The organism is Brevundimonas sp. AVps23W (genome assembly GCF_058681395.1).
This window is the reverse complement of record NZ_CM178738.1, coordinates 1713501-1769357: the sequence shown is the minus strand read 5'-3', so window position 1 is coordinate 1769357 and position 55857 is coordinate 1713501. Positions and strand designations below refer to the sequence as shown.

Here is a 55857-nt window from a genome sequence, read left to right as displayed (position 1 = left end):
CCGCTGAACCTGCCCGACGCGGTCCTGACCCGACCGTCTCTGGTGGCGATCTTCGATTCGGTGGGCCAGGAAATCATCCTGGTCTCGGCCGCCTATCCCGACACGGGGGGCGCGGCACGCGAGGCCTTCGACGCCGCCCTCGCCCGGCTGGACGCCTTCGAGACCGCGCTGCGCGAGCCGCTCCCGGTGCGCGCGGCCCCGCAGCCGTCGCCCGCCCCGACCTTCGCCTCACCTGTGGACGAGGCCGGCTTCGGCGAAATGGTGGCCAGGGCCAAGGACTATATCGCCGCCGGCGACATCTTCCAGGTCGTGCTCAGCCACCGCTTCTCGGCCCCTTGGACCGAAGATCCCTTCGCCTTCTACCGCTCCCTGCGTCGCCAGAACCCGTCGCCCTATCTGTTCTATCTGAACTTCGAGGGCTTCCAGCTGGCCGGTTCCAGCCCGGAGATCCTGGTCCGGCTCAAGGATGGACAGGTCACCATTCGCCCCTTGGCAGGAACCCGTACGCGCGGCGCCACGCCCGAGGCGGACAAGGCGCTGGAGGTCGAACTTCTGGCCGATCCCAAGGAACGCGCCGAGCATCTGATGCTGCTGGACCTGGGCCGCAACGACGTCGGCCGCGTCGCTGCACCCGGCACGGTCGAGGTCACCGAGAGCTTCGTCGTCGAACGCTACAGCCAGGTCATGCACATCGTCTCCAACGTGCGCGGCAAGGCCGATCCGAAACTGGACGCCGTCGACACCCTGCTCGCGGCCCTTCCCGCCGGCACCCTGTCGGGCGCGCCCAAGGTTCGGGCGATGGAAGTGATCGACGAGCTGGAGACCGAAAAGCGCGGCGTCGGCTACGGCGGCGGCGTCGGCTATATTTCGGCCGGCGGCGAGGCGGACATCTGCATCACCCTGCGCACCGCCCTGTTCGCTGACGATCAGATCTTCGTCCAGGCCGGCGCAGGCGTGGTCGCCGACAGCGATCCTGCGGCCGAATACGCCGAGACCCGGCACAAGGCCCGCGCCCCCATGCGGGCCGCCGACGACGCCTGGCGCTTCCGCACCGGCAATCGCTAGAGCATGATCGTTTCGGACGGAACCGCGTAGCGGTTCCGGCAGAAGCGTGAATCATGCTCTCGCTTCAATCTGGAGCCTGATTCACGGCATCAGCGGAATCGCGAAGCGATTCCTCCTCAGCCGATCAGGCTCTAGGGCCCGTAGCTCGCCGGGGGTTCGTCGAACCGGACGCCCGGTCCCAGCACCACCACGCCAGCCATGACGACGGCCGCCGTGGCGGCCAGGGCGGCGGCGCCGAGAGCCGCATAGGGGCTGATCGGCTTGGGTTCGACCACGACCAGCTTCGCCTTGGCGGCGGCGATCTTGTCGGCGATGTCTTTTTCGGCGCTCAGTTTCACACCCCCATCTGCCCCCGCCAATGTTAAGATGCGCTTTAACGCCGCGCACGCTTGGCGCGGCGGCTTGTCACGCCTAGAAGCCAGATCATGATCCTCGTCGTCGATAACTACGACAGCTTTACCTACAACCTCGTCCACTACCTCGCGGAGTTGGGCGCGCCGACCCATGTGGTGCGCAACGACGACCTGACGGCGGACGAGGCCTGGGCGCTGAACCCCGCCGCCGTCCTGCTTTCGCCTGGCCCCTGTGCGCCCGATCAAGCCGGCATCTGCCTGCCGCTGATCGAAAGCGCCCCGGCTTCCATGCCGATCCTGGGCGTCTGTCTGGGCCACCAGGCCATCGGCCAGGCCTTCGGCGGCGACGTGATCCGCGCCAAGACCCTGATGCACGGCAAGACCTCGCCGATCCTGCACGACGGCAAGAGCGTCTTCGCCGGCCTGCCGTCGCCCTTCACCGCCACCCGCTATCATTCCCTGGCCGTGAAGCGCGAAACCCTTCCCGACTGCCTCGAGGTGACCGCCTGGACCGCCGACGGCGAGATCATGGGCCTCCAGCACCGCAGCCGTCCGATCCATGGCGTCCAGTTCCACCCGGAATCCATCGCCACCGAACACGGCCACGACATGCTGGCCAACTTCCTCGAGATCGCCGGCGTGAAGCGCCTCGCGGCCGCCTGATCGTGGCCGCCTGATCATGGCTGACGGGTTCAAGCCGATCCTCGCCCGACTGGTCGAGGGCCACCCCCTGACGTCCGAGCAGGCGCACGACTTCTTCGCCGCCTGCCTGCGTGGCGAACCGACCCCGTCCCAGGTCGCCGCCGCCGTCACCGCCCTGCGGATTCGCGGCGAGACCGTGGACGAGATCGCCGCCTTCGCCCAGGCCATGCGCGACGCCGCCCTGACGCTGGATCATCCGTACGAGGTGATCGACACCTGCGGCACCGGCGGCGACGGCCAGCACACCTACAATATCTCAACCGCCGCCGCCCTGGTCCTGGCCGGCGCGGGCCTGAAGGTCGCCAAGCACGGCAACCGGGCCATATCCTCGAAATCCGGCTCCTCCGACGTCCTGTCGATCCTGGGCGTCAACCTGGCCGCCAGCCCGGCCCAGCAGCGCAAGGCGCTGGACGAGGCCGGCATCTGCTTCCTGTTCGCGCCCGCCTATCACGGCGCCATGCGTCATGTCGGGCCGGTGCGTGCCGAGATCGGTTTCCGCACCGTCTTCAATCTGCTGGGCCCGCTGTCCAACCCGGCCCAGGCGAAACGCCAGGTCATGGGCGTCTATGACCCGCGCCTTCTTGAGCCCCTGGTCGAAGTCCTGGGCCGGTTGGGCGCCACCCGCGCCTGGACCGTCCATGGACAGGGCCTGGACGAACTAGCCACCTCCGGCCCGACCGAAGTGGCGGAATGGAAGGACGGCGCCGTTCGCCGCTTCCAGGTCACGCCCGAAGACGCCGGCCTGCCGCGCGCCTCCATCGACGCCATCCGCGGCGGCGACGGCGAGGAGAACGCCACGGCCCTGCGCGCCCTGCTGGCGGGTCAGACTGGTCCCTACCGCGACATCGTGTTGCTGAACGCCGCCGCCGCCCTCGTGGTATCGGATCGGGCGGCGGATCTCGCGGAAGGCGCCGTCCTCGCCGCCGCCGCCATCGACGACGGCCGGGCCGCCGAGGCGCTGGAGCGTCTGGCCCGCATCACCTCCACGCCGCTGGATACCGAAGACAACGCATGACCGACGTCCTGGACCGCATCGCCGCCTACAAGCGCGAGGATGTCGCCGCCCGCAAGGCCGCGACCACCCAGGACGCCATCGAGGCCCTGGCCCAGGCCGCCTCGGCTCCGCGCGGCTTCCGTGCGGCCCTCGACCGAACCGTCGAAGAAACGGGCCGCCCCGCCCTGATCGCCGAAATCAAGAAGGCCAGCCCGTCCAAGGGCCTGATCCGTCCCGACTTCGACCCGACCGCCCTGGCCATCGCCTACCAGGCCGGCGGCGCCACATGCCTGTCGGTCCTGACCGATGGCCCCAGCTTCCAGGGCGACGACGCCTATCTGGGCCAGGCCCGCGCTGCGGTCGCCCTGCCCTGCCTGCGCAAGGATTTTCTGGTGGATCCCTGGCAGGTGGCCGAAAGCCGGGCGCTCGGCGCCGACTGTATCCTGATCATCCTGGCCATGATCGACGATCAGCTGGCCGCCGAACTGCTGGCGGAGGCCGAGCGCTTCGGCATGGACGCCCTGATCGAAACCCACGACGAGGCCGAAATGGCGCGCGCCTGCGCCCTGGACGGCGATCTGGTCGGGATCAACAACCGGTCGCTCCGCACCTTCGAGGTCGATCTGGAGGTCACCGAGCGCCTGTCCATGCTCAGCCCCGTTCGCGCCCTGCTGGTGGCCGAGAGCGGCATCTTCACGTCCGAGGACGTTGATCGCGTCTCCGCCGCCCACGCCCAGGCCATTCTGGTCGGCGAAAGCCTGATGCGTCAGGCCGACGTCGAGGCCGCGACCCGCAAGCTGCTGGCCGCCTGATTCAACCCGACGCGCGTGGTGAAGCGACGCCGTTAAGTTGACATTAGGCCCAAGGCGTCGAACCGACGCCGTTAAGTTGACATTAGGAAGGAACACTTACAGAACATCGTCAATGTTCACGGCCCGTTCCGATTCGAGGGAAGGGCCTATGAGGGCCTGGCGATGCTCACGCGCAAGCAGCACGAATTGCTGATGTTCATCCACGAACGGATTCAGGAGACGGGCGTCTCCCCCTCGTTCGACGAGATGAAGGAGGCGCTGGACCTGGCGTCCAAGTCGGGCATCCACCGGCTGATCACGGCGCTGGAAGAACGCGGCTTCATCCGCCGCCTCGCCCACCGCGCCCGCGCCCTGGAAGTCACCAAACTGCCTGAACAGGCCACCGCCGGCGCTCCGCGCGGCCGGGCTGGGTTCAAACCCGATGTGATCGAAGGCGGCGGCGGCGCAGCGCGCCCGGCGACGTCCTCAGCCGCCAATGACACCCGCGAACTGCCCCTGCTGGGCAAGATCGCCGCGGGCACCCCCATCGCCGCCATTCAGCACGAGCAGGAACGTCTGTCGGTGCCGGAATCCATGCTGGGCAAGGGCGATCACTACATCCTCGAGATCGAGGGCGACTCCATGATCGAGGCCGGCATCCTGAACGGCGATCTGGTGGTCATCCGGCGCGGCGACACGGCCAACAACGGCGAAATCGTCGTGGCCCTGGTCGAGGGCGAAGAAGCCACGCTGAAACGCCTGCGCCGCAAGGGCGGCTCCATCGCCCTGGAGCCCGCCAACCGGGCCTACGAGACCCGCATCTTCGGTCCTGACCAGGTTGAGGTTCAGGGCAAACTGGTCGGCCTCATGCGCCGCTATCACTGACACCCGGATCCGGCCGGCGCGCCCAGGGTCGATCCCCGCGCACGTCGGCCGTCCACACCGCTTTCCAGCGGTCCGCTCCGTCGCGCCACAACTCCACCGCCCCGCCGCGCGCGAAATCCGCCCCATCCAGCACCAGCCGCCCCTCGCATGAGCTGGGCAGGGCGCGAACGACCCCCCGAACGCTGACGACCGGCGCCGCACGGCACAGGGCCGCCATCTGCTCCACATCCGGCGCTCGCCTGCCCCACCATAGGGCGACCGCCCCCGCCTCGGCGGTCTCGGGTCGGCACGAAGACCGATCACAGACCCAGCCCGCCTCCGCCCGGTCCACCAAAGTCAGACCGCGCCGCCGAGACCAAAGGTCCGCCGCGAACTCGCGCACACCCGGCCGGATCACGACCGCCTCGCCCTGACGATGAAGCGCCGCATTGGTGCCGCCGTCTCCGATCCAGACATCCGGCGTCGGCGCGCGCGGCCAGACCAGCACCGCGGCCGCCAGCGGCAGCCCCAGCCAACGCAGTCGCCCCTGCCACAGACAGACGAACAATACCCCCAGAAAGGCCGCCGGCAGCACATAGTCAGGCGCACTCGCCACCGTCCACACTGCGCCCGGCAGCCCCGCCGTCCAGCCCCCTATCGCCAGCATCAGATCGACGCCCCACCCCGCCACCGCCAGAAATGGAGCCCCCATCCCCAACGGCTCCAACGCCGCCCCCAGCGCCAGGGCCGGCATCAAGACAAAGTCCGCCACCGGCGCCGTGCCCAGATTGGCCAGTAGCCCGTACATGGCCGTCCGGTTGAAATGCTGCATAGCGAACGGCCCCGTCGCCAGTCCCGCCACGACGCTGGCCGCCACCGCCGCCGTCAGCCAGCCGCCGAACCTCTGCGCCGCCACAATCGGCCAGGGCGCGGAAATCTCGCGCACCCGCTTGGGCCAAGCCTCAACCAGGGCTACCAGGGCCGCGGTCGCCGCAAAGGACATCTGGAAGCCCGGCGTGACGATGGCTTCAGGCTGTATCGCCAGCACGGCGAACGCCGCCACCGCCAGCCCGTGCATCGTCACCGCCTGCCGATCCAGAAGAATGGCCAGGAAGGCGATGGAGGCCGTGATCGCCGCCCGCTCAGCCGGGGGCGGCGCGCCTGACACCACCAGATAGGCGCCCACCGCCGCCAGACCCGCGACGGCTGCGACCTTCTTGCCCGGAACCCGCAGCGCCAGCCATGGCCAGGCCGCCACCCCCAGCCGCGCAGCGAAAAATACGAAGCCCCCGACAATCGCCATATGCAGACCCGAGACCGACAGGATGTGCGCCAGGCCCGAATCCCGCATCACATCCATGTCCTCCTGGCTGATCCAGGCCTCGTGGCTGGTGGTCATGGCCGCCGCGATCCCGCCGGTCCGCTCCCCCAACCGCGCCACGATCCGTTCCGCCAGGGCGTAGCGCGCCCCATTCACCGCCATGGCCAGCTGCAACCGCCAAGGCGCCGGCGGCAAATCGATGCGCCGCGTCTCGCCTAGGGCGAAGGCCACGCCCCCCATGCCTTGGAAGAAGGCGTTGCGGCCGAAATCATAGGCGCCGGGGCTGGCGGGCGCAGGCGGCGGATTGAGAATGGCGAACAGTCGGATCGCCTCTCCGGGCCGGGGCGGCTCGCCCAGCACCGTGGCCCGCAGCCGCACCGGCGTCCGCTCTGCCTCCACGCCTCGGATCCACACAGGCGCCACCACGACCCGCGCGCCGTTCTGCCCCGGGCTGTCGACATCGACCACCCAGGCCTCGATGACCGTCGCCTCGCTCAACGCCGGCGCAATCGGCGCGGCCACCACTTCAGTCCGCACCTTGGCCGCCGCAAGCCCGCCGAGCACACAGGCCAGGATCATCAAGGGCCAGGTCCGCCCTCGCCTCCAACCGCGCCGCTTGGCCGTCAACCAGACCGCAAGCGCCGATCCGGCCGCCGCCAGCAGCAGCCACAACAACGGCTCGACCCGCAAGGCGAAATAGATCGCGCTTCCCGCCCCAAAGGCCACCGGCGCCCACAGTCGCCATCTCAACGCCTGTGCTGCGACCTCTTCAGCCAGCCAGACGCTCAATCTCGCGGCGGGGGTAGGCTTTGACGCGTCGGGGCGTATAAGGGCCTCGCTTACGGACCCTTCCCCCATGACCTTGCCCTCTTCGACTGTCGTCACCCGCTTCGCCCCCTCGCCGACAGGCTATCTGCATATCGGCGGTGCGAGAACCGCCTTGTTCAACTGGCTGTACGCCAAGAGACACGCAGGACGTTTCCTGATCCGGGTCGAGGACACCGACCGCGAACGTTCGACCGACGAAGCGGTGAAGGCCATCTTCGACGGCCTGAGCTGGCTGGAACTGTTCGCCGACGAAGAACCCGTCTTCCAGTTCAGCCGCGCCGACCGTCACCGCGAAGTCGTCGATCAGTTGCTGGAGACCGGTCACGCCTATCGCGACTTCACGACCGCCGAGGAAACCGGCCGCCTGCGCGACGCCGCCAAGGCCGAGCGCCGGGCCTTCGAATCGCCCTGGCGCGACCGCACCCCGACCGTCGACGACCTGGCCCTGCCGCACGTCGTCCGCTTCCGCCGGCCTCAGTCCGCCACGGTCACCGTCGCGGACGAGGTCCAGGGTTCGGTCAGCTGGTCGACCGACGACCTCGACGACCTGGTCCTGCTGCGCTCGGACGGGGCCCCGACCTATAATCTCGCCGTCGTGGTCGATGACCACGACATGGGCGTCACCCACGTCATTCGCGGCGACGACCACCTGAACAACGCCGCCCGCCAGAGCCTGATCTATGACGCGCTGGGCTGGACCCGCCCGACCTTCGCGCACATCCCCCTGATCCACGGCCCCGACGGCGCCAAACTGTCGAAACGCCACGGCGCCCAGGCGGTCCACGAATACGCCGAAATGGGCTATCTGCCTGAGGCCATGCGCAACTACCTGGCCCGCTTGGGCTGGGCCCACGGCGACGACGAGCTGTTCAGCGACGCCCAGGCGATCGAATGGTTCGACCTGGCGGGCATCGGCAAGGCCCCGGCGCGTCTGGACTTCGACAAGCTGGCCCACGTCAATTCGCACTGGCTCCGCCTCGCCGACGACGAGCGCCTGGCCAAGCTGACGCTGGACGTTCACCTTGCGCGCGGTCGCAGTCTTGTAGAGGCGGACGAGGCGAAGCTTCAGCGCGCCATGCCCTTCGTCAAAGACCGCGCCAAGACCGTGTTGGACCTTGCCGACCAGACCGAGTTCGTCCTCAAGGCTCGCCCCCTCGCCCTCGACGAAAAGGGTCGCGCCCTTCTTTCCGGCGAGACCCTGGACCGCCTGGCGCGCCTGCGCGACCGGCTGGCCCTGTTCCAGTCCTGGGACGTCTTCGCCCTGGAAGCCGAACTCAAAAACTTCGCCGAATCCGAACAAGTCGGGTTCGGCAAGATCGGTCCGCCTATGCGGACGGCCCTTACCGCTGGGTCAACTTCACCCGATATCGCTCGAATTTTGTCCGCTCTCGGGCGCGACGAAAGTCTCGGGCGCTTGGATGATGCGCTGCAACAGACTAAGTGATCACCCACAACCAAAAAAGCGGCCGACGCCTCCCCGCGCCTGGACGTGTGATGCAAAGGGGCATTCATGACTGAACAAGCCAAAACCGCCAGCTCGGCGACCCTGTCCTTCGAGGGCAAGACCATCGAGTTGCCGGTCCTTTCGGGCTCCACCGGCCCGGACGTCATCGACATCCGCAAGATGTATGCGGGTACGGGCGCCTTCACCTTCGACCCGGGCTTCACCTCCACCGCCGCGTGCGAGTCGGCCCTGACCTATATCGACGGCGACGCCGGGGTGCTGCTGCACCGGGGCTATCCCATCGACCAGCTGGCGTCGAAGTCGAACTTCGTGGAGGTCTGCCACCTGCTGCTGCACGGCGAACTGCCGACTGCGGCGCAGTACGAGAAGTTCGAAGACAGCATCACCATGCACACGATGCTCCACGCCCAGTTCGACCGCTTCTTCGAGGGCTTCCGCCGCGACGCCCACCCGATGGCGATCATGGTCGGCACCGTCGGCGCCCTGTCGGCCTTCTATCACGACAGCCTGGACATCCATGATCCGGTCCAGCGCGATATCTCGGCCATCCGCCTGATCGCCAAGATGCCGACCATCGCGGCGCGGGCCTACAAGTACCACATCGGCCAGCCCTTCGTTTCGCCGCGCAACGACCTGTCCTACGCCGAGAACTTCCTGCGTATGTGCTTCGCCGTACCGGCCGAGGACTATCACGTCGATCCGGCCCTGGTTCGCGCCATGGACCGCATCTTCACCCTGCACGCCGACCACGAGCAGAACGCCTCGACCTCGACCGTCCGTCTGGCCGGTTCGTCGGGCGCCAACCCGTTCGCCTGTATCGCCGCCGGCATCGCCTGCCTGTGGGGCCCGTCGCACGGCGGGGCCAACGAGGAGGCGCTGACCATGCTGAAACAGATCGGCACGCCGGAAAACATCCCGGAGTTCATCCAGGGCGTGAAGGACCGCAAGTACAAGCTGATGGGCTTCGGTCACCGCGTGTACAAGAACTACGATCCGCGCGCCAAGGTCATGCAGCAGTCGGCCTATGAAGTTCTGGCCGCCACCGGCCGCGAGAACGACCCGCTCTTCCTGGTCGCCAAGGAGCTGGAGAAGGTCGCCCTGAACGACGAATACTTCACCTCGCGCAAGCTGTTCCCGAACGTCGACTTCTATTCGGGCATCACCCTGTCGGCGATGGGCTTCCCGACCACCATGTTCACCGTCCTGTTCGCCCTGGCCCGCACCGTGGGCTGGATCGCCCAGTGGCAGGAAATGATGGCGGATCCGTCGCAGAAGATCGGCCGCCCGCGTCAGCTCTACACGGGCCCGACCGAGCGCGACTATGTGCCGATCGAACAGCGCGGCTGATCGACGGCCCAAGGCCTGAAATGCAGAACGCCGGGGCGCAGGCCCCGGCGTTTTTCTTTGTCTGAAATAGAGCCGAAGCGGCTATTGGGCGGCCTTGGCCTCTATGACCCGTAGCACCGCCTCGGCAGCCAGGGCCGAAGGATCTGGCCCGCCCCGGCCCATCAGGTCCAGCGCCGCCGTCTGACGCCCCGCCTGTTCGGCCGCAGCCTCGGGATCATTCAGCAACCGCCCGACGGCGGCCGCCAGATTTTCAGGCGACGCCTCGCCCTGGATGAACTCCGGGGCGATCCGCTGATCGGCGGCGATGTTGAACAGGGTGATGTGTTTCGCCGTCACGACCCGCTTCATCAGCTCATAGCTGAGCCCGCCGATCTTGTAGGCGATGACCATGGGCGCGCCGGCCAGGGCCAGTTCGGTCGACACCGTGCCGCTGGTCGCCAGGGCCGCCGTCGCGGCCTTCATGGCGTCGTACTTCTCGGCCTCATCGACCAGGTGAACGCGGAAGGGCCAGGCGGAAACCCGACCGACCACATCCTTGGACACAGTGCCGGCCGCGATCACAGCGACATCCAAAGTCGGGTCCTGCGCCTTCAGCCGAGCGACCGTCGCCTCGTAGACGGGCGTCATCCGCGCGATTTCGGCGGGGCGACTGCCCGGCAGGATCAGCAGCAGTTTCGCATCGGCGCCTATGCCTCGGCGCGCGCGGAAGGCCTCGCCGTCGGCGTGGTCCATATCCACATGAAGCGCCGAGGACCCGACCACGGTCGTGGGCAGGCCTGCCCGCTCGAACCAGGGCGCATCGAAGCTGTAGAGCGCCAACAGGTGATCCACGGCCCGCGCCAGGGTCTTGGCCCGAACGGGGCGAGACGCCCAGACCTGGGGGCCGACATATTTGATCAGGGGCACGCCCGGCCGGGCCGCGCGGATCGCCTCGGCCACCCGAATGGTGAAGCCCCAGCTGTCGATCAGCACCACAGCATCCGGCTGTTCACACGCCGCCAGAGCCGCCGTCTCCTGAACCCGGCGCCGGACCATGCCATAGGCGCGCAGACCCTCGATCCAGCCCAGGATGGACAGCTCGGCGATATCGAAGGGGCTGACGACGCCCTCCGCCGCCATACGGGGGCCGCCGACGCCGACAAAGCTCACCGCGTCGCCCAGCTTTTTCCTGAGCGCCTGGGCCAGGCCGGCGCCGAGCGCATCGCCCGAGGCCTCGGCCGCCACCAGCATGATCTTCAACGGACGGCTCATCGGTCTTCACCCCAGACGAACAGACCCAGCCGGTCCGCAGCCGCCACTATAGCCGGCCGGTCGATCAGGATCAGCCGTCCGGTCACGCCGGCGATGCCCGCCAGGCCCGCCGCCGCCGCCAGCTCGACCGTGCGCGGCCCGATCACCGGCATATCGACACGCAGGTCCTGGATCGGCTTGGGGGCCTTGCCCAGCGCCCCCTTGGGGGCGGCCGGAGAACCGCGAAGATCGGCCGGCAGGCCCGCCACCCGGTGCAACATGGCGTCTGTGCCCTCTTGGGCCTCGACCGCCAGCACCAGACCGTCGCAGACGACCGCGCCTTGGCCGATGTCCAGTTCGCCCGACTTTTCGGCGACATGGAGCGCCTTTTTCAGATCGGCGACCTGTTCCGGCGTCGGCGTCACAGCGCCGAGCGCGCCTTGGGCCAGGGTCTCGCCGCCCAGGATGTCATCGGCGCCTTCCACCGCAAACCCTTCGGCCTCGAAAATCGACAATATCTTGCGCAGCAAGGCGTCGTCGCCCTGGGTCGCCGCAGCGACGATCCCCGGCAACAGGGTCGCGCCCTTGAAGTCCGGCTTCAAACTCTTGAAGTCGGGCCGGTTGACGATGCCCGCCAGACAGACGGTCGTGCAGGCCTCCGCCTTCAGCGCCTTCAGTATGGCCCCGATCTGGGCCATGCCGAACTCGGCGCCCGGCCAGCGAGTCAGATGGGGGTCGGCGAACCCGGCCAGACGGATGATGAAGACCGACCGTCCCTCGGCGTCGCACCGCGCCGCCACCGCCGCCGGCAGGTCGCCGCCGCCGGCGATCAGGCCCAGCTTTCCGGAAGGGCTCATTCCGCGTTCGGCAGACACAGCGGACGCCGCCCGCCGTCGCGGATGAAGGCGATGATCTCCATGATCTCAGGCAGGTCGGCATAGGCCTGGGCCACGCCCTCGATCCGGCCGGCGAACTCGCCCTCGCCCTCGAACAGGTCGCGATAGGCCGCCAACAGCCGGCGCACCTGGTCCTTGCCATAGCCCTTGCGCTTCAGCCCAATCAGGTTCAGCCCGCGCAGTCGCGCGTGATTGCCCCAGGCCGAGCCGTAGGGGATGACATCGCGCGTCACGGCGGCCAGACCGCCGATGATCGCCCCCTGCCCCACACGCCCGTTCTGGTGCACGGCGCACAGACCGCCCAGGAAGACCTTGTCGCCGATATGAGCATGGCCGCCCAGGGTGGCGTTATTGGCCATGACGAGGTTGCTGCCGACCACGCAGTCATGGCCAATGTGTGCACCGGTCATGAACAGATTGTTGGACCCGACGACGGTCACGCCCGTCCCCTGCGGCGTGCCCCGGTTGAAGGTGCAATGCTCGCGGATCAGGTTGTTCTCGCCGATCTCCAGCCGCACCGGCTCGCCCTTGTAGCCGTTGTGCTGCGGGTCGCCGCCGATGACGGCGAACGGATGGATCACCGTCCCGGCGCCGATCGTGGTGTCCTGCTGGACCACGACGTGGCTGATCAGGCGCACGCCCTCGGCCAGGACCACATTCGGCCCGACGGTGCACCAGGGGCCGACTTCGACCCCTTCGGCCAGGGTCGCGGTGGCGTCAATCAGGGCGGTCGGGTGAATGGTCATCAGGCGACGGGCTCTGTCGCCGGAGTGGGCACGGTCACGACCATGGCCATGAACTCGGCCTCGGCCGCCAGTTTGCCGTCGATGAAGGTCTCGCCGCGGAACTTGTAGGCGTCGCCGCGCGCCTTGATCACCTTGACCTCCATGCGCAGCTGATCGCCCGGCCGCGCCGGCTTGCGGAAGCGCACGCCGTCGATGGACATGAACATGATGACCTTGTCGGCCACAGCGACGTCCAGAGTCTTGGACATCAGCAATGCGCCCGTCTGGGCCATGGCCTCGACGATCAGCACGCCCGGCATGACCGGATCGATCGGGAAGTGGCCAGGGAAGAAGGGCTCGTTGTGGGTGACGTTCTTGATGCCCACGATGGACGTGCGCGGTACGAAATCCTCGGCCTTGTCCACCAGCAGGAAGGGATAACGGTGCGGCAGCCGCCGCATCACCTCGGCGTAATCGATCTTGCCGTCTTCACTCATCCCTATGATTCCTTCGGGGCCTTCTTTGAAGAGGCCTGTTTGGCGAGCCAGACGGTTTCGCGCAAGAACTGTCGGATCGGACGGGCCGGATAGCCGGACCAGGTCTCGCCCGCCGGAATGTTCGCCAGCACCCCGGCCCCGGCTGCGACCCGCGCGCCCTCGCCGATGGTGATGTGGTCGCCGATCCCCGCCTTGCCGCCAAAGATGACATTGTCGCCGCTAGTCACCGAGCCCGAAATGCCCGTGTTGGCGGCCATCAGATTGTTGCGGCCGATGACGCAGTTGTGGCCCACCATGACCAGATTATCGATCTTGGTGTTCTCGCCGATGACCGTGTCGTCATAGGCGCCACGATCGATGCAGGAGTTGGCGCCGACCGTCACACCGTCTTGGAGGATGACGCGACCCAGCTGGGGAATATCCATGGCGCCGGCGGCCGTGCCGGTGGCGCCGAAGCCCGCCTCGCCGATGCGCGCACCGGCGTACAGCTTCACCCGATCACCGATCAGGGCGAAGCCGACGGTGACGTTAGAACCGATCACGCAGTCCCGGCCGATCTGCACGCCCGGACCGATGACGGTGTTGGCGCAGATACGCGTGCCGCGTCCGACGCGGACACCTTCGCCAAGCACCACGCCGGGCTCGACGATGACGCTGTCGTCCTCAGCCGCCTCGGACGCCGAGATGGCGCGGTCGAGCGTCACCGGACGGTGCAGCAAGGCGGAGGCCATGGCCCAGGAGGCCTGAGGCGTACGGGAGACGATGACGGCGGCTTCAGCCGGCGCAGACGCGACAGCCTCGGCCGGCACGATCACGCAACCCGCCTTCGTCGCCGCAAGGGCCGCAGCGAACTTGCGGTCACCCAGAAACGCAATCGCGCCCCGGTCCGCTGAGGACAGGGGCGCGACGGAGCCTATGATCCGATCCCCGCCCCTCTCGACCTCGCCTCCTATTTTCGCCGCCAGATCGGCGACGGACAGGGGGGCGAGGGTTTCGAAGAAGCGGGTATCGGGCATGTCGAGCTTAGTTGGCGGCGGCCGGCTGTTGCGACTGCTGGGCCGGAACCGACATGCGGTTGAACGACAGGGTCGGCAGGGCCGCGTTCAGGCGCTGAATCGCCGTGTCGGTCAGGTCCATGGCCGGGTTCATCATGAAGACGCTCTCGCGGTCCAGCAACAGGCCGCAGCCCTTCTCCTGGTAAAGGGCGGTCAGGATCGGCGACACGGCCTCGGTGATGGCCTGGCGTTGCATGGCCAGGGTGTAGCGCAGTTCGTTCTCGCGCGTGCCTTCCAGCTGCTGGGCCTCTTGAGCGCGCTGCTGCAGTTGCTGGCGGCGCTGCTGCAGCTCAGCGGCCGGCAGGCTGGCGCCCGAGGTCTGCAACTGCTGGGCTTCCGACTGAATGGCCGTGGCGTAGGGCTGAAGCTCGCCCTGAACTTCCTGGGCCAACTGTTGCATGCGGGCTTCGACAGCCTGACCGGCGGCCGACTGGGCCAGCAGGCGGGCGTTGTAATAGACGCAGACGCCCGGAATGACCGGACCAGGGTTAGCGGGCGCAGCGGCCGATTGGGCCGAAGCGGCGGTGGCGACCAGAGAGGCGGCCGCCGTGGCGGCGATGATCAGAGCTTTCATGGGGTAATCCTCGTGCGAGCGCTTTTGCGTCGCTTCCTTAGAACTGGGTGGAGGTCGAGAAGCGGAAGGATTCCGTCTTGTCGTAGTCTTCCTTGGAAAGAACCTTCGAGATGTCGAACCGGATGGGACCCATCGGCGACTTCCAGTGGATGCTGACGCCGGCCGAGGCCCGCAACGACAGTTCGTCGGCAATGCTGGTGTCGACCGTGCCGGACGTGGTCAGCTTATACCGGTCATCCAGCACGCCCAGGGTACCGACGTCGGCGAACAGCGAGGTCTTGATGCCATATTGTTCGGGCAGATAGTTCGGCAGGGTCAGTTCGACAGTGCCGATGGCGTAGAAGTTGCCGCCCAGGGCGTCGGTCGTATCCAGATCGCGCGGCCCCATGCCGGCGGTTTCGAAACCGCGGAAGCTGTTCCCGCCCTTGAAGAAGCGGTCGTTGATCCGGATCGGATCGCCGTTCCAGCCGCTGATATAGCCGGTCGAGCCCTGAACGCTGACGACCCACTGCGGCGTGAAGCCGTAGTACCAGGCCGCATCAGCCTCGGTCTTCACATAGTTCACATCTCCGCCCAGACCGGCGAAGTCCTGGCGCAACGAACTGGACCAGCCGCGCGTCGGCCGCACCGGGTCGTTGGTGAAGTTCATCTGCAGCGTATAGCCGATCGACGAGTTGATATAGCTGCCGACCTGGTCGCACAGGGCCGACGAACCGCTGCCGGTCGTGCTGCAATAGCCGTCGGGCACGATGATCTCGTCCGACTTCAGGAAGTAGCGGGTGCTGAGCAGCATATTGCCGTTCAGCGGATAGGACAGCCGCAAGCCGCCGCCGGTCGAGCGGTAGTCGTACGACGAATATTCGCTGAGATCATAGCGTGAGTGGAACAGGTCCCAACCGGCGCGCAGATCGCGGCCCAGGAACTTCGGCTCGGTAAAGCGGAAATCGACCTGCTGACGCAGCGAGCCCCATTCCATCCGGGCAACGACGTTCTGGCCCCGACCGCGGAAGTTCCGCTCCGAGATGCCCAGATTGACCGTGAAGGAGTCCACCGAACTGAACCCGGCGCCGACCGACAGCTCGCCGGTCGGTTGCTCTTCGACATTGACGTTGATGACCGACCGATCCGGCGCGCTGCCGCGCGTCTCTTCGATCTTCACGTCCTTGAAGAAGCCGAGCGCGCGCAGATTGTTGCGCGACCGCTCCATCAGGGCGCGGTTGAAGGCGTCGCCTTCGGTCAGCATCAGTTCGCGACGGATGACCGGGTCGATGGTGCGGGTGTTGCCGACCACATTGATGCGGTCGATGTAGACCCGCTGGCCTTCGGAAACGTTGAAGGTCACGTCCACCGTGTCGGTGTCGGGATTGGCGCGATAGGTCGGGTTGATCTCGACGAAGGCGTAGCCGGCCGATCCGGCGGCGAAGGTCAGGGCGTCGACCGCCTGCTCGATCTTGTCGCTCTCGTAGAGCTGACCTTCACGAATCGGCACCAGCGCCTTCAGGAACTGGGCGTTCAGGCGGTCATTCTCGGTGATGACGTCGATCTTGCCGAAATTGTACTTGTCACCCTCGTTCAGCGTCAGCGTGATCTGGAACGCCTGATCATCCGGCTGGAGTTCGGCGACCGACGAGATGATGCGGAAATCGTAATAGCCGCGGTTCGTATAGAATTTGCGCAGTTGCTCCTGGTCATAGTCCAGGCGGTTCGGATCGTAGTTGTCGTTGCTGGAGAAGAACTTCCACCACTGCGAGCGCTCCGTCACCATGACGTCGCGCACGTCGTTGTCCGAGAAGGCGTGGTTGCCCAGAACATTGATGGCGCTGATGCCGGTCTGGGGGCCTTCGTTGATCTCGAAGATCACATCGACGCGGTTCTGTTCAAGCTGCACAAGCTTGGGCTTCACGGTCGCAGAAATGCGGCCTTGCAGGCGATACAGTTCGACGATGGCGCCGACATCTTCCTGCACCTTGGCGCGAGTGTAGATGCCGCGCGGCTGAAGCGTGACTTCCTTGGTCAGCTTGTCCTGCGACAGGGCGCTGTTTCCCTCGAACACCACCTGGTTGATGATCGGGTTCTCGACGATCTGGACAATCAGGTCGCCGTTCTGAACGCCAAGCTGCACGTCGGCGAACAGGCCGGTGCGCGACAGGGTCCGAACAGCGACGTCCAGGACCGAAGCATCAACGGTGTCGCCTGGCCGGATGGGCAGATAGGACAGCACGGTCGTCTGATCGATCCGCTGCGCGCCCTGCACCAGGATACGATTGACGGTCAGCGTCTGGGGCGCAGCGATCTCGACGCGCGGCGGCTGTCCATCGGCGGGCGCGGCCTGCGGCTCCGGGGCCGACTGCGCCAAAGCGGGAGCCCCCAACCCAGCGGCGACGGCCAGCGCGAGGAGGCTGCTACGGGCGCCCAGTCGGACGGCGGCGCGAGATTTCATGTCGTTCATTCTGAAAACCATCGGGGGCTGGCGTCGGCTCACGAGACGAGCCCGCCGAGGAATTGAAAGATGTTGAGCTTCTGTAGGTCGTTCCACGTCGCGAACAACATAAATCCCGCCAGAAGCGCAAGACCTGCGCGATAGCCCATTTCCTGATACCGCGCCGCCACGGGCCGCCGAGCCACGGCTTCATAGCCGTAGAAAAGCAGATGGCCGCCGTCCAGCACAGGAATGGGCAACAGGTTTAGAAAGCCGATTCCGATCGAAAGTATGGCGGCGAAGGTTGTCAGCGTCAGCAGAAGATTGATCGCAATGGCTCCCGGGTCCGGATTGGCCTCGACCGCAGCCGTCGTCAGGGATCCGGTCGCCTTGGCTATGCCCAGCGGACCGCTGAACTGATCGCCGGACTCGCGGCCCGTCACCAGGCGTCCAAGGTAGGTCAAGGTCGAGCCGATGACGTCGCCGGTCTGACGCACGCCTTCAGCCACGGCCTCCACCGGACCATAGCGGACATGACGCACGTCGCCCGGCGCCGGCGCCAGCCCGAGGCCGATACGACCGACCTTGACCCGCCCGGCGATGGGATCGTTTTCCTCACGACGTTGCGGCGTCGCGATCAGTTCCACGGCCTGCCCCTTGCGTTCGACGGAAAACCGAACCGGGTCGCCGCTCGACAGCATGACGGTGCGCGTCACCTCGCCTCCGTCCTTGATCGCCTTGCCGTTCACGCCGGTGATCAGGTCACCGACCTGGAAGCCCGCGGCGGCGGCAGGCGAACCGGCCTGGACCTGAGCCACGCGGGCGGGCCGCAGCTGGGTCCCCACGCTCATGAAGACAATGGCGAAGATGGTGATGGCCAGAATGAAGTTGGCCACCGGGCCGGCCGCGACGATCAGCGCGCGTTGCCAAACCGGCTTGAAGTGAAAATAGTCACGCTCTGCGCCCGGACCGCCCTCGGCGATCACCCGCTGGCGCAGCTCGGCCAGTCCTGCCTGGTCGGGCACGCTGGAGGCGTCCAGATCGCCCGAGAACTTCACATAGCCCCCCAGGGGCATCCAGCCGAACCGCCATTCGATGCCGTGACGGTCGGTACGGCTGAAGATCGCCTTGCCGAAGCCGATAGCAAAACGGTCCACCTTCACGCCGAAGGCGCGGGCGACCAGGAAGTGACCCAGCTCATGAATGGTGACGATAAAGGTCAGCACCAGCAGGAACGGCACGATGTAGATCAGGATCTGACCCAGGGCGCCCAGCATTGTAAAATCGTCTCCCCAGGCCGATCAGGCCGCGTTCGCCAATCCGGCGATTATAGCCCCGGCCATCAGACGGGCCTCGGCATCGACCGAAAGGGCCGCGCCACAGGCGTCTCCAGAGCCGAAAACCATCCCCGCTTTCGTCGCACGCTCAAGGGTTTCGGCGACGACTGCGGCAATATTGAGAAAGCCCAGCTTGCGGTCAAGAAATGCGAAGGCCGCGACCTCGTTCGCGGCGTTGAACACGGCCGGCGCCGCGCCCCCTGCGGCCAACGCCTGGCGCGCCAGATCAAGGGCCGGAAACCGCGCCAGATCGGGCGCCTCGAACGTCAGCCGGCCCAAGGCGGCAAGGTCCAGCCTGGGTGCAGGCCAGGCGATCCGATCGGGCCAGGCCAGGGCGCAGGCGATCGGCGTGCGCATGTCTGGCGGCCCCATCTGGGCCAGGGTCGAACCATCCACATATTCCACAAGGCTGTGGATAATCGACTCCGGGTGGACGACGACCTCGATCCGCTCCTGCGGCATGGCGAACAGATAGGCCGCCTCGATCATCTCCAGGCCCTTGTTGGCCATGGTGGCGCTGTCGACCGAAATCTTGGCGCCCATGCTCCAATTCGGGTGGGCGACGGCCTGTTCGGGCGTGACTCCCGCCATCTGGGCGCGCGACGTCTGCCGGAACGGACCGCCGGACGCCGTCAGCACCAGTTTCGCCACCTGTTCGGGCGCCTCGGCGGGAAAGACCTGGAAGATGGCCGAATGCTCGGAATCGACCGGGATCAGCCGCCCCCCTGCCCGCTTGACGCGCTCGATCAGCGCGGGTCCGCAACAGACCAGGCTCTCCTTGTTCGCCAAAGCCAGGATCGCGCCTGTGTCCGCCGCCGCCCAGGCCGACTTCAGACCCGCCGCTCCGACGATGGAGGCCATGATCCAGTCCGCCGGCCGCGTCGCCGCCTCGACAATTGCCGCCTCGCCCGCCGCCACAGCCACGCCGGTTCCAGCCAGAGCGTCTCGCAGATCGTCCAACCTTGCGGGGTCAGCCGTGACCGCCAGCTTCGGTTTCCAACGCCGCGCCTGCTCCGCCAGTTTCGCGATATTGGCGCCGCCGGTCAGGGCCTCGACTTCGAAACCGCCCGTGCCCGTCGCCTCAGCCTGATCCATCAGATCGAGCGTCGATGAGCCGACCGAGCCCGTCGAGCCCAGCACCGTAACCCGACGCCGGATCAAGACGCGCCCCGTTCCAGAAGAAGCACCAGCAGACGGCCGGCCGCCACCACGACCACGGCGAACATCAATCCGTCCACGCGGTCCAGCAGGCCTCCATGCCCGGGAATGGTGTTGCCCGCGTCCTTGACCCCGAACCGCCGCTTGAGCGCCGATTCCCAAAGATCGCCCGCCATGGTCGCCAGCGCCGCGGCCAGCCCCAGGATCGCGCCCCAGAAAATCGTCAACCGCCCCATGTCGAACCATGCCGTCAGCGCCGCACCGGCGACCGCGCCCGCCAGGATGCCGCCGACAAAGCCGGACCAGGTCTTGTTGGGGGAATAGCGCGGCCACAACTTGGGTCCGCCGAAGGTGGAACCCGCCAAATAGGCCAGGATATCCGCCGACCAGGTGACCGCGAAGACCAGCGCCGTCCAGTGCAGCCCGACTGGGCTTTCGCCGTCACGCAGCCAGATCAGCAGGATCGACGGCCAGCCCAGATAGAGAACGCCATAGGCCGCATCGATCGCCTGCTGTCCCTGTTTGCGGGCGTAGAGGCCTGCCGCAGCCGCGCCGAACACCAGAACGACAAAGGCCACGGACATGACGCCGAAATAGGCGCTGACGACAGAGGCCATGACCGCGAGCGCGACAGCGACGCCGACCGGGCGTCGGGCTCTCGGCGCGCTCATCGCCCCCCATTCGAACGACAGCACCACGCTGGCGGCCAGAACCAGCGCCAGGAACCAGACGCCCCCGAACCAGGTGGCCGCGACGGCAGCTGGCGCAAGCACGGCGGCTGAGGCCGCCCTCAGCGCGATATCACGTCCCTTGACCGCCATCAGGCCGACACACAGGCAGGCGCGGGTTCTCGTCCGCCATAGCGCCGCTCACGTTGGGCGAAGGCGGCGACGGCCTCGCCCAAGGCCTTGGGGCCGTAGTCGGGCCACAGGATGTCCTGGAATACCAGTTCGGCATAGGCCGCCTCCCAAAGCAGGAAGTTCGACAACCTCTGCTCGCCCGAGGTGCGGATAATCAGATCCAGCGGAGGCGACCCCGCGGTCGCCAGCCCTGCGGCGAAATTCTCTTCGTTCAGCGGCTCGGTCGTCTCGCCTGCCAATATCCGTTCCGCATGCCGCCGCGCAGCATCGACCAGATCGGCCCGGCCGCCGTAGTTGAAGGCGACCTGAAGCATGAACTTATCATTGTGAGCCGTTTGCGCCTCGGCCTTGTCGATAATGGCGGCGATGTCGTTGGGCAGCCCCTCGCGACGCCCGAGGATACGCAGACGCACACCCGCTTTTTCCAGCCGCGCCAGGTCGCTGGCGACATAGGTCCGCACCAGCCCCATCAAGTCCGAGACCTCTTCGGCTGGACGGCTCCAATTCTCGGTCGAGAAGCCGAAGACGGTCAGGCAACGGATGCCGAAGTCCGGCGCGGCCTGGATCGTCCGTTTCAGCGCCTGGACGCCTTCGCGGTGGCCCAGGGCGCGCGGCAGACCCCGCGCCTTAGCCCAGCGGCCATTGCCGTCCATGATGATGGCGACATGGCGCGGTCCATCCGGACCCGGGCCTGAAGGCGCGGCGCTGTCTGCCGTCATCTGTCGTTCGATCCCTTCAGGCCCAAGTGATCCGCCTCAGACCTGCATGATCTCTTGTTCCTTGGTCTTCAAGGCCTCGTCGATGCGCTTGATGGCGGCGTCCGTCTCCTTCTGGATATCCGCCTCCAGCTTCTTCTGTTCGTCCTGGCTGATCTCGCCGGCCTTCTCGGCCTTCTTCAGATCGTCATTGGCGTCGCGGCGCACGTTGCGCACGGCGATCTTCTGCTGCTCGGTGTATTTGCCGGCCAGCTTGACCAGGTCCTTGCGGCGCTCCTCGGTCAGGGGCGGAACAGGAATACGCAGGGTCTGGCCGTCGACGATGGGGTTCAGGCCCAGGTTGGCGTTGCGAATGGCCTTTTCAACGGCGACCACCATGCCCTTGTCCCAGACGTTCACGGAGATCATCCGCGGCTCGGGCACGCTGACAGCAGCCACGGCGGTCAGAGGCGAGGCCGACCCATACGCTTCAACCCGCACGGGCTCCAGCAAGCCGGCGTTGGCGCGTCCGGTGCGCAGGCCGCTGAACTCTTCCTTCAGCGCCACGACCGCCTTCTCCATGCGATCGCGATAGGTTTTCACTTCGGGCTTGGCCATGGTCTTAGTCTCTCTTGTCTTGAACGGTCGTCCGAACGATCAGGCGGGGTCCTGAATGATCGTGCAGGTGCCTTCGCCGGTCAGGGTACGGCGCAGCGAATCGTCTTCCCGGATCGAGAAGACGACGATCGGAATACCCGTGTCGCGCATCATGGCGATGGCGGAGGCGTCCATGACCCGCAGATCCTTGGCCAGCACGTCCTGATAGGTCAGGGTCTCGTACCGGGTGGCGGTCGGGTCCTTCTTGGGGTCGGCGGTATAGACGCCGTCCACGCTGGTGCCCTTCAGCAGGGCGTCGCAGCCCATTTCGGCGGCGCGCAAGGCGGCGCCCGAGTCCGTGGTGAAGAAGGGCGCGCCGACGCCGGCGGCGAAGATCACCACGCGACCCTTTTCAAGATGACGCAGAGCGCGACGACGGATGTAGGGCTCGGCAATGGCGGCCATCGGAATGGCGCTCTGCACGCGGGTCGAGACGCCGATCTTCTCCAGCGCCGACTGCATCGCCAGGGCGTTCATGATCGTCGCCAACATGCCCATATAGTCGGCCTGGGCGCGTTCCATGCCCGCAGCCGCCTTGGACAGGCCGCGGAAGATGTTGCCGCCACCGATCACCAGGCAGATCTCGACGCCCTCGGCGGCGACCTGCGACACGGCCTTGGCGACCGTGTCCACGGTCTTCATATCGACGCCGAAGGACTGATCGCCCATCAGCACCTCGCCGGAAACCTTCAGCAGGACGCGTTTGTAGCGGAAGTTCGAGGGGGCGTCGGGCATGCGGGTGGGTCCGTTGTCTGCGGCGCCGTTGAATCAGGCGACTTCTTATAGACGAAGGGCGCGCCGACCATCAAAGCCGAACGCGCCCTTCTGATAGAAATCCCTCACGAATGAGGGAGTGAGGCTTAGTTGCCGCCCATCATCGAGGCGACTTCGGCCGCGAAATCGGGGCCTTCGACCTTCTCGACGCCTTCACCCAGCGCCAGGCGGACGAAGCCGGCCAGGTGCAGGTTGGAGGAGCCTAGTTCCTTGGCCGAGTTGGCGACCAGCTGTTCGATGGTCACGTCCGGGTCCATGACGAACGGCTGCTTGGACAGCACCACGTCCTTCTGGAACTTGTTGATCTGGCCTTCCACGATCTTGGCGATCATGGCTTCCGGGCGACCTTCTTCCTTGGCCTTTTCGGTCAGAACGGTGCGTTCCTTCTCGATGGCGGCCGGGTCAAGGTCGTCGGTGTTCAGCGACAGCGGGGCGGTGGCGGCCACGTGCATGGCGATCTTGCGGCCCAGTTCGCGCAGAGCGGTCTTGTCGCCCTCGCCTTCCAGAGCGACCAGCACGCCGATACGGCCCACGCCGGGCGAAACCGCGTTGTGGACGTAGGTCGAGACGACGCCTTCCGACACCGACAGGCGAGCGGCGCGGCGCAGTTGCATGTTCTCGCCGATGGTGGCGATCATGTTGGTCACTTCGTCCTGGACCGTCTTGCCGGCTTCCAGCTCGGCGCCGTGCAGGGCTTCAACCGAATGATGCTCCAGGCCCAGTTGGGCGAACGACTTGGCGGCGTTCTGGAACAGCTCGTTACGGGCGACGAAGTCGGTCTCGGCGTTGAATTCGATGGCGGCGGCGACTTCGCCCTTGCCGTCTTCCTTGGACGCCACGGCGACCAGGCCTTCAGCGGCGACGCGGTCGGCCTTCTTGGCGGCCTTGGACAGGCCCTTGGCGCGCAGCCAGTCGATCGCTGCTTCGATATTGCCGTCGTTTTCGACCAGCGCCTTCTTGCAGTCCATCATGCCGACGCCCGAGCGCTCGCGAAGTTCCTTCACGAGGGCGGCAGTGATCTCGGCCATGTTCTTCTCCTTGGGGGATTTCGTATGTGGGAACGGCCGGGCTGACTTAGCCCGGCCGTGTGTCAGTTCAAACCACGGCCCTCTTATTGCGCTATCGCTTGCCGCACGGCGGCTCGCTGCTTTAGCGCGAAGGCCGTCAGGCGTTTAGCCTGCAGCCTGTTCGGTCTCGACCGCGTCCAGGGCTTCGGTGTTGGCCGAGGCGTCGTCCGAGGCCAGCATCTCAGCGGCGACTTCTTCCGTGCCGGCCGGGGCGGCTTCGGCTTCGACCGGGGTCGAGGCTTCACGCAGCATGGGCTCTTCCGGATTGATCGCAGCGCCCAGGTCAACGCCCGAGGCGGAGGCGCCGGCAGCCAGACCGTCCAGAACGGCGTCGGCGATCAGGTCGCAGTAGGTCTGGATGGCGCGCGCGGCGTCGTCGTTGCCGGGGACCGGATAGGTGATGCCGTCCGGGTCCGAGTTGGTGTCCAGGATGGCGATGATCGGGATGTTCAGCTTGCGAGCTTCCTGGATCGCGATCGCTTCCTTGTTGGTGTCGATCACGAACATGATGTCCGGGATCGAACCCATGTCCTTGATGCCGCCCAGCGACAGTTCCAGCTTGTCCTTCTCGCGCTGCAGGTTCAGCAGCTCCTTCTTGACGCGGCCTTCGCCGCCGTTCTCGAGGATGCCTTCCAGCTCGCGCAGACGGGCGATCGAGCCCGAGACGGTGCGCCAGTTGGTCAGCGTGCCGCCGAGCCAACGGTTGTTCATGTAGTACTGGGCGCAGCGCTTGGCGGCTTCGGCGACCGGGTCGGCGGCCTGGCGCTTGGTGCCGACGAACAGGACGCGACCGCCCTTGGCGGCGACGTCACGCACGGCCACCAGAGCCTGGTGGAACAGCGGCATCGTCTGCGACAGGTCGATGATGTGGATGTTCGAGCGCGAGCCGAAGATGTAGCGGTCCATCTTCGGGTTCCAGCGGTGCGTCTGGTGGCCGAAGTGAGCGCCAGCTTCCAGCAGGGTGCGCATAGAGAATTCAGGCAGAGCCATGATCGTTCAGTCCTTTTTCCGATCAAACGTGGCGCGGGGATTAAAGGTCTGAGGACCCTCGGAATGGAGCGTGTCGGGATGTCTCCCCGAAACGCGCCTCGCCCGCGTTGCGAAGTGCGGGGGCCGTGTAGGCGGGATGGCCCGGAATAGCAAGCGCTGCGTCCAGAAAGACGAAAGGCGGCCCCTTGCGGGACCGCCCTCGTCTTCAACCTGGGGGATCAAACTACATGGCGTTGACCAGGGCCTGGGCCCGGTCGCGGTGCTTCGTGATGGTGGGGATCATTTCCCGCGCCAAGGTCGCCAGGGCCGGGGCGTCGGAATTGTCCGAGAAGCCGTTCAGCAGCGTCAAAGTCTCGTTGTGAGCGGCCACCTGCTGATCCAGATAGACCCTATTGAAATCGTCAGGCGCGGCGGCGTTCAGATTGTCGATCATGCCTTGGCGGCGCTGGTCCAGCATCGTCGGCATTGTGACGTCCGATGCAGCGGTGGAAGCCGTTGATCGCAGCTTTTCGCCGGCGGCCGTATGATCCTCCTCGATCATCGAGGCCAAGGCCTTTACGTCGGCGTTGTTGGACTTGGTCTGGGCGACACGGGCCGCCTCAATCTCGTACATATTGCCTACCGCCAAGTTCGTGACGAAACCATCGACGGTGTTGGCGCCCAGAGTGGCGGCGGAGGTCTGCCCGACCATGCCGGCGGCTGCGTCCTGCGTCGCGTTGACAGCCTCGCTGGTGTTCTGAGCCGCAGTGTCGTCGCCCTGGTTACAGGCAGCAAGAAGAGCCAGCGACGCGGCGCCGACGATAAGAATATTCTTCATTGGTTGTCTCCCTTGAGACCCTCAAAACCCCTGCCCCACAACGAGGTTCCATGATTTCATAAGCTTAGCCATATTCCGCCCTGGGCATTCCGACCCTCGCCCATTTCACCAAACGGTGATATCCTGACGTGAAAAATGGGGGATGCGGCTATGGCTTGGCGAGCCAGCCTAGGGGCGATTTTTGCTGCGGCGGCCCTCGGGGCCGGCGTCGCGTGGACACAGGCGCAGCCTCAGCAGGCGAACCGACCGCCACCCGCAGGCCCGGCGCCGGCGGAGGTTCCCCTGCCTCGAAGTCGCGCGGAACAGGCCGCAGTCGTTCTCGCGCGACAGGATCCGCTGGCCGGTCGGCTCCGCAGCATTTTGGGCCAGGACAGAGCAACGGCGCCGCTCCTATCGCAGATCGAGGCCTCGCTCGTCCCGGTGCTTGGCCCCGCCGATCCCGGCCTGCTACGCAGCGCCCGCTTCTATCCGGGCGACCGCCAGTACACGCTGGTCGTCCGCAAGGAAGGCTTGATCGTCGAGATTTTCGGCTCGATCCGCGCGCTTCAGTCACCGACGGGCGTTGCGCCCCTCGCTCCTGTTTCCGTTGCGCCTCAGCCTCGAGCCCTCGCGAGAGCGCCCGCGCCGGCCGCGGCCACGGCCACGGCCACGCGCAGCTTGGCGGCAGAGCGGGGCCTCACGCAGGTTTATACCGAACAGACGGAATATGGCGTCGATGTCGCCTTTGTCCGGTTCGGCGCCGCCTATAATCTGACCTTCGTCTGTGACTCTATGGGGCCGCCGGATTGTACGGAGCCGGCCGCCTTGGCCTTCGCCGCGTCTCTGCAACTGCTGGGCGGAGGCGGACAGTGAAACGTCTGGCCCTCCCCGCGCTTCTTCTGCTCGCCGCCTGTTCACCATCGGGCTGCGGCCAGACGACGCCCCCAGCGGACGCCCCGGCGACGCCATCCACGCCTCCCGTCGCGCCGGCTGAACCGCCGCCCACTCCGCCGGCGCCCGAGCCCGTCACCTGGCCGCGCGAACCCGCCGGGAGCCTTTATCCAGGGTCTGGCGCCGGAGCGACGGACGCCACCCTGTGGGCGCCGGGGATGCGGTTTCCCATGGAGGCGGCGCCGGCCTTCGCCAACTCCCAAGTCTACGGCTACGGCGGCTATCAGGCGCCGGGGCCCGGCGGGCAGTGCGACAGTCGGAACTACGACTATCCGTGGCGGGACAATTTCTGCGAAAGCCGGTCCTGGACCAATGGCATGTGCCCCAGCGGCAAGGGGCACCAGGGGCAGGACATTCGGCCTTCGACCTGCGTGAAGAAGGTTCACGCCGTGGTCGCCGCCGAGTCCGGCACGGTGACCTCGATCGGCAGCTACACTGTGTTCATCCAGGGGGCCAGCGGTCGGATCTACCGCTATCTGCACATGGACATGCCGGGCGTGCGGGCCCTGATCCACGAGGGCCAGGCCGTGACCCGGGGGCAGAAGATCGGCACGGTCTCGGCCGACTTCGGCGGGAACGCCACGACCATCCATCTGCACTTCGAGATCAAGGCGCCGGTAACCTCGGGCGGATCGACGGCGGTGATCTTCGTTCCGGTCTATACCAGCCTGGTGGACAGTTATGGACGGCTGTTGAACACCCCCGGCGAGGCCTGATCCCCGTCAAGGGGCGTCGGGCAGGCTGTATTCCAGGTCGTAGCGGTGTTCGCCCTCGACGATGGTCAGATGGAAGACGCCGCTGATGCCGGCCAGTTCACCCTCGCCCGAACCGGGGACGATGGTGATCAGGAGGTCCTGCGCGCCGGCGTCCATCACCCCACGATGGACCATGGCGAAGGCGCCGTGGCGACCGTCCAGCACGCCCGTCACCCGCTCCATGGCGACATAGGCGCCCGACCCGCCCTTCAGGACGCCCAACATCTCGCCGGCGCCGCTGCCTTCAAACGCGCCGTGAAAGGTCTTGGCCAGCAGCATGCGACCCGGGGCCCCGGTGGGCGCGTCCGGGTCGGGCGCGACGGGCGTGATCTGGACGTCGAAGGTTCCGACGGCGTGGGACATGACGGGGCTCCTGACGGCGGGCGCTGCCGCCTTTGCTATGGGGGCGGGATCGGAGACGCCGGACAACAGGGCGGCGGTCAGGACCAACGCGATCATCAGGCCTCCTCCAACATCAGCACGCCCGGCGCAGACTTCAGCGCGCCGCGCAGGGCGCCGTCGAGCCGGTAACGGCCGGGCAATTTGACCTCGACCTCCTGAAGGCCTTCCAGCGAGGCGATCAGCGACACCTCGCCGCCCTTGCCGATGGCGCCCGAACGCGCCCGTTCCAGACGCGCCTTCAGGGCGTCGGCGTCGGCGGTGCGGGCCGAGACATGGATACGCAGCCCGATGTTGGCGTCGTCCAGCAGATTGTCCATCTTGCTGGCGTCGTCGCCGAAGAACCGCACCTCGCCTTCGGACGCCTTGGCGCGGACCCGCACCATGACCGAGGCGCCGGGCTCCAGCACCTCACGGCATTTACGCAGTTGTTCGGGCGGGAAAAGGCATTCGAACTCGCCGGTCGGATCCGAGAAGGTGACGAAGGCGAACTTCTCGCCAGTGCGGGCGCTGGCCCGTTCCTGCTTGCGACGCACCACCCCGGCCATCTGGAAGGCCTCGTGGCCGGATTCCGCCAGGGGGATGGCCTCGGCGACGAAGGTGACGCGCTTGCGTTTCAGGGCCGAGGTCATCTCGTCCAGCGGGTGGCCCGACAGATAGAAGCCGACAGCGGACAGTTCATGGTCCAGCCGTTCCGGCCCGACCCAGGGTTCGACGCTTTTCAGACGCGGCCGCCCCACATGGGCCTGGTCGCCGCCGAACAGACTGACCTGGGACGAGGCGCGCTCGGCCGCCACGCTCTGGCAATAGGCCATCAGGACGTCGGCCTGTTCGACCAGCTGGCGGCGGTTGGGGTGGATGCTGTCGAAGGCGCCGGCCTTGGCCAGGCCTTCCAGCGCGCGCTTGTTGACGCTGCGCGGATCGACCCGCTCGAGGAAGTCGAAGATGTCGGCGAACCGGCCCCCGGTCTGGCGCACCTCGATCACGTGGCGCATCGCCTCGAGCCCCACGTTGCGGATGGCCCCCAGGGCGTAGAGAACCGAGCCCCGGCTGTCGTCCCAGGCCACGTCGAAGTCGGCCGAGGAGCGGTTGATGTCGGGCGGCAACACCGGCACGTCGAACCGTTTGGCGTCCTGATAGAAGACCGCCAGCTTGTCGGTGTTCGACAGGTCCAGGCTCATCGACGCCGCGAAGAATTCGACCGGATGATTGGCCTTCAGCCAACCGGTCTGGAACGAAATCAACGCATAGGCGGCGGCGTGCGACTTGTTGAAACCATAGCCGGCGAACTTGGCCACAAGGTCGAAGATCGAGCCGGACTGGGTCTCGGGAACGGTCTTCTCCAAGGCGCCCTTGACGAAGCGCGCCCGCTGGAAGTCCATCTCCTCCTTCTTCTTCTTGCCCATGGCGCGACGCAACAGGTCGGCCTCGCCCAGGCTGTAGCCCGCCAGGATCTGGGCGATCTTCATCACCTGTTCCTGGTAGATGATGACGCCATAGGTCTCGGTCAGCACCTCTTTCAGGCTGGGGTGGAGATAATCGACCTCGGCCCGGCCGAACTTCCGGTCGATATAGGTGTCGATCATCTCCATCGGCCCCGGCCGATAGAGCGAGATCAGGGCGGTGATCTCCTCGATGGAGCCGCAGCGCATCTTGCGCAGGGTGTCGCGCATGCCCTGGGATTCCAGCTGGAACACCCCGACGGTCTGGCCCGAGGCCATCAGCTCATAGGTGCGGGCGTCGTCCAGCGGCAGACCGCTCCAGTCCGGCGCCGCGCCGCGCCGCTCCAGATAGCCGCGCGCCCGGTCCAGAACGGTCAGGGTCTTCAGGCCCAGGAAGTCGAACTTCACCAGACCCGCCGGCTCGACCCATTTCATGTTGAACTGGGAGGCCGGAATGGTGGAGCGCGGATCCTGATACAGGGGCACCAGCTCGACCAGGGGCCGGTCGCCGATGACGATGCCGGCGGCGTGGGTCGAGGCGTTGCGGTATAGCCCCTCCAGCTCCAGCGCGGTTTCCAGCAGGGTGCGGACCGCAGGCTCGGCGTCCCTCGCCTCCTTCAGGCGCGGCTCGAGGTCGATGGCCTGGGCCAGGGTGACCGGGGCAGCCGGGTTGTTCGGCACCATCTTGCAGAGCCGGTCCACCTGGCCCAGCGGCATCTGCAACACCCGGCCGACGTCGCGCAGCACGGCCCGCGCCTGAAGCGTGCCGAAGGTGATGATCTGGGCGACCCGGTCCTTGCCGTAGTGGGCCTGGACATAGTCGATCACCTCTTCGCGCCGCTCCTGGCAGAAGTCGATGTCGAAGTCGGGCATGGAGACCCGTTCGGGGTTCAAGAACCGCTCGAACAGCAGGCCGAACCGCAAGGGGTCCAGATCGGTGATGGTCAGGGACCAGGCGACCAGCGACCCGGCCCCGGAGCCCCGCCCCGGCCCCACCGGAATGCCGTGTTCCTTGGCCCATTTGATGAAGTCCGACACGATCAGGAAATAGCCGGGGAAGCCCATCTGCTGGATGATGCCGACCTCCCACTCCAGCCGGCTCCAGTATTCCTCGACCGGCACGGCCGGCGTGATCTGGCTGAGACGGACCTTCAGTCCCTCGCGCGCCTGGTGGGCCAGTTCGTCGGCCTCGGACCGCCCCGCCCCAGTGTCGAAGCGCGGCAGGATGGGGGCGTGGGTCTTGACCAGGAAGGCGCAGCGCCGGGCGATGTCGATGGTGTTGTCGCAGGCCTCGGGCAGGTCGGCGAACAGGGTCCGCATCGCCTCGGCCGACTTGAACCAGTGTTCCCCGGTGATGCGGCGACGGTCCTCCTGGCCTGTGAAGGCGCCGTCGGCGATGCACAGCAGGGCGTCGTGGGACTTCGCCTGGGCCGCCTTGGCGTAATAGACGTCATTGGTGGCGACCAGGGGGACGTCGTTGGCATAGGCCCATTCGACCAGACCCGGCTCGGCCCGCCGCTCGTCGTCCAGGCCGTGGCGCTGAAGCTCGACGTAGAAGCGGTCGCCAAAGACGGATTTCATCGTCGCCAGGGCGGCCGCCGCCTCTGTCGTCTTGCCCTGGGCGAACAGGGGATCGACCGGGCCATCGGGGCCGCCCGACAGCAGGATCAGGCCTTCGGACCGCGCCTCGATCAGGCTCCAGGCCACGCCGGGCTCGGCCATTTCGCCGGCGTCCAGATAGGCCGAGGACGACAGGGCGCACAGATTGCGCCAGCCCGCCTCGTTCTGGGCCAGCAGAACCACGGTCGGGGTCTTGGCCCAGCGGACGGCCTGCTGGCCGCCGATGCCCAGGACCGGAAGCGCACAGGCGACGATCGGCTGGACGCCCGCGTCCTTGGTGTACTGGCTGAACTCGAGCGCGCCGAACAGATTGGATCGGTCGGCGATGGCCACAGCCGGCATGCCCGCATCGGCCGCCAGCTTGCCCAGTTTGCCCGCCTTGATCGCGCCCTCCAGCAGCGAATAGGCCGAGCGGACCCGCAGATGGACGAAACCCTGACCTTCTGCCGCGCTCACCCGTACACTCCTTCAGCTTGAATGCAGATAAGACCCCGACTCGGTCACCGCACCAATGGCGCCCAGCGCCTTGGCGCTAAAACAGGGTGACAAGGCGCCAAACGTGCCAATGGCCTGCCTGTCAGACCGAGGTGACCATCAGGGCCGCCTGCCAGGCCATCCAGACGAAGCCGCCGCACGATGCAAGCGACAGCAGATCTCTCATCAAACGCGGCATGGTCTTATCCCCAGGTCGATCAATGTTCCTGACTTGTTCTATGTTCCCCCATTGTTCTCGTCAACCCCCACTGTTAGCCCCAGGCGGGCGGGGTTGAAACCAATCGGCCCGGCGCGTCGTATGGGCTTTGCAGAAAGGGAGATGTCCCATGCCCAAGACCCGCACCTTCGCCGCCGCCCTGGCCCTGTCGCTGATCGCCGGCCTGTCCGCCCAGAGCCGCGCCGACGCGCAGAACCAAGCCGCCACCCAGACCGCCGTCTTCGCCGGCGGCTGCTTCTGGTCCGAGGAAAAGGCGTTCGACGGCCTGCCCGGCGTTCGCTCGGCGGTGTCTGGCTTCGTCGGCGGCCAGACGGCCAACCCGACCTATGAGCAGGTGGTGCGCGGCGGCACCGGCCATATGGAGGCGGTCCAGGTCACCTTCGACCCGCGCGTCGTCAGCTATCGCGCCCTGGTCGACCGCTACTGGCGCACCATCGATCCGACAGACCCGGATGGACAGTTCTGCGATCAGGGGCCGTCGTATCGCGCGGCCGTCTTCGCCACGGCGGATCAGCGCGCGGCGGCGATCGCGTCGCGCGACGCGGCGATGCGGGGGCTGGGCAAGAGCTTCACCACCCCGGTCGTCGGCGCCCAACGGTTCTGGCCCGCCGGAGCGGCGCATCAGGACTACGCCCGCCGCCACCACGCCCACTACGAAGCCTACCGCCAGGGCTGCCGCCGGCCCCAACAGCTGCGCGCCATCTGGGGCGACGCGGCGGTGGGGTGATTGGGACAGGACGCCTCTCTTCAAACGCAGCGATGTTGCCGAAGTCCATGAATGAGTCGTCCTGCCATGCTCGACGGCCTCCTATTGTTATCATCAGCCCTATTGCCAACTAAGGCTTCGCTTCCCATCCTGCGCTCAAGGAGATCGCCCCATGGAAGTCCAAGAGGCCATTCGTCTCGCAAAAGGCTACGTCACCGACGTCTTTCAGGAGGAAGAGCCGACGAATGTCGGTTTGGAGGAGGTCGAATTCGACGAAACAGACCAGATCTGGAACGTGACCATTGGCTTTTCACGTCCTTGGAACAGCACCAAGTCGCTGATTGCTAACCTCTCCGGTGAAGCTCCTCCGAAGAAGCGCGCCTACAAGATCGTTCGCATACGTGACAACGACGGCAAGATGGTCGCCATCAAACGCCGCGACCCGATCACGTCCGAGTAGTGGTCCGCTCTTTTGTCGCGCTGGACACCAACCTCGCCATTCTCTTAGCGGTGGGAGCGGCGGACCCGGATTACATCACCCGGCATAGGCGCCTACGTGCTTATGACAAGGCAGCGTTTCATCTGCTTGATGCATGGCTGAGCGCCGCAGATGGCCTCGTCTGGTGTCCACACGTGCTGGCAGAAACCTCGAACCTTACTCGATACGTCAACGATCCAATTAAAACTGAAGTCTCCCGCATTCTAGCCTCTCTGATCGACCGATATCCCGAGGGTAAAGTGACCAGTGCGAACGCCGCCTCACACCCGGCCTATCTTCGGTTGGGCCTAACGGACAGCGTGTTGTTACGACTGGCTGAAACAGGCGCGACCCTGCTGACCGACGACCTCGATCTGCATCTCGCCACGCTCAGCGCCGGTCATGCCAGCATCAATTTCAACGAGTTGAGAGACCAAGCCTATCAATAAGCCTGGCTCTCGGCCGCCCGCTCTTCCAGATGGCCGTCCTTCAGGGCGAAGACACGGTCCATGTGGCCGGCCAGTTCCATATTGTGGGTGGCGATCAGGGCGGCGACGCCCGTGGTCTTGGCCAGGTCGCGCAGGGATTCGAACACGGACTGGCTGGTGGTCGGGTCCAGGTTGCCGGTCGGCTCGTCGGCCAGCAGCAGGCGCGGTTTGTTCGCCAGGGACCGGGCGATGGCGACGCGTTGTTTCTCGCCGCCCGACAGTTGCGCCGGCTGGTGGGTCAGGCGTTCGCCCAGGCCCAGGGTCGTCAGCGTCTCCTCGGCTTGGCGGCGCGCCTGGGCCAGGCTCATGCCCGCGATCCGCATCGGCAGGGCGACGTTATCGCGGGCGTCGAACTCGGCCAGCAGATGGTGAAACTGATAGACGAAGCCGATCCGCGACAGGCGCAGATGGGTGCGGGCGCGCTCGTCCAGATCGCCCACCATTTCGCCGTCGATGGCGACCGTGCCCTCGGTCGGCTTCTCCAGCAGGCCGGCGGCGTGCAGCAGGCTGGACTTGCCCGAGCCCGAGGGGCCGATCAGGCCGACCATCTCGCCCGGCATGACGTCCAGATCTACGCCCTTCAGCACGGTCAGGCCGCCGTTGGCGGTGTCATAGGTGCGGGTCAGGCCGCGCACCGACAGAATGGGACTACTCATAGCGGAGCGCCTCCACGGGATCGATACGGGACGCCGTCCAGGACGGCGGCAGGCTGGCCAGGCAGCTCATGCTGAAGGACAGCAGGGCGACCCAGGTCACGTCCATCGGATCGACCAGGGCCGGGATGGCGTCCAGTTGATAGACGTCCGCGTTGAACAGCTGCACGCCCAGCACAGCCTCGATGGCGTGCTGGATGGCCCCGATGTTCCAGCAGAACAGCAGGCCCAGGGCCAGGCCCGCCAGGGTGCCTGCGACGCCGATCATGGCGCCGGACATGAAGAAGATGCGCAGGATGGCCGACGGGCTGGCGCCCACCGTCCGCAGGATGGCGATGTCGCGCGTCTTGTTCTTCACCAGCATGACGATGCCGGAGATGATGTTCATGGCGGCGATGGCGACGACCAGGCCCAGGATGATGCTCATGGCCACCCGCTCAACCCGCAGGGCGCCGTAGAAGGCGGCGAGGCGTTCGCGCCAGTCGCTGATCACCGAGCCGGGCCCAGCGGCGTCGCGGATGGCGGGGGTCAGTTGGGCGACGCGGTCGGGATCATCGACCTTGATCTCGATGACGTCCCAGACGCCCTCCTTGCCGAAGAACAACTGGTGCTGCTCCAGCGGCATGAACAGATAGGCGCGGTCGAAATCGGCCGTGCCCGAGCGGAACAGGCCGCCGACGAAATAGGTCTTTTCCAGACCGCCCAGATTGCCGAAGGCGCTGTCGGCGCCGGTCGGGGAATAGAGGGTGACGGGATCCCCGACCCGCAGCCCCAGGGAGTTGGCCAGGGCCGCCCCCATCAGGATGCGGTCGCCGCCATAGGCGCCCTTGCCGAAGTCGGCGCGTTCCTTGGGCGTCAGGCTGTCGAACACATATTTGGTGGTGGCCAGATCCTGAGGCCGCACGCCGCGCACCATGGCCCCCGTGGTGAAATTGCCGACCCGGACCAGGCTCTGGCTTTCGTTCAGCGGCGTGACGCTGACCACGCCGGGCACGTCAGCGATCCGCTTCAGGGCCGCGTCCCGATCTTCCGACGTCAGCACCGCCCCCTGGACGTACATATGGCCGTTGAACGACAGCATCCGACCCAGCAACTCCGAGCGGAAGCCGGCCATGATGCTCATGACGCTGATCAGCACCGCGACGGCCAGCATGATGCCGACGAAGCTGATCACGGCGATGGTCGCCACCCCGCCCTCCTTGCGCTTGGCGCGGAGGTAACGGAGGGCCAGGCCGATCTCCCACGAGGAGAAGGCGCCGGAAGGACGGGACGGCAGGTTCAAGCAGTCAACCTTTCGATGGCTGCGGCCAGGGGCACTGACACCTTCTCGCCGGTGGCGCGGCGCTTCAGCTCGACCACGCCGTCGGCCAGGCCCTTGGGACCGATGGTCAGCTGCCACGGCACGCCGATCAGGTCGGCGGTGGCGAACTTGCCGCCCGGCCGTTCGTCGGTGTCGTCGTACAGCACGTCCTTGCCCAGTTTCTCGAGCTGGGCCACCGCGTCCTCGCAGGCGGCCGAGACGGCGGCGTCATTGGCGCGCAGATTGATCACGACCACGTCGAACGGGGCCACGGCGTCGGGCCAGATGATGCCGCCCTCGTCGTGGCTGGCCTCAATGATGGCGCCCAGCAGACGCGACACGCCGACGCCGTAGCTGCCCATATGGACATTGGCGTCCTGGCCGTCCGGCCCGGCGACCTTGGCCTTCATCGGGGCCGAATATTTCTCGCCGAAATAGAAGATGTGGCCGACCTCGATGCCGCGCGCCGAGAGGCGGTCGCCCTCGGCGGTCTCGGCCTCGAACCGGGCTTCGTCGTGCATTTCCTCGGTCGCAGCATAGAGCGCGGTTCGTTGATCAACGATTGACTGAAGATCGTCCCAGTCCACGTCCGCGCCCGGCGCCGGCATTTCGACCAGGGCCTTGTCGCAGAAGACCGCGCTCTCGCCCGTCTCGGCCAGGACGATGAATTCGTGGCTCAGGTCGCCGCCGATCGGGCCGGTGTCGGCGCGCATCGGCACGGCCTTCAGGCCCATGCGGGCGAAGGTGTTCAGATAGGCCACGAACATGCGGTTGTAGGCCTTGCGGGCCGAGGCCTCGTCCACGTCGAAGGAATAGGCGTCCTTCATCAGGAACTCGCGGCCGCGCATCACGCCGAAGCGGGGGCGGCGCTCGTCGCGGAACTTCCACTGGATGTGAAACAGGTTCAGCGGCAGCGACTTGTAAGACTTCACATAGGCCCGGAAGATGTCGGTGATCATCTCCTCATTGGTGGGCCCGTACAGAAGCTCGCGCTCGTGACGGTCGGTGATGCGCAGCATCTCGGGGCCGTAGGCGTCATAGCGGCCGCTCTCGCGCCACAGGTCGGCCAGTTGCAGGGTCGGCATCAGCAGCTCGACCGCCCCGGCCCGCTGCTGCTCTTCGCGCACGATCTGCTCGATCTTGCGCAGCACCCGCAGGCCCAGCGGCAGCCAGGCGTAGATGCCGGCGGCCTCCTGCTTGATCATGCCGGCGCGCAGCATCAGCTGGTGCGAGACAATCTGGGCGTCCGAAGGGGCTTCCTTCAGCGTGGGCAGGAAAAAGCGCGACAGGCGCATGATGGGGAATCCTAGGCGTAGAGACAGACCAAGGCTTTAGCCGCTGGACCGGGGCGAAAGCTAGGCCGGGTTGGGGATTAGACGGCCGGCGCGCGCGAGAAGTCCGGCAGGGGCAGCCAGCCGGTGAAGATCAGCACCATGACGAAGGCCCAGACGATGGCCGCGACCCAGGTGGTGGTGAGGAATTTGCGCTTCAGGTTCGGCGTGGTCGGCGCGCCCCATTGCGCCCCGTCCGTCGGCGGCGTGTGGGTTTCGCGCGAGGTTCCCAGCGGCAGAACCGCGAACAACACCGTCCACCAGACGATGATGTAGATGCCGAACATGGTGGCGGGGCCGATGGGCATGAGACCTCCTGTCCAGACTTTGGCGTCCGGTTGAAACCGGTCTAGAGGATCAGCCTCCCCACGACGAGTCCCCGCCATGCCGCAGATCACCCTGGAATACACCCGCCACCTGGCTGACGCCGACTGGACCCCGGTCGCACTGGAGATCCACCAGGCCGCCGTCGAGATCGCCGGCGCCGCCCTGTCGGCCTGCAAGACCCGGCTGATCGCCCTGGATCACGTCGTCATCGCCGACGATGCGCCGGAGACCGCCATGCTGGCCTGCCGCATCGGCCTGATGCTGGGCCGCACGCCGGAGCAGAAGATCGCGCTGAGCGAACGGGTGCTGGAGATCCTGACCGCCGCCCTGCCCCAGCCGACCGGCAAGGTCGAGGTGTCGGCCGAGGTGTTCGAACTGAACGAGACCTATCGCAAGACCACGATCGGCTAAGCGGATATCGGCCTGGCCGCCTTCAGGGATGCGGCCGACCGACGCCGTAGCGGGCCGCCAGATAGGGGGCGATGGCGTGGTCTTGCAGGAAGCGACGCCCGGTCGTTTCGCTGACCTGGGCCTCGGGCCAGTCCAGTTCGCCGTCCAGGATCAGGATCGGGCAGCTCTGATGCGCTTCGCCGACCTCGGCGATGACCGGCGGGCGCGGCCGGGCATGGTCCAGATAGACCACCTCAAGCGCCTCCCGCAACTGGGGGTAGAAGGCCAAGACGCCCTCGATATAGGCGCCGGCCGGGCAGAACCAGGGGCCGCCCTGGTCGTCGCGCCAGTCGGGATTCAGCAGGAAGAGTCGTTCAGTCATGGACGAGATATAGCTGAACTTGCGCGAAGCTCGCGACGCCTATTGATCAACTGGACTTCGACGCGCCCCTCGATCCCGTCACCCTCGGGCTTGTTCCGAGGGCCAACGGTTCAGCACACGGGGTTGATGGGACGACGCACGGCCGCCCCCCTACCCCACCTGTACGCGAGACGGACAGGTGGGCCCTCGGGACGAGCCCGAGGGTGACGGGAATATCTGTGGTCAGACCCGCAGGACGACCGTTTCGACGATGGGACGGCGATCCCAGATCTGCTGGCTGGCCTTCTTCAGCACGCGAGCGACGGCCTGTTCGATGACCATTTCGTCGTCCAGGGCGTCGCCCTTCAGGCTCTTGACCACCTGTTCGACCCGCTCGGCCAGATTATCCAGGGCGTCGCCCAGGGGCGTGGAAGTGTCGCCGGGCAGGCCGACGCTGCGGATGTCGATGTCGCTGGCGATGCGCCCGCGCTTGTCCAGAGCGAAGCTGACGATCAGCACGCCGTTGGTCGAGGCGTGGCGACGTTCCTTCAGGGCCTCGCCCTGTTCGGTCACCAACATGCCGCCGTCGACGTAGAGGCGACCGTTCGGCACCTCGTCGATGATCTTGGCTGGTCCGGGGGCCAGGCGGACCATGTCGCCGTTGCGGGGCGTGACCGTCTCCTTGACGCCGACGTCCTTGGCCAGGTTGGCGTGTTCCAGCAGGAAGCGGCGCACGCCGTGGGTCGGCACCGCGATCTGCGGCCGGGCCCATTCGTACATCTGCTTCAGCTCGTCACGGCACGGGTGGCCCGAGACGTGGATGCCGGGGTGATCCTTCTCGGTGTAGAGGCGCACGCCCCGGTCCGCGAGCCGGTCCTGAAGATTGCCGATGGCCAGTTCGTTGCCGGGGATCTGGCGCGACGAGAAGATGCAGTGGTCGCCCAGGCCCAGTTTGACGACCGGATGGGTGCCGTCGGCGACGCGCGACAGGGCCGCCCTCGCCTCGCCCTGGCTGCCGGTGCACAGGTACAGGATCTGGTCTGCGGGCCAGACGCGGGCCTCTTCGTCCGACAGGAAGGGCTTCACGTCCTGCAACATGCCGACGTGTTTGGCCGCCGCCGTGATCCGGTGCATCGAGCGGCCGGCCAGGGAGACGCGGCGACCGCAGGCCTCGGCGGCGCGAATGACGCTATCCATCCGGGCGACGTTGGAGGCGAAACAGCCGACAGCGACCCGGCCCTTGAGGCTGGCGATCAGTTTGGAGATGGCGACGGCGACATCGCCCTCGGACCCGGCGACGCCCGGCACGAAGACATTGGTCGAATCGCAGACCATGGCCAGCACGCCCTCGTCGCCCAGGGCGCGAATGGCGGGAGCGTCAGTCTTGGTCCCGATCACCGGTTGGTCGTCGATCTTCCAGTCGCCGGTGTGGAACACCAGGCCAAGCGGCGTATCGATGGCCAGGCCGCTGGGCTCGGCGATCGAATGGGTCATGTTGACGAAGGTGACGCCGAACGAACCGATATCAACCGTACCGCCCAGCGGGACCTCGATCAGCTCGACCTCGTCCAGGATGCCGCGCTCACGCAGCTTGTCCCGGATCAGATAGGCGGTGAAGGGGGTCGCATAGACCGGCGCCTTGAGGCGCGGCCACAGCCAGCCCAGGGCGCCGATGTGATCCTCGTGCGCATGGGTCAGGACGATGCCCTTGATGGTCTCGCCTTCCAGGAAGGAGGGATCGGGCACGATCACGTCCACGCCGGGCGTAGACAGGTCGCCGAAGGTGACGCCGACATCGACGATCAGCCATTCACGATTGGCCTCTGGCCCGAAGCCATAGGCGTTGAGGTTCATACCGACCTCGTCCGAGCCGCCCAGCGGCAGGAAAACGAGTTCGTCTTGGGTTTGCTTTTTCATTCAGTCAGTCATTTGGGCGTTACGACGCCAGATTTCCAGGAGGCCGCGAATAGTCAGGTCGGGATCGAAGTGATCGATACTGTCGGTCGCACCTTCGAACAGGCTGGCGACGCCGCCGGTTCCGATGACAGTCATGGGCCGCGCCCATTCGGTCTTGATGCGTGCGACCAGACCTTCGATCAATGAAATATAGCCCCAGAAGACGCCGGACTGCATCGCCTCGACCGTACCCTTGCCGATCACGTGTTCGGGTTTCTGAATGGCGATGCGCGGCAGTTTGGCCGCCGCCTCGTGCAGGGCCTGGAGCGACAGATTGATGCCGGGGGCGATCAGACCGCCCTCGAACGCGCCGTCATCGGCGACGATGTCGAAGGTGGTGGCTGTGCCGCTGTCGATGACGATCAGGTCGCCGGGATAGACCAGCTTGGCCCCGATGGCGTTGACCAGCCGGTCGGCGCCGGCCTCGCTGGGCTTGGCGATGCGGACGTCGATGCCGAGCTTGGCGTTCTCGCCTATCACCAGGGGTTCGATGTTCAGATAGCGGCGCGCCAGATTGCGCAGGTTGAAGATCGACTGGGGCACGACGCTGGAGATGATGCAGCCGGTCAGGGCGGCGAACTCCAGCCCCTTCATGGTCATCAGCTGGTTCAGCCAGACGGCGTATTCGTCGGCGGTGCGGCTGGCCTCGGTGGCGGCGCGCCACTGGGCGATCCAGTCCGAACCGTCGTGAACGGCGAACAGCGTATTGGTGTTGCCCTGTTCGATGGCGAGCAGCATCAGTTCGCCTTGCCGAAGAAGACGTCGCCGGCCGAGATCAGCCGCACGGAGCCATCGGTCAGACGCAGACGCAGCGCCCCGTCGGCCTCGACCCCATCGGCCACGCCTTCCAACGTCTCATTGTCCAGACGGGCGACGCACGGGCCGTTCAGCCCGGTCAGGCGGCTGGTCCAGGCGTCCAGCACCGGTTCGAAGCCCAGCGTCTGCCAACGCCCCCACCAGACGGCGAAGGTCTCGGCCAGAATCTCTGCGGCGGCCTCGATGGGGGGGACATAGGCCAGGTCGGCGCGCAGTCGGGCGGCAATTGAGGTCGCGCCCCGTTCGGTGTCCTCAGGCGCATGGGCCAGGTTCACGCCTATGCCGACCGCCAGCCACAGGTCGCCGTTCGCATGGGCGCCGGACTCGACCAGGATGCCCGAGACCTTGACCCCGTCCAGCAGGACGTCGTTGGGCCACTTGATCGAGACAAGGGCCGGCGAAACGAAGACGTCCAGCAGGTCGGCGACGGCCAGGGCCGCGACGAAGGTGGCCTGGGCCGCCTCTGCCGCCGACTTGGGCGTGGTGACCAGCAGGGTGGCGGCCAGGTTGCCCTGTTCGGTGTCCCACTTGCGACCGCGCCGCCCGCGACCGGCGGTCTGGCGGCGAGCCACGATCCAGCGCGGCCCCGCCTCTCCGGCCTCGGCCAGACGACGGGCCTCGGCGTTGGTCGAGTCGATCTCGTCGAGGATGACCAGGGGCGCGGGCGTCAACGCCCTAACCGTTCCCGAAGCCGGCGCTCGCAACCTTGGTCAGCGGCTCCAGCCAGGTCAGACCGACGATCACCAGCGGGAAGGCAAAGGCGGCGCAGGCCCAGCCGACGAGGCTGGTTTCCGGCGAGGCCTTGTCGGTGGCGATCTCGTCCAGCGGCGGATCGAACCACATCAGCTTGATGATCCGCAGATAGTAGAAGGCGGCGACAACCGAGGCGACCAGACCGGCGGCGGCGACCGGCCACAGACCGGCGTCGGCCGCGGCGCCGAAGACATAATACTTGCCCCAGAAGCCCGAGAACGGCGGCATGCCCAGCACCGACAGCGACAGCACGGTCAGGGCGACGGCCGTAACCGGACGGTCCTTCTTCAGCCCGGCCAGGTCGGCGATGCGACGGATCGGACGGCCCGACTTGGACAGGCTGAGCAGGATGGCGAAGAAGCCCAGTTGGTCGATGACATACAGGGTCATGAACATCAGCATGGCCTGCAGGCCTTCGCTGGTACCGGCGGCGATGCCCAGCAGGGCGTAGCCGATGTTGGCGATGGACGAATAGGCCAGCAGGCGCTGGATGTCCTTCTGCGCCAGACCGCCGAAGGCGCCGACGACGAAGCTGAGCAGGGAGATGGCGACCAGAACCTGCGACCACTGAGCGTGCGCCTCGCTGAAGCCGCCTTCCAGGGCGCGGGCGATCAGGACCATGGCGGCGACCTTGGGCGCCGTGGCGAACAGGGCCACGACCGGCGTCGGCGCGCCCTCATAGACGTCAGGCGTCCACATGTGGAAGGGCGCGGCCGAAACCTTGAACGCCAGACCGCAGATCAGGAAGACCAGGCCGAACACCAGGCCGGGGCCGGGATGGTCGGCGGCGAAGGCGGCGATATCCTCGAACCGCATCGAACCGGCGAAACCGTAGATCAGGCTGGAGCCGTACAGCAGCAGGCCCGACGACAGGGCGCCCAGGACGAAATACTTCAAGCCCGCTTCCGACGCCTTGACGTCGTCGCGGTGGAAGGCGGCCAGGACGTACAGGGCCAGCGAGTGCAGCTCGATGCCGACATACATGGAGATCAGATCGCCCGAGGACGCCATCATCCCCATGCCGACCGAGGCCAGCACGATCAGGACCGGATATTCGAACTTGGCGATGTGCGTACGCTTCATCCAGCCGTCGCCGAGGACGACGGCCACGGCGGCGGACAGATAGATGAGGCTCTTGCCGTAGATGGCCAGCGGATCAGCCACATAGGCGCCGTTGAAGGCGACGCCCCACGGTCCCATGAAGGCGATGACGGCGGCGGCGATCAGCAGCAGGACCGACAGGATGGACACCAGTCGGGCGCTCTTGTCGCCGATGAAGGCGCCGACCATCAGCAGGACCAGGGCGCCGACCGCGAGGGTCAGCTCCGAGGCGGCGAGGTGCAGGGCGGAGGACAGATCAGGCATGCTTGGTCTCACCCACCGATCGCGACGCGATAGGCATTGGTCAGGGCCTCGACGGCGGGCCCGGTGTAATCGAGGACGGCGGCCGGGTGGACGCCCAGCCACAGGGTGCCGAGGATCAGCGGCACGAACAGCAGCAGTTCACGCTTGTCGATGTCGGCGATGGTCAGCAGCTTCGGATTGGTGATCTCGCCGAACATGACCGAGCGATACAGGGTCAGGGCGTAGACAGCCGAGAAGATGACGCCCGAGGCCGCGACCAGAGCCGCCCAGGTCGAGGCCTGGTAGGCGCCCGTCATGGTCAGGACTTCGCCGATGAAGCCCGAGGTGCCCGGCAGGCCGACGTTGGCCATGGTGAACATCAGGAAGATGGCGGCGAACCAGGGCATCCGCGATGTCAGGCCGCCGTAGAAGGCGATCTCACGCGTATGCATCCGGTCGTAGACCACGCCGACGCACAGGAACAGCGCACCCGAGATCAGACCGTGGCTGATCATCTGGAAGACGGCGCCCTGCATGCCCTGGTCGTTGCCCGCGAAGATGCCCAGGGTGACGAAGCCCATGTGAGCGACCGAGGAATAGGCGATCAGCTTCTTGATGTCCGTCTGACGCCAGGCCACCAGCGAGGTGTAGACGATGGCGATCACCGACAGGGTGAAGACCAGCGGGCGGAACATCTCGGACGCGACCGGGAACATGGGCACGTTGAACAGGATGAAGCCGTAGCCACCCAGCTTCAGCAGGATGCCGGCCAGGATGACCGAGCCCGCCGTCGGCGCCTGAACGTGAGCGTCGGGCAGCCAGGTGTGGACCGGCCACATCGGCATTTTCACCGCAAAGGAGGCGAAGAAGGCCAGCCACAACAGGGGCTGAACCGCCGGGTCGAAGGCGTACTGCTTCAGCTCGGGAATGCTGGTGGTGCCGGCGGTGTGCGACATCCACAGCATGGCCAGCAGCATCAGCACCGACCCCAGCAGGGTGTAGAGGAAGAACTTGTAAGCGGCGTAGATCCGGTTGGCGCCGCCCCAGATGCCGATGATCAGGAACATCGGCACCAGGGTGCCTTCGAAGAAGATGTAGAAGAGATACAGGTCCAGCGCCGTGAAGACGCCGATGACCAGGGTCTCGAGCACCAGGAAGGCGATCATATATTCAACGACGCGCGTCGAGATCGATTTCCAGCTGGCCAGGATGCAGATCGGCATCAAGAAGGCCGTCAGCAGGACGAACAGGATCGAGATCCCGTCAACGCCGAGGTGATAGCTGGCCCCGGCGAACCAGGGGACCATCTCGACGAACTGATAGCTGACGTTCGACGGATCGAATCCGGCGACCAGCACGACCGACACCCCCAGCACGACCAGGGTCGTCAGCAGGGCGATCCAGCGTGCGGCCGGGGCGGCGGCGTCCTGGGACTTGGACGCCAGCCGGGCGAGGAAGATCGCCAGGGCGCCGACCAGCGGCAGGAATGTAACGAGGCTCAGGATGTAGGGCACGGGCTCAGGCTCCCCACGCGAGGATGGCGAAGGTGAGCAGACCGGCCACCCCGAGCAGCATCACGAAGGCATAATAATAGAGGAATCCGGACTGGAACTTCGACAGCCAGCCGGCCGATTTCAGCGACGCCCAGGCGGCGCCGTTGGGACCGAAGCCGTCGATGATCTTCACGTCGAAGATCTTCCAGAAGGCGTCGCCGATGGCTTTGAAACCGCGCACGAAGACGAAGTCGTACAGCTCGTCGAAATACCACTTGTTGTAGAGGAAGCGGTAGATCGCGCCGTCCCGCTCGGCCATGCGACGGCCCATGCCCTCGCGAGCGACATAGATCCAGTAGGCGAAGGCCGTTCCGGTCAGGGTCAGGATCAGCGGCGACCACTTCACCCAGGTCGGGACGTCGTGGCTCTCGTGGAGCACATGGTTGTGCTCGCCGGTGAAGATGGCCCCGCGCCAGAACTCGTGCTCGTGGTGGCCGATGAAGTGCGGCGCGAAGACGAAGCCCGCGGCGACGGCGCCGACCGACAGCAGGATCAGCGGAACCAGCATGACCCAGGGGCTTTCGTGCGGGTGCAGCGGGCCGTGGTGTCCATGGTCGTCGTGAGCATGATCGTCATGCGCGTGATCGTCGTGGCCATGATCATCGTGGCCATGAGCGTCATGGGCGTGCGAGGCGTGATCGTCGGCATGATGGGCGTCGCCCTCTTCCTTCCACACCGGCTTGTTGTGGAAGGTCATGAAGATCAGGCGCCAGGAGTAGTAGGCCGTCAGACCGGCCGCGATCAGGCCGATGGAGAAGGCGAACATGCCGACCGCCGAATGGCCCGACGCCGCCGACGCGAAGGCGCTCTCGATGATCGAGTCCTTCGAATAGAAGCCGGCGAAGCCGCCGACGCCGGGGATGCCCAGGCCGGTGATGGCGATGGTGCCGATGGTCATGACGGCATAGGTGATCGGCAGCAGCTTCCACAGGCCGCCCATCTTCCGCATGTCCTGCTCGTGGTGCATCCCGTGGATCACCGAACCGGCGCCCAGGAAAAGCAGGGCCTTAAAGAAGGCGTGGGTGAACAGGTGGAACATGGCCGCCTGATAGGCGCCGACGCCCGCCGCGAAGAACATATAGCCCAGCTGCGAACAGGTCGAATAGGCGATGACCCGCTTGATGTCGTTCTGGGTCAGGCCGACCGTGGCGGCGAACAGGGCCGTGATCGCGCCGATGATGGCGATGATCTGCGAGGCGCCGGGGGCGTACTCATAGATGGGCGACAGCAGGCAGACCATATAGACGCCCGCGGTGACCATGGTGGCGGCGTGGATCAGGGCCGAGACCGGGGTCGGGCCTTCCATCGCGTCCGGCAGCCAGGTGTGCAGGAAGAACTGGGCAGACTTGCCCATGGCGCCGATGAACAGCAGGAAGCCGGCCAGGTCGAGCGCGGACCACTGGACGCCCAGGAACTCCCAGGTCGTGCCGGCCTTGGTCGCGACCAGCGGGAACAGTTCGGCGAACTCGATCGTGCCGTACATCCAGAAGATGGTGATGATGCCCAGCACGAAGCCGAAGTCGCCGACGCGGTTGACGACGAAGGCCTTGATGGCGGCGGCGCTGGCGGTCGGCTTTTTGAACCAGAAGCCGATCAGCAGATACGAGGCCAGCCCCACGCCTTCCCAGCCGAAGAAGATCTGCATGAAGTCGGCGGCCGTCACCAGCGCCAGCATCATGAAGGTGAACAGGGACAGATAGGCGAAGAAGCGCGGCCGGCTGTCGTCCTCGGCCATATAGCCCCAGGAATACAGGTGAACCAGCGACGAGACGCTGGTGACCACGATCAGCATGGTGGCCGACAGGGCGTCGATGCGGATCGACCAGGCTGACTGGAAGTCGCCCACATTGATAAAGGGCGCCAGGCGGATGGTGAAGGGCTCGAGATGGCCCCAGGTCCACTGGCCGAACACCGTCCAGGCGACGGCGCACGAGAAGAACAGCAGACCGGTCGTGATGGTCTGCGACGGGATATTGCCGATGCGGCGGCCGAACAGGCCGGCGACGGTCGCGCCCAGCAGCGGGGCGAAGATCCCGAGAATGATCAGGGTGTGGAGGTTCACGCTCAGCCCTTCATCACGGAGGCGTCGTCGACGGCGATGTCGCCGCGGTTACGGAAGAAGGTCACCAGAATGGCCAGGCCGACCGCGGCCTCGGCTGCGGCGACGGTCAGGACAAACATCGCCATGATCTGCCCGCTGATGTCGTTCAGATAGGTCGAGAAGGCGACGAAGTTGATGTTCACGGCCAGCAGGATCAGCTCGATCGACATCAGGATGATGATGACGTTCTTGCGGTTCACGAAGATGCCGAAGACCCCGATGGTGAACAGGATCGCCGCCACGCTGAGATAATGGATGAGACCGATGTCCATCAGAGAAGCTCCTCGGGCGAGACGCCCTGCCCGGTCGGGACCGACTTGATCTCCATCGCCTGGGCGGCGGAGCGGTTGACCTGGCTTGAAATGTCCTGGCGCTTGATATGCGGCTTGTGGCGCAGGGTCAGGGTGATGGCCCCGATCATGGCGATCAGCAGCACGATGCCGGCGGCCTGGAAGAAGTAGATATAGTCGGTGTAGAGCACCCGGCCGATGGCCTCGACATTGCTCATGTCGGGATCGGGCGCGCCGGGTCCGGCCAGACCGGCGGTCGCCCCGCCCTGGATCACAGCACTGGACACCACGATCATCTCGGCCAGCAGCACGGCCGCGACCACGCCGCCGATCGGCAGATATTTGGCGTAGCCTTCACGCAGCTTCAGGAAGTCGACGTCCAACATCATGACGACGAACAGGAACAGCACCGCCACAGCGCCGACGTAGACGACGACCAGCAGCATGGCCAGGAACTCGGCCCCCAGCAGGACGAACAGACCCGCCGCCGAGAAGAAGGCGAGGATCAACCACAGCACGCTGTGCACCGGATTGCGCGCGGTCACGACCAGAAGGCCGGACACCACGGCGGTCGCCGCCAGCAGATAGAAGGCAATGCCTTGCAGCATGTCGGGACGAAGCCCCTTTCGTATCGGCCGCGACCCCGTTTGGAATCGCTGACCCGTTCAAGCGAGATGCGCCTTAGCGGTAAGGCGCGTCGAGTTCCAGATTCTTGGCGATCTGCCGTTCCCAGCGATCCCCGTTGTCGAGCAGTCGGGCCTTGTCGAACAGCAGCTCCTCGCGCGTTTCGACGGCGAATTCAGAGTTCGGCCCTTCTACGATGGCGTCCACCGGGCAGGCCTCCTGGCACAGGCCGCAGTAGATGCACTTGACCATGTCGATGTCGTAGCGGGTCGTGCGGCGGCTGCCGTCGGCGCGCGGTTCGGCCTCGATGGTGATGGCCTGGGCAGGGCAGATGGCTTCGCACAGCTTGCAAGCGATGCACCGCTCCTCGCCGTTCGCATAGCGACGCAGGGCGTGTTCGCCACGGAAGCGCGGCGACTGCGGGTTCCGCTCGAACGGATAGTTCACGGTCGCCTTGGGGCGGGCCATGTACTTCAGGGTCAGGCCGATGGCGCCGATGGCGTCGAGCATCAGCGCGCCCTTTGCGGCCTGGGCGATACGAGTGAACATCAGAAGCGATCCTCTGGCGCCGGGGCGCCGTTGGTTGAAGTCTGGGCGGGCGCGGCGGCGCCCTGGGTTTTGGCCTCGGTCTTGGCCTGGGTCTCGCGCCATTCCCGCTCGATGCGTTCCTGGCGGCGTTCCCATTGATAACCGGACTCGGGCATGCGCGTGTCTGGAGCGCAGGCCGTCGTCAGGGGCGCGAACGCCAGCAGCACGAGGCTCAGACGGTTCATGCCCCGACTCCCCGCAGCACGTCCTTGCAGTCCATGTCCTTATAGCGCGGATCGTCCCGGTTCATCATACGGCACAGGTTGACCCGTTCGCCGCCACGACGCGCGTCATCCTCGCGCCGCTCCATCGACGCGACCGGATCGGTCGGCGCCGGAGCGGCGATGGGCGCGAAGGTGCAGGCGACGAGGCCCCACGACGCGACCAGGGCCAGGATGACGGAGCGTGGGCTCATCTATGCACCCACCGCGAAGACGCGCCAGGCGGCGGTGATGATAACAGCCACCAGCGAGGCGGGCAGGAAGACCTTCCAGCCCAGGCGCATCAACTGGTCATAGCGATAGCGGGGCACAAAGGCCTTCACCAGGGCGATGGCCAGGAACCAGAAGACCGTCTTGGTGATGAAGGTCAGCAGATAGATGGCGTACTCGAGCCAGGCCGGCAGGCCGTCCAGCGTTTCCTGCGACAGGAAGCCGGGGTTCCAGCCGCCGAAGAACAGGATGCTGATCATCGCCGACATGAAGACGATGTTGACGTACTCGCCCATCATGAACAGCAGATAGGTCGTCGAGCTGTATTCGACCTGATAACCGGCCACGAGTTCGGATTCCGCTTCCGGAAGATCGAACGGCGGGCGGTTGGTTTCCGCCAGGGCCGAGACGAAGAAGACGATCGACATCGGGAACAGGACCACGATCAGGGGCCAGGTGCCCTGCCCGCCGCCGAAGGCATACCAGTTCCAGAAATAGCCGCTCTGGCCCTCGACGATCTGCGACAGGTTCATCGTGCCGGCCAGGAGGATCACATTGATGATGATCAGGCCCAGCGAGACTTCATAGGACACCATCTGCGCCGCCGAACGCAGCGAGCCCAGGAACGGATACTTCGAGTTCGAAGCCCAGCCGCCCATGATGATGCCGTACACGCCCAGCGACGAAACGGCGAAGATGTACAGGATGCCGACGTTCAGATCCGACACCACCCAGCCCGGCGCAAACGGGATCACCGCCCAGGCCATGAAGGCCAGGATGACGGTGATGATCGGCGCCATGATGAAGACCGCCTTGTCCGCGCCGGAGGGGATGACCACCTCTTTCAGCACGAACTTCAGCATGTCGGCGAAGGACTGCAGCAGGCCGAAGGGGCCGACCACGTTCGGTCCCTTGCGCATCTGCACCGAGGCCCAGACCTTGCGGTCGGCCAGCAGCAGGAAGGCCACGGCGAGCAGGACGCAGACCGTGATCAGCAGGACCTGCCCCAGGGTGATCAGCGTCCAGCCGCCCGGCGTGGCCCAGAAGGAAGTAGCAGCGTCCATGACTTACTCCGCCGCCATCGCGACCGGGGCGATCCGCAGGGCGGACAGCTCGGCCATGGTCGCGCTGGCGCGCGCGATCGGGTTGGAAAGATAGGGGTCCGTGATCGCCGAGGCGAAGACCCGGTCGCCCAGGTCGCCCTTGACGCCCAGCTTGGACGGATCGAAGGCGGCCGGCGCAGGCAGATAGTCGATCCGGCCGAAGGTCGGATGATCGGCCATCAGCTTGGCGCGCAGCTGGTCCAGGGTGTCGTACGGCAGGGTCTGGTCGACGCGGGCGGACAGGGCGCGGATGATGGCCCAGTCTTCCTTGGCCTCGCCCTTGGGGAAGACGACGCGTTCGGCCATCTGCACCCGGCCCTCGGTGTTGACGTACAGGCCCGACTTCTCGGTATAGGCCGCGCCCGGCAGGATGACGTCAGCGCCGTGGGCGCCACGGTCGCCGTGGCTGCCCAGATAGACGCGGAAGGCGTTCGATCCGACCGGATCGACCTCGTCGGCGCCCAGCAGGAACAGCACGTCCAGCGCGCCCGGCTTCAGCATGTCCGCTGCCGTCAGGCCGCCCTCGGTCGGCACGAAGCCCATGTCCAGGCCGGCGACGCGCGCGGCGGCGTGGTGCAGGACGTTGAAGCCGTTCCAGCCTTCGCCGATGACGCCGACCTTCTTAGCCAGGGCGCCCAGGGCGTTCAGGACGGCCGCGCCGCCCTCCCCGCCCAGCGCGCCGGAACCGACGATGATCGCCGGACGCTCGGCCTTGGTCAGGAAGTCCATCGCGGACTTCGGCAGCTTGGCCAGGGTCTTCGACCCGGCGCCCAGATAGGCATAGTCGAAGGTCAGGTCGGCCTGTTCGCCGATGACGCCGATCTCGACGCCGCCCTTGATCCAGCTCTTGCGCAGGCGGGCGTTCAGCAGCGGCGCCTCGATGCGCGGGTTGACGCCCACGATCAGGATGGCGTCCGCCTTTTCAATGCCTTCCAGGCCGGTGTTGAACAGCCAGCCCTCACGCGGGCCATAGCCCAGGGCGGCGCCGTCCTGGCGGCAGTCGGTGTTCTTGGAGCCCAGGGCGCGGAACAGGTCCAGCGTCGCCTTCATCGACTCGGCGTCCTGCAGGTCGCCGGCGATCACGCCGATGCGGTCGGCCGAGGCGGCCTTCAGCTTGGCGGCGACGGCGTCCAGGGCCTCGTTCCACGAGGCGGCGCGCAGCTTGCCGTTCTCGCGGATCCACGGGCGGTCGAGGCGACGCGCGGTCAGGCCGTCAACGACATAGCGGCTCTTGTCCGACAGCCACTCCTCGTTGATGCCTTCGTTGACGCGCGGCAGAACCCGCATCACCTCGGAGCCGCGGAAGTCGGCGCGGATGTTCGAGCCCAGGGCGTCCATGACATCCACGGTCTCGGTCTTCTTCAGTTCCCACGGACGATAGTGGTACTGCCACGGGCGGTGCGTCAGGGCGCCGACGGGGCACAGGTCATTGACGTTGCCCGACAGTTCCGAGGCGACCGACTTCTCGAGATAAGTCGTGATCTCGGCGTCCTCGCCGCGCGAGATCATGCCGATGTCCGGCACGCCGGCGACTTCGGTGATGAAGCGGACGCAACGGGTGCACTGGATGCACCGCGTCATGAAGGTCTTGATCGTCGGACCCATGTTCTTTTCTTCGACCGCGCGCTTGTTCTCGGCATAGCGAGACCCATCGCGGCCGTAGGCCATGGACTGGTCCTGAAGGTCGCACTCGCCGCCCTGATCGCAGATCGGGCAATCCAGCGGGTGGTTGATGAGCAGGAACTCCATCACGCCTTCGCGGGCCTTCTTGACCATCGGGGTGTCGGTGAAGATTTCCTGGCCGTCGGCGGCCGGCAGGGCGCACGAAGCCTGGGGCTTCGGCGGCCCAGGCTTCACCTCGACCAGGCACATGCGGCAGTTGCCGGCGATGGACAGGCGTTCGTGGTAGCAGAAGCGCGGGATTTCCTGCCCCGCGCGCTCGGCGACCTGGAGCACGGTCATCCCGGGCTCGAACTCAACTTCGACGCCGTTGACCTTGGCGACTGGCATCAGCGGGCCTCTTCTTCAGCGGGAACGGCCAATTCGGCCTGTTCCGTCGTCCCATCCGGGAGGGTCTGGGTGATGGTGATCGCCTGACCGTCCATGACGTAGCGGATCACGGGATCGTCCGACTGGTTCATCCAGCGAACGAGGGTGGGATCGGGCAGATCGAGCGGCTTCCACACGATCAGGTCTTTCTCGACACGGCAGTCGGCGCGCATCCGGCCGCCATCGACCGGCGCGCGCCACGAGGCGTGAACCACACCGCCATCGACGCCGTCGATGTCGATGACCATCGGCGGCTGGCCGTGGATCGCCGCCAGACCGGCACGGCAGACGCGGCGCAGGTCGGCGGGGGTCAGAACCTCAGGCGCCGTCTGCACGGCGTCGGAGGGCTTGGCCGCAGCCGCAACCTTTTCCGCAGGCGTGGGCGCAGCTTCACGCTCGCCGCAAGCGGCGAGTGCGAAAGCTCCGATCACGATGGCGGACCAGCGGCGCATCATTACTCCGCGGCGATCGCGTGGCCGGCGAAGTTCGCGCGGCGGCTGCGGTAGTTGGCGATACGCTCTTCGATCTCGTGACGGAAGTGACGGATCAGGCCCTGAACCGGCCAGGCGGCCGCGTCGCCCAGGGCGCAGATGGTGTGGCCCTCGACCTGGCCGGCGACGTCCAGCAGCAGATCGATCTCCGACGGATCGGCCTCGCCCACGGCCATACGCTCCAGCACGCGCCACATCCAGCCGGTGCCCTCGCGGCACGGCGTGCACTGGCCGCAGCTCTCGTGCTTGAAGAAATAGCTGATGCGGGCGATCGCCTTCACGATGTCGGTGGACTCGTCCATCACGGTCACGCCGGCGGTTCCCAACGACGAGCGAACTTCGCGCATGGAATCGAAGTCCATCAGCACGGTTTCCGCCTGCTCGCGCGTAATGACCGGGCAGGACGCGCCGCCGGGGATGATGGCTTTCAGATTGCCCCAGCCGCCGCGAACGCCGCCGCCGTGTTCTTCGATCAGCTGGCGCAGCGGGATCGACATGGTCTCTTCGACGACGCAGGGCGTCATCACGTGACCCGACAGCGACATCAGCTTGGTGCCGGTGTTGTTCGGACGGCCGAAGCTGGCGAACCAGTCCGCGCCGCGACGCAGGATGGTGCCGACGACGGCGATCGACTCGACGTTGTTCACCGTGGTCGGGCAGCCGTACAGACCCGCGCCGGCCGGGAACGGCGGCTTCAGACGGGGCTGACCCTTCTTGCCTTCCAGGGATTCCAGCAAGGCGGTCTCTTCACCGCAGATATAGGCGCCGCCGCCGTGGTGGATATAGACGTCGAAGTCCCAGCCGTGAACATTGTCCTTGCCGATCAGACGGGCCTCATACGCCTGCTTGACCGCCGCTTCCATCCGCTCGCGCTCAAGGACGTACTCGCCGCGCAGATAGATGTAGCAGGCGTGGGCCTGCATGGCGAAGGAGGCGATCAGGCAGCCTTCGATCAGCAGATGCGGATCGTGGCGCATGATCTCCCGGTCCTTGCAGGTCGCGGGTTCGGATTCGTCGGCGTTGACGACCAGGTAGTGAGGACGATCCTTCACTTCCTTGGGCATGAAGGACCACTTCAGCCCGGTCGAGAAACCGGCGCCGCCACGGCCGCGCAGGCCGGACGCCTTGACGTTGTTGATGATCCAGTCGCGGCCAAGGTCCAGCATGTCCTTGGTGGCGTTCCAGGCGCCGCGCGTCTTCGCCCCGTCCAGCGTCCAGTCGTGGAAGCCGTACAGGTTGGTGAAGATCCGGTCCTTGTCTTCGAGAATGCCGACCATCAGGCTGCTCCTCCGTCTACGCCGACGGGGGGGACCGAGAGCGGACTGGCGTTCGAGGCCGAGATCGCGCTGGCCGGGAGGCGGCTGACGCGGTTCAGGGCTGGGGTTGTTACGCGGTTCGGAAGCATCAGCAGGACCGGGTGAAGGCGTAGAAGGAGCGGTCGCGGGGGCGACCGAAGGGGATGTTGGCGGGGTTTGCGCCGATACGGGTCCGGCGCTCAGCGACAGACTGGCCGCGCCGGCCAGATTGACCAGCAATCTGCCCGTCCTGGCGGGGCTCCACCCGCCTTGGCCGCGCTTGGGCGCGCGGCGCCCTGCCCGCTTCTGATCCATCGACATGGCGCCCCCCGGCACGCTGCATCGAGTTCATGGAACCATAATAGATCGACGCCGTCATGACGTTGCGCCTTCCAGCTCGCGCATCCGGCGTTTGTGGTGCCGATTGCGGATATAGATGGCGCCGATGACGCAGGCCCAGCCGAGGCCGAGCATGACGTAGGACAGGGTGAAGGCCCAGTCGCCGAGGCCCGCTGTCCCCTGTCGGGTCAGCAGGATCAGCATGGCCGCGCCGACCACGAGCGCGAGCCCGCCCGCGCGCAGGGGGCGCGCGACCTGGCGCAGCTCCTTGCGGTACGCGGCGCGGCCTTCGTCGCTGTCGAGGTCGGGTGCAGACATCAGGCCGGAGCCTTCTCGACCGGCGCCGGATCGCTGTTGGGCAGCTTCTTGATCGGCTTGGCGGCCGAGCCGTCATACAGTTTCGGATCCAGCAGGGTCTTGGCCCCGCCGGTCGGCGCTGCGTTGTGACGACCGATGTAGGAGCCAGGCTTGGGCGTCTTGCCGGCGGCGAAGTCGTCGATGATCTGGCCGATCGTCTCGGGCGTCAGGTCTTCGAAATAATGGTCGTTGATCTGGGCCATGGGCGCGTTGGAGCAGGCGCCCAGGCATTCGACTTCCTGCCAGGTGAAGCGGCCGTCGGCGGACAGATGATCCTTGGGACCGATCTTCTCCTTGCAGACCTTCATCAGCTCATTGGCGCCGCGCAGCATGCACGGGGTGGTGCCGCACACCTGGATCAGGGCGGTGTTGCCGACCGGCTCCAGCATGAACATGGTGTAGAAGGTCGCGACCTCCATAACCCGAATGAAGGGCATCCTAAGCAGTTCGGCGACCGCGCGGATGGCGGGTTCGGAGACCCAGCCTTCCTGCTTCTGTACCAGCCACAGGACCGGGATCACCGCCGACTGGCGGCGGGTCTCGGGGTATTTCTTGATCCACCATTCGGCCTTGGCCTTGGTGTCCTTCGAAAAGGCGAAGGAGGCCGGCTGTTCCTTGGCGAGACGACGAACGGACATCCGCTAGGCCTTCACAAAGTCGACGCGGGCGATCTTGTCGCCGGCGAACGAATAAATGGCGGCGACCTCAAAGGGCGTCGCCTCGGGCGAGCGGAAAACCCGCTCGTGATCGATTACGGTGTCGCCCACGACAATGCGCGACAACAGCTCGGCGCGGTTCTCGGGGAACTGGGCGAACAGACCTTCATGGCGCAGTCGGTAGGCGTCCAGACCGGTCAGATTGGGCGCGGCGTTCAGATCCGAAATGGTGATCTCATCGTCGAAGAAGGTGACGAAGGTCTCCAGATCCTGCGCGTTATAGGCGTCCAACTGGCCCTGAACCACGGCTTGGCGGCTCATCGGTCCACCTCGCCGAACACGATGTCGAGCGAGCCCAGGATGGCGGAGACGTCGGCCAGTTGGTGGCCGCGGTTCATCCAGTCCATCGCCTGAAGGTGACGGAATCCCGGCGCCGAGATCTTGACCCGATAGGGTTTGTTGGTGCCGTCCGAGACCAGATAGATGCCGAACTCGCCCTTGGGCGCCTCGACCGAGGCGTAGACCTCGCCCTCGGGCGTCTTGAAGCCCTCGGTGTACAGCTTGAAGTGATGGATCAGGGATTCCATCGACCGCTTCATCTCGCCACGACGCGGCGGAACGATCTTGTTGTCCTCGATCATCACCGGCTCGCCGGGGCAGTTGCGCAGCTTGTGGATGCACTGCTCCATGATCCGCACCGACTGCTTCATCTCTTCGATGCGGCAGAGGTAGCGATCCCAGCAGTCGCCGCTCTTGCCGACCGGAATATCGAACTCCAGCTCGGCGTAGCATTCATAGGGCTGCGACTTACGCAGATCCCAGGCGATGTCCGAGCCGCGCAGCATGACGCCGGTGAAGCCCCAGGCCAGGGCCTGTTCCTTGGACACCACGCCGATGTCGACGTTGCGCTGCTTGAAGATGCGGTTCTCGGTGACCAGGCTCTCGATATCGGCCAGGGCCTGCGGGAACTCCAGGCACCAGCGGCCGATGTCGTCGATCAGGTCCATCGGCAGGTCCTGGTGGACGCCGCCGGGGCGGAAATAGTTGGCGTGCAGACGCGCGCCGCAGGCCCGCTCGTAGAAGACCATCAGCTTCTCGCGCTCTTCGTGGCCCCATAGCGGGGGCGTCAGGGCGCCGACGTCCATGGCCTGCATGGTCGAGTTCAGCAGGTGGTTTCCGATCCGGCCGATCTCCGAATAGAGCACGCGGATCAGCTGGGCCCGGTACGGGACCTCGATGCCGAGCAGCTTCTCGATGGCCAGGCAGAAGGCGTGTTCCTGGTTCATCGGCGCGACATAGTCGAGCCGGTCCAGATAGGGCACGTTCTGCAGATAGGTGCGGGCCTCCATCAGCTTTTCGGTGCCGCGGTGCAGCAGGCCGATGTGCGGATCGACGCGTTCGACGATCTCGCCGTCCAGCTCCAGCACCAGACGCAGCACGCCGTGCGCGGCCGGGTGTTGGGGGCCGAAGTTGATCGTGAATTTCCGGTCGTCCATCGCCTTGGCGTGGTCGGTCCGGTGATCCATCGGCATGTCCTCGAAGGGATCGCCGCCGCCGCTGTTCGCGGGCGCGGGAACGCGAGCTCCGTCAGCCATCAGCCCTTCACTCCTGCCTTTTCGTCGCCGGGCAGTGCAGGCGCCGGATAATCGGCGCCCTCCCACGGCGACAGGAAGTCGAACGTCCGGAATTCCTGGGTCAGTTTGACGGGTTCATAGACGACCCGCTTCTGTTCCTCGTC

At 66.3% G+C, this 55857-nt stretch carries 58 protein-coding genes (2 of these 58 running past the window's edge); 13 read left to right on the top strand and 45 right to left on the bottom strand.

The window, feature by feature from the left end; all coding sequences use genetic code 11:
• Positions 1 to 1065: the 3' portion of an anthranilate synthase component I gene (trpE, locus tag ACW177_RS08670; protein ID WP_492025325.1), read on the top strand. Its footprint begins 465 nt before the window's first position; only the last 1065 of its 1530 coding nucleotides appear in the window; its start codon lies off the left edge, out of view; its stop codon occupies positions 1063 to 1065.
• Positions 1066 to 1196: 131 nt separating this feature from the next.
• Here trpE and ACW177_RS08665 read toward each other — a convergent pair whose 3' ends face one another.
• Positions 1197 to 1403 (bottom strand): peptidoglycan-binding protein, encoded by a 207-nt coding sequence (locus tag ACW177_RS08665; RefSeq protein ID WP_492025324.1) that lies wholly within the window; start codon positions 1401 to 1403, stop codon positions 1197 to 1199.
• 87 nt (positions 1404 to 1490) lie between these two features.
• On the opposite strand from ACW177_RS08665, the gene ACW177_RS08660 reads away from it, so the two are divergent.
• The 4 genes from ACW177_RS08660 (at position 1491) to lexA (ending at position 4790) form a co-directional block, all read left to right on the top strand.
• Positions 1491 to 2081 carry an anthranilate synthase component II gene (locus tag ACW177_RS08660; RefSeq protein ID WP_008259403.1) on the top strand — a complete coding sequence of 197 codons (591 nt, stop codon included), beginning with the start codon at positions 1491 to 1493 and terminating at the stop codon, positions 2079 to 2081.
• A 16-nt stretch (positions 2082 to 2097) separates the two neighbouring features.
• Positions 2098 to 3135 (top strand): anthranilate phosphoribosyltransferase, encoded by a 1038-nt coding sequence (gene trpD, locus ACW177_RS08655; protein ID WP_492025323.1) that lies wholly within the window; start codon positions 2098 to 2100, stop codon positions 3133 to 3135.
• The gene (trpC, locus tag ACW177_RS08650; protein ID WP_492025322.1) at positions 3132 to 3926 is read left to right on the top strand and encodes an indole-3-glycerol phosphate synthase TrpC; all 795 of its coding nucleotides are present in this window, start codon (positions 3132 to 3134) and stop codon (positions 3924 to 3926) included. The genes trpD and trpC overlap by 4 nt, the downstream gene beginning before the upstream one ends.
• Before the next feature lie 162 nt (positions 3927 to 4088).
• Complete coding sequence (gene lexA, locus ACW177_RS08645; RefSeq protein ID WP_492025321.1) at positions 4089 to 4790, top strand: transcriptional repressor LexA; 702 nt, start codon at positions 4089 to 4091, stop codon at positions 4788 to 4790.
• Here lexA and ACW177_RS08640 read toward each other — a convergent pair.
• Complete coding sequence (locus ACW177_RS08640) at positions 4771 to 6948, bottom strand: ComEC/Rec2 family competence protein (protein WP_492028102.1); 2178 nt, start codon at positions 6946 to 6948, stop codon at positions 4771 to 4773. The two genes, lexA and ACW177_RS08640, sit on opposite strands and share 20 nt — an antisense overlap.
• Between ACW177_RS08640 and gltX the strand changes: the two genes are divergently transcribed.
• Together gltX and gltA are read left to right on the top strand one after the other, a co-directional pair.
• Positions 6947 to 8362, top strand: a complete 1416-nt coding sequence (gene gltX, locus ACW177_RS08635) for a glutamate--tRNA ligase (RefSeq protein ID WP_492025320.1) — start codon at positions 6947 to 6949, stop codon at positions 8360 to 8362. The genes ACW177_RS08640 and gltX overlap by 2 nt on opposite strands.
• 66 nt (positions 8363 to 8428) lie before the next feature.
• Positions 8429 to 9730, top strand: a complete 1302-nt coding sequence (gene gltA / locus ACW177_RS08630; protein WP_492025319.1) for a citrate synthase — start codon at positions 8429 to 8431, stop codon at positions 9728 to 9730.
• A gap of 81 nt (positions 9731 to 9811) precedes the next feature.
• Here gltA and lpxB read toward each other — a convergent pair whose 3' ends face one another.
• The 16 genes from lpxB to ACW177_RS08550 form a co-directional block, all read right to left on the bottom strand.
• Complete coding sequence (gene lpxB / locus ACW177_RS08625; RefSeq protein ID WP_492025318.1) at positions 9812 to 10981, bottom strand: lipid-A-disaccharide synthase; 1170 nt, start codon at positions 10979 to 10981, stop codon at positions 9812 to 9814.
• Positions 10978 to 11817 carry a UDP-2,3-diacylglucosamine diphosphatase gene (lpxI, locus tag ACW177_RS08620; RefSeq protein WP_492025317.1) on the bottom strand — a complete coding sequence of 280 codons (840 nt, stop codon included), beginning with the start codon at positions 11815 to 11817 and terminating at the stop codon, positions 10978 to 10980. The genes lpxB and lpxI overlap by 4 nt, the downstream gene beginning before the upstream one ends.
• Entirely contained in the window at positions 11814 to 12602 is a 789-nt protein-coding gene (lpxA, locus tag ACW177_RS08615; protein WP_492025316.1) for an acyl-ACP--UDP-N-acetylglucosamine O-acyltransferase, read from the bottom strand. The genes lpxI and lpxA overlap by 4 nt, the downstream gene beginning before the upstream one ends.
• Entirely contained in the window at positions 12602 to 13078 is a 477-nt protein-coding gene (gene fabZ / locus ACW177_RS08610) for a 3-hydroxyacyl-ACP dehydratase FabZ (protein ID WP_492025315.1), read from the bottom strand. The genes lpxA and fabZ overlap by 1 nt, the downstream gene beginning before the upstream one ends.
• 2 nt (positions 13079 to 13080) lie before the next feature.
• A complete protein-coding gene (gene lpxD, locus ACW177_RS08605) occupies positions 13081 to 14094 on the bottom strand; it encodes a UDP-3-O-(3-hydroxymyristoyl)glucosamine N-acyltransferase (protein WP_492025314.1) in 1014 nt (337 codons plus the stop codon).
• Between the two features lie 7 nt (positions 14095 to 14101).
• Positions 14102 to 14707, bottom strand: a complete 606-nt coding sequence (locus ACW177_RS08600) for an OmpH/Skp family outer membrane protein (protein WP_492025313.1) — start codon at positions 14705 to 14707, stop codon at positions 14102 to 14104.
• A gap of 37 nt (positions 14708 to 14744) precedes the next feature.
• A complete protein-coding gene (gene bamA / locus ACW177_RS08595; protein ID WP_492025312.1) occupies positions 14745 to 17156 on the bottom strand; it encodes an outer membrane protein assembly factor BamA in 2412 nt (803 codons plus the stop codon).
• A 29-nt stretch (positions 17157 to 17185) separates the two neighbouring features.
• On the bottom strand, positions 17186 to 18403 hold the full coding sequence (locus ACW177_RS08590; protein WP_492025311.1) for a M50 family metallopeptidase: 1218 nt from the start codon (positions 18401 to 18403) through the stop codon (positions 17186 to 17188).
• A 24-nt stretch (positions 18404 to 18427) separates the two neighbouring features.
• Positions 18428 to 19624: a 1-deoxy-D-xylulose-5-phosphate reductoisomerase gene (gene dxr / locus ACW177_RS08585; protein WP_492025310.1), complete on the bottom strand. Its 1197-nt coding sequence runs from the start codon at positions 19622 to 19624 to the stop codon at positions 18428 to 18430.
• Positions 19621 to 20442 (bottom strand): phosphatidate cytidylyltransferase, encoded by an 822-nt coding sequence (locus tag ACW177_RS08580; RefSeq protein ID WP_492025309.1) that lies wholly within the window; start codon positions 20440 to 20442, stop codon positions 19621 to 19623. The genes dxr and ACW177_RS08580 overlap by 4 nt, the downstream gene beginning before the upstream one ends.
• Positions 20442 to 21200, bottom strand: coding sequence for a polyprenyl diphosphate synthase (gene uppS / locus ACW177_RS08575; RefSeq protein ID WP_492025308.1), 759 nt, complete (start codon positions 21198 to 21200; stop codon positions 20442 to 20444). Before uppS ends, ACW177_RS08580 begins: the two co-directional genes overlap by 1 nt.
• A gap of 36 nt (positions 21201 to 21236) precedes the next feature.
• Positions 21237 to 21794, bottom strand: coding sequence for a ribosome recycling factor (gene frr, locus ACW177_RS08570; RefSeq protein WP_492025307.1), 558 nt, complete (start codon positions 21792 to 21794; stop codon positions 21237 to 21239).
• 39 nt (positions 21795 to 21833) lie between these two features.
• Positions 21834 to 22568 (bottom strand): UMP kinase, encoded by a 735-nt coding sequence (gene pyrH / locus ACW177_RS08565; protein ID WP_492025306.1) that lies wholly within the window; start codon positions 22566 to 22568, stop codon positions 21834 to 21836.
• Between the two features lie 125 nt (positions 22569 to 22693).
• The gene (gene tsf, locus ACW177_RS08560) at positions 22694 to 23635 is read right to left on the bottom strand and encodes a translation elongation factor Ts (protein ID WP_267513680.1); all 942 of its coding nucleotides are present in this window, start codon (positions 23633 to 23635) and stop codon (positions 22694 to 22696) included.
• A gap of 144 nt (positions 23636 to 23779) precedes the next feature.
• Positions 23780 to 24664, bottom strand: coding sequence for a 30S ribosomal protein S2 (rpsB, locus tag ACW177_RS08555; protein WP_492025305.1), 885 nt, complete (start codon positions 24662 to 24664; stop codon positions 23780 to 23782).
• Between the two features lie 223 nt (positions 24665 to 24887).
• Positions 24888 to 25481, bottom strand: a complete 594-nt coding sequence (locus ACW177_RS08550) for a DUF4142 domain-containing protein (RefSeq protein WP_492025304.1) — start codon at positions 25479 to 25481, stop codon at positions 24888 to 24890.
• A gap of 360 nt (positions 25482 to 25841) precedes the next feature.
• On the opposite strand from ACW177_RS08550, the gene ACW177_RS08545 reads away from it, so the two are divergent.
• Both ACW177_RS08545 and ACW177_RS08540 read left to right on the top strand, forming a co-directional pair.
• Positions 25842 to 26333: a hypothetical protein gene (locus ACW177_RS08545; protein ID WP_492025303.1), complete on the top strand. Its 492-nt coding sequence runs from the start codon at positions 25842 to 25844 to the stop codon at positions 26331 to 26333.
• The gene (locus ACW177_RS08540) at positions 26330 to 27127 is read left to right on the top strand and encodes a M23 family metallopeptidase (protein WP_492025302.1); all 798 of its coding nucleotides are present in this window, start codon (positions 26330 to 26332) and stop codon (positions 27125 to 27127) included. The genes ACW177_RS08545 and ACW177_RS08540 overlap by 4 nt, the downstream gene beginning before the upstream one ends.
• 6 nt (positions 27128 to 27133) lie before the next feature.
• Here ACW177_RS08540 and ACW177_RS08535 read toward each other — a convergent pair whose 3' ends face one another.
• Positions 27134 to 27625, bottom strand: a complete 492-nt coding sequence (locus ACW177_RS08535) for a DUF3224 domain-containing protein (protein ID WP_492025301.1) — start codon at positions 27623 to 27625, stop codon at positions 27134 to 27136.
• A complete protein-coding gene (gene dnaE, locus ACW177_RS08530; RefSeq protein ID WP_492025300.1) occupies positions 27625 to 31083 on the bottom strand; it encodes a DNA polymerase III subunit alpha in 3459 nt (1152 codons plus the stop codon). The genes ACW177_RS08535 and dnaE overlap by 1 nt, the downstream gene beginning before the upstream one ends.
• A gap of 365 nt (positions 31084 to 31448) precedes the next feature.
• Here dnaE and msrA point away from each other — a divergent pair, with 365 nt between their 5' ends.
• The 3 genes from msrA to ACW177_RS08515 all read left to right on the top strand — a co-directional run bounded on the left by msrA (position 31449) and on the right by ACW177_RS08515 (position 32972).
• Positions 31449 to 32066: a peptide-methionine (S)-S-oxide reductase MsrA gene (gene msrA, locus ACW177_RS08525; RefSeq protein ID WP_492025299.1), complete on the top strand. Its 618-nt coding sequence runs from the start codon at positions 31449 to 31451 to the stop codon at positions 32064 to 32066.
• Between the two features lie 151 nt (positions 32067 to 32217).
• Complete coding sequence (locus ACW177_RS08520; RefSeq protein ID WP_492025298.1) at positions 32218 to 32505, top strand: hypothetical protein; 288 nt, start codon at positions 32218 to 32220, stop codon at positions 32503 to 32505.
• A complete protein-coding gene (locus ACW177_RS08515) occupies positions 32505 to 32972 on the top strand; it encodes a PIN domain-containing protein (protein WP_492025297.1) in 468 nt (155 codons plus the stop codon). The genes ACW177_RS08520 and ACW177_RS08515 overlap by 1 nt, the downstream gene beginning before the upstream one ends.
• On the opposite strand, the gene ACW177_RS08510 is transcribed toward ACW177_RS08515, so the two are convergent.
• The 4 genes from ACW177_RS08510 to ACW177_RS08495 form a co-directional block, all read right to left on the bottom strand.
• Positions 32966 to 33667 (bottom strand): ABC transporter ATP-binding protein, encoded by a 702-nt coding sequence (locus ACW177_RS08510; protein WP_492025296.1) that lies wholly within the window; start codon positions 33665 to 33667, stop codon positions 32966 to 32968. The two genes, ACW177_RS08515 and ACW177_RS08510, sit on opposite strands and share 7 nt — an antisense overlap.
• Positions 33660 to 34946 carry a lipoprotein-releasing ABC transporter permease subunit gene (locus ACW177_RS08505; RefSeq protein WP_492025295.1) on the bottom strand — a complete coding sequence of 429 codons (1287 nt, stop codon included), beginning with the start codon at positions 34944 to 34946 and terminating at the stop codon, positions 33660 to 33662. Before ACW177_RS08505 ends, ACW177_RS08510 begins: the two co-directional genes overlap by 8 nt.
• Positions 34943 to 36259, bottom strand: coding sequence for a proline--tRNA ligase (proS, locus tag ACW177_RS08500; RefSeq protein ID WP_492025294.1), 1317 nt, complete (start codon positions 36257 to 36259; stop codon positions 34943 to 34945). The genes ACW177_RS08505 and proS overlap by 4 nt, the downstream gene beginning before the upstream one ends.
• 77 nt (positions 36260 to 36336) lie before the next feature.
• The gene (locus ACW177_RS08495; RefSeq protein ID WP_492025293.1) at positions 36337 to 36603 is read right to left on the bottom strand and encodes a DUF1467 family protein; all 267 of its coding nucleotides are present in this window, start codon (positions 36601 to 36603) and stop codon (positions 36337 to 36339) included.
• Positions 36604 to 36679: 76 nt separating this feature from the next.
• Between ACW177_RS08495 and ACW177_RS08490 the strand changes: the two genes are divergently transcribed.
• The gene (locus tag ACW177_RS08490) at positions 36680 to 37033 is read left to right on the top strand and encodes a 5-carboxymethyl-2-hydroxymuconate Delta-isomerase (protein WP_492025292.1); all 354 of its coding nucleotides are present in this window, start codon (positions 36680 to 36682) and stop codon (positions 37031 to 37033) included.
• A 22-nt stretch (positions 37034 to 37055) separates the two neighbouring features.
• On the opposite strand, the gene ACW177_RS08485 is transcribed toward ACW177_RS08490, so the two are convergent.
• From ACW177_RS08485 to ACW177_RS08385, 21 genes are all read right to left on the bottom strand, one after another.
• Positions 37056 to 37394 (bottom strand): DUF3088 family protein, encoded by a 339-nt coding sequence (locus tag ACW177_RS08485; RefSeq protein ID WP_492025291.1) that lies wholly within the window; start codon positions 37392 to 37394, stop codon positions 37056 to 37058.
• 222 nt (positions 37395 to 37616) lie between these two features.
• Entirely contained in the window at positions 37617 to 39290 is a 1674-nt protein-coding gene (locus tag ACW177_RS08480; protein ID WP_492025290.1) for a ribonuclease J, read from the bottom strand.
• Complete coding sequence (locus tag ACW177_RS08475) at positions 39291 to 40070, bottom strand: type III pantothenate kinase (RefSeq protein WP_492028101.1); 780 nt, start codon at positions 40068 to 40070, stop codon at positions 39291 to 39293.
• Positions 40067 to 40816, bottom strand: coding sequence for a biotin--[acetyl-CoA-carboxylase] ligase (locus ACW177_RS08470; RefSeq protein ID WP_492025289.1), 750 nt, complete (start codon positions 40814 to 40816; stop codon positions 40067 to 40069). Before ACW177_RS08470 ends, ACW177_RS08475 begins: the two co-directional genes overlap by 4 nt.
• 4 nt (positions 40817 to 40820) lie before the next feature.
• Positions 40821 to 42263 carry an NADH-quinone oxidoreductase subunit NuoN gene (gene nuoN / locus ACW177_RS08465; RefSeq protein ID WP_492025288.1) on the bottom strand — a complete coding sequence of 481 codons (1443 nt, stop codon included), beginning with the start codon at positions 42261 to 42263 and terminating at the stop codon, positions 40821 to 40823.
• Between the two features lie 8 nt (positions 42264 to 42271).
• Positions 42272 to 43756, bottom strand: a complete 1485-nt coding sequence (locus ACW177_RS08460; protein WP_492025287.1) for an NADH-quinone oxidoreductase subunit M — start codon at positions 43754 to 43756, stop codon at positions 42272 to 42274.
• Between the two features lie 4 nt (positions 43757 to 43760).
• On the bottom strand, positions 43761 to 45857 hold the full coding sequence (gene nuoL, locus ACW177_RS08455; RefSeq protein ID WP_492025286.1) for an NADH-quinone oxidoreductase subunit L: 2097 nt from the start codon (positions 45855 to 45857) through the stop codon (positions 43761 to 43763).
• A 2-nt stretch (positions 45858 to 45859) separates the two neighbouring features.
• Positions 45860 to 46168 (bottom strand): NADH-quinone oxidoreductase subunit NuoK, encoded by a 309-nt coding sequence (gene nuoK, locus ACW177_RS08450; RefSeq protein WP_008264046.1) that lies wholly within the window; start codon positions 46166 to 46168, stop codon positions 45860 to 45862.
• Entirely contained in the window at positions 46168 to 46794 is a 627-nt protein-coding gene (locus ACW177_RS08445; RefSeq protein ID WP_492025285.1) for an NADH-quinone oxidoreductase subunit J, read from the bottom strand. The genes nuoK and ACW177_RS08445 overlap by 1 nt, the downstream gene beginning before the upstream one ends.
• 73 nt (positions 46795 to 46867) lie before the next feature.
• Positions 46868 to 47359, bottom strand: a complete 492-nt coding sequence (gene nuoI, locus ACW177_RS08440) for an NADH-quinone oxidoreductase subunit NuoI (protein WP_492025284.1) — start codon at positions 47357 to 47359, stop codon at positions 46868 to 46870.
• Positions 47359 to 47583, bottom strand: coding sequence for a hypothetical protein (locus ACW177_RS08435; RefSeq protein WP_492025283.1), 225 nt, complete (start codon positions 47581 to 47583; stop codon positions 47359 to 47361). The genes nuoI and ACW177_RS08435 overlap by 1 nt, the downstream gene beginning before the upstream one ends.
• Positions 47580 to 47813: a hypothetical protein gene (locus tag ACW177_RS08430; protein WP_492025282.1), complete on the bottom strand. Its 234-nt coding sequence runs from the start codon at positions 47811 to 47813 to the stop codon at positions 47580 to 47582. Before ACW177_RS08430 ends, ACW177_RS08435 begins: the two co-directional genes overlap by 4 nt.
• Complete coding sequence (nuoH, locus tag ACW177_RS08425) at positions 47814 to 48893, bottom strand: NADH-quinone oxidoreductase subunit NuoH (RefSeq protein WP_492025281.1); 1080 nt, start codon at positions 48891 to 48893, stop codon at positions 47814 to 47816.
• Positions 48894 to 48896: 3 nt separating this feature from the next.
• Complete coding sequence (gene nuoG / locus ACW177_RS08420; RefSeq protein WP_492025280.1) at positions 48897 to 50942, bottom strand: NADH-quinone oxidoreductase subunit NuoG; 2046 nt, start codon at positions 50940 to 50942, stop codon at positions 48897 to 48899.
• Positions 50942 to 51433, bottom strand: coding sequence for a hypothetical protein (locus ACW177_RS08415; RefSeq protein ID WP_492025279.1), 492 nt, complete (start codon positions 51431 to 51433; stop codon positions 50942 to 50944). The genes nuoG and ACW177_RS08415 overlap by 1 nt, the downstream gene beginning before the upstream one ends.
• A gap of 2 nt (positions 51434 to 51435) precedes the next feature.
• Positions 51436 to 52749 carry an NADH-quinone oxidoreductase subunit NuoF gene (gene nuoF / locus ACW177_RS08410; RefSeq protein WP_492025278.1) on the bottom strand — a complete coding sequence of 438 codons (1314 nt, stop codon included), beginning with the start codon at positions 52747 to 52749 and terminating at the stop codon, positions 51436 to 51438.
• Positions 52750 to 53142: 393 nt separating this feature from the next.
• Positions 53143 to 53424: a hypothetical protein gene (locus ACW177_RS08405; protein ID WP_492025277.1), complete on the bottom strand. Its 282-nt coding sequence runs from the start codon at positions 53422 to 53424 to the stop codon at positions 53143 to 53145.
• Positions 53424 to 54101: an NADH-quinone oxidoreductase subunit NuoE gene (gene nuoE / locus ACW177_RS08400; protein WP_492025276.1), complete on the bottom strand. Its 678-nt coding sequence runs from the start codon at positions 54099 to 54101 to the stop codon at positions 53424 to 53426. Before nuoE ends, ACW177_RS08405 begins: the two co-directional genes overlap by 1 nt.
• Positions 54102 to 54104: 3 nt before the next feature.
• Positions 54105 to 54440, bottom strand: a complete 336-nt coding sequence (locus tag ACW177_RS08395) for a nuclear transport factor 2 family protein (protein WP_492025275.1) — start codon at positions 54438 to 54440, stop codon at positions 54105 to 54107.
• The gene (locus tag ACW177_RS08390) at positions 54437 to 55651 is read right to left on the bottom strand and encodes an NADH-quinone oxidoreductase subunit D (RefSeq protein ID WP_492028100.1); all 1215 of its coding nucleotides are present in this window, start codon (positions 55649 to 55651) and stop codon (positions 54437 to 54439) included. The genes ACW177_RS08395 and ACW177_RS08390 overlap by 4 nt, the downstream gene beginning before the upstream one ends.
• 62 nt (positions 55652 to 55713) lie before the next feature.
• Positions 55714 to 55857, bottom strand: partial view of an NADH-quinone oxidoreductase subunit C gene (locus ACW177_RS08385; RefSeq protein ID WP_492025274.1) — the final stretch only. Its footprint extends 486 nt past the window's final position; only the last 144 of its 630 coding nucleotides appear in the window; the start codon falls outside the window, past its right edge; its stop codon occupies positions 55714 to 55716.

Bases quoted from the DNA above. Each gene is read 5' to 3' on its own strand.
- ACW177_RS08660 (WP_008259403.1), top strand. From the start codon at position 1,491: ATGATCCTCGTCGTCGATAACTACGACAGCTTTACCTACAACCTCGTC.
- trpD (WP_492025323.1), top strand. From the start codon at position 2,098: ATGGCTGACGGGTTCAAGCCGATCCTCGCCCGACTGGTCGAGGGCCAC.
- trpC (WP_492025322.1), top strand. From the start codon at position 3,132: ATGACCGACGTCCTGGACCGCATCGCCGCCTACAAGCGCGAGGATGTC.
- lexA (WP_492025321.1), top strand. From the start codon at position 4,089: ATGCTCACGCGCAAGCAGCACGAATTGCTGATGTTCATCCACGAACGG.
- gltX (WP_492025320.1), top strand. From the start codon at position 6,947: ATGACCTTGCCCTCTTCGACTGTCGTCACCCGCTTCGCCCCCTCGCCG.
- ACW177_RS08640 (WP_492028102.1), bottom strand. From the start codon at position 6,948: ATGGGGGAAGGGTCCGTAAGCGAGGCCCTTATACGCCCCGACGCGTCA.
- gltA (WP_492025319.1), top strand. From the start codon at position 8,429: ATGACTGAACAAGCCAAAACCGCCAGCTCGGCGACCCTGTCCTTCGAG.
- lpxB (WP_492025318.1), bottom strand. From the start codon at position 10,981: ATGAGCCGTCCGTTGAAGATCATGCTGGTGGCGGCCGAGGCCTCGGGC.
- lpxI (WP_492025317.1), bottom strand. From the start codon at position 11,817: ATGAGCCCTTCCGGAAAGCTGGGCCTGATCGCCGGCGGCGGCGACCTG.
- lpxA (WP_492025316.1), bottom strand. From the start codon at position 12,602: ATGACCATTCACCCGACCGCCCTGATTGACGCCACCGCGACCCTGGCC.
- fabZ (WP_492025315.1), bottom strand. From the start codon at position 13,078: ATGAGTGAAGACGGCAAGATCGATTACGCCGAGGTGATGCGGCGGCTG.
- lpxD (WP_492025314.1), bottom strand. From the start codon at position 14,094: ATGCCCGATACCCGCTTCTTCGAAACCCTCGCCCCCCTGTCCGTCGCC.
- ACW177_RS08600 (WP_492025313.1), bottom strand. From the start codon at position 14,707: ATGAAAGCTCTGATCATCGCCGCCACGGCGGCCGCCTCTCTGGTCGCC.
- bamA (WP_492025312.1), bottom strand. From the start codon at position 17,156: ATGAACGACATGAAATCTCGCGCCGCCGTCCGACTGGGCGCCCGTAGC.
- ACW177_RS08590 (WP_492025311.1), bottom strand. From the start codon at position 18,403: ATGCTGGGCGCCCTGGGTCAGATCCTGATCTACATCGTGCCGTTCCTG.
- ACW177_RS08580 (WP_492025309.1), bottom strand. From the start codon at position 20,442: ATGGCGGTCAAGGGACGTGATATCGCGCTGAGGGCGGCCTCAGCCGCC.
- uppS (WP_492025308.1), bottom strand. From the start codon at position 21,200: ATGACGGCAGACAGCGCCGCGCCTTCAGGCCCGGGTCCGGATGGACCG.
- frr (WP_492025307.1), bottom strand. From the start codon at position 21,794: ATGGCCAAGCCCGAAGTGAAAACCTATCGCGATCGCATGGAGAAGGCG.
- pyrH (WP_492025306.1), bottom strand. From the start codon at position 22,568: ATGCCCGACGCCCCCTCGAACTTCCGCTACAAACGCGTCCTGCTGAAG.
- tsf (WP_267513680.1), bottom strand. From the start codon at position 23,635: ATGGCCGAGATCACTGCCGCCCTCGTGAAGGAACTTCGCGAGCGCTCG.
- rpsB (WP_492025305.1), bottom strand. From the start codon at position 24,664: ATGGCTCTGCCTGAATTCTCTATGCGCACCCTGCTGGAAGCTGGCGCT.
- ACW177_RS08550 (WP_492025304.1), bottom strand. From the start codon at position 25,481: ATGAAGAATATTCTTATCGTCGGCGCCGCGTCGCTGGCTCTTCTTGCT.
- ACW177_RS08535 (WP_492025301.1), bottom strand. From the start codon at position 27,625: ATGATCGCGTTGGTCCTGACCGCCGCCCTGTTGTCCGGCGTCTCCGAT.
- msrA (WP_492025299.1), top strand. From the start codon at position 31,449: ATGCCCAAGACCCGCACCTTCGCCGCCGCCCTGGCCCTGTCGCTGATC.
- ACW177_RS08520 (WP_492025298.1), top strand. From the start codon at position 32,218: ATGGAAGTCCAAGAGGCCATTCGTCTCGCAAAAGGCTACGTCACCGAC.
- ACW177_RS08510 (WP_492025296.1), bottom strand. From the start codon at position 33,667: ATGAGTAGTCCCATTCTGTCGGTGCGCGGCCTGACCCGCACCTATGAC.
- proS (WP_492025294.1), bottom strand. From the start codon at position 36,259: ATGCGCCTGTCGCGCTTTTTCCTGCCCACGCTGAAGGAAGCCCCTTCG.
- ACW177_RS08495 (WP_492025293.1), bottom strand. From the start codon at position 36,603: ATGCCCATCGGCCCCGCCACCATGTTCGGCATCTACATCATCGTCTGG.
- ACW177_RS08490 (WP_492025292.1), top strand. From the start codon at position 36,680: ATGCCGCAGATCACCCTGGAATACACCCGCCACCTGGCTGACGCCGAC.
- ACW177_RS08485 (WP_492025291.1), bottom strand. From the start codon at position 37,394: ATGACTGAACGACTCTTCCTGCTGAATCCCGACTGGCGCGACGACCAG.
- ACW177_RS08480 (WP_492025290.1), bottom strand. From the start codon at position 39,290: ATGAAAAAGCAAACCCAAGACGAACTCGTTTTCCTGCCGCTGGGCGGC.
- nuoN (WP_492025288.1), bottom strand. From the start codon at position 42,263: ATGCCTGATCTGTCCTCCGCCCTGCACCTCGCCGCCTCGGAGCTGACC.
- nuoK (WP_008264046.1), bottom strand. From the start codon at position 46,168: ATGGACATCGGTCTCATCCATTATCTCAGCGTGGCGGCGATCCTGTTC.
- ACW177_RS08445 (WP_492025285.1), bottom strand. From the start codon at position 46,794: ATGCTGCAAGGCATTGCCTTCTATCTGCTGGCGGCGACCGCCGTGGTG.
- nuoI (WP_492025284.1), bottom strand. From the start codon at position 47,359: ATGTTCACTCGTATCGCCCAGGCCGCAAAGGGCGCGCTGATGCTCGAC.
- ACW177_RS08435 (WP_492025283.1), bottom strand. From the start codon at position 47,583: ATGAACCGTCTGAGCCTCGTGCTGCTGGCGTTCGCGCCCCTGACGACG.
- ACW177_RS08430 (WP_492025282.1), bottom strand. From the start codon at position 47,813: ATGAGCCCACGCTCCGTCATCCTGGCCCTGGTCGCGTCGTGGGGCCTC.
- nuoH (WP_492025281.1), bottom strand. From the start codon at position 48,893: ATGGACGCTGCTACTTCCTTCTGGGCCACGCCGGGCGGCTGGACGCTG.
- nuoG (WP_492025280.1), bottom strand. From the start codon at position 50,942: ATGCCAGTCGCCAAGGTCAACGGCGTCGAAGTTGAGTTCGAGCCCGGG.
- ACW177_RS08415 (WP_492025279.1), bottom strand. From the start codon at position 51,433: ATGCGCCGCTGGTCCGCCATCGTGATCGGAGCTTTCGCACTCGCCGCT.
- nuoF (WP_492025278.1), bottom strand. From the start codon at position 52,749: ATGGTCGGCATTCTCGAAGACAAGGACCGGATCTTCACCAACCTGTAC.
- ACW177_RS08405 (WP_492025277.1), bottom strand. From the start codon at position 53,424: ATGTCTGCACCCGACCTCGACAGCGACGAAGGCCGCGCCGCGTACCGC.
- nuoE (WP_492025276.1), bottom strand. From the start codon at position 54,101: ATGTCCGTTCGTCGTCTCGCCAAGGAACAGCCGGCCTCCTTCGCCTTT.
- ACW177_RS08395 (WP_492025275.1), bottom strand. From the start codon at position 54,440: ATGAGCCGCCAAGCCGTGGTTCAGGGCCAGTTGGACGCCTATAACGCG.
- ACW177_RS08390 (WP_492028100.1), bottom strand. From the start codon at position 55,651: ATGCCGATGGATCACCGGACCGACCACGCCAAGGCGATGGACGACCGG.